This is a genomic window from Aquibium carbonis, from assembly GCF_003970795.1.
Classification (GTDB): Bacteria; Pseudomonadota; Alphaproteobacteria; order Rhizobiales; family Rhizobiaceae; genus Aquibium; species Aquibium carbonis.
In genome coordinates this window covers 55,769-105,277 of sequence record NZ_RWKW01000055.1, presented here as the reverse complement: position 1 = coordinate 105,277, position 49,509 = coordinate 55,769, and the positions used below count along the sequence as shown (strand labels likewise).

Genomic DNA, 49,509 nt, shown 5'->3' with positions numbered 1-49,509 from the left:
CCATCCAAAGAATCCAGATCAAACCTCCACGCCAGTCCTATTTCTCAAATGCGATTCCCCTACGTCGCGCCCGCCCCGCACCGGAGCAGCCGGAACGACCCTCAGAGCTTCATCTTGAACGCCACGTGGCTCTTGGTGAAGCCCAGTCGCTCGTAGAAGCGGTGGGCCTCGGCGCGCGCCGCGTTCGAGGAGAGCTGGACCATGTCGGCACCGGCCGCGCGGGCACGCTGGACCGCCTCGCGCATCATCGCCGCACCGATGCCCCGTCCGCGCTGGTCGGCACGCGTCTGCACCCCCTCGATCGTCAGGATGACCCGGCCTCGCCCCGAGATCGTCGGCGTCAGGGTGGTCTGGAAGGTGCCGACCACATCGCCGCCGATTTCTGCGACGACGAGACGGTCGGCAGGGCTCGCCTCAATGCGATCGAAGGCCGCCAGATAGTCCGTCAGCGCGGCGGGATCGGTGGTGTCGCCATGGCCGCCGATGGCGTCGTCCGCGAACAGGGCGACGATGGCGGGCACGTCGTCGCGGCGGGCGTCGCGGATCACGAGCGCTTCGTCATTCCGTTCCACGTGGCGAGGCTCCTGCGGACGGTCAGGCGAACAGGCGCTCGAGGATCAGTGCCGGGATGCCCGACTGGTCCTTGCCGCAGTTTTCCGTGCGGCCGATCTCGACGAAGCCCTGCGTCCGATAGAACGTGATCGCCTTCGCGTTCGCCGGGTCGACCTCCAGGCGAACGCGCTCGGCATCCGGGAAACTCTCGATGATCTCGTCGAGCAGCATTCCGCCGATCCCCTGCCCCTGGCGGCCGGGCCGCACGTAGAGTTGGGACAGCGTGAGGGTCTTGCCGTCGCCGGCCGCGCTGGCGAAGGCCATGCCGGCGATTTCCGACCCGTCGTCTGCGACCACGAACTCGGCATCCGGCTTGTCCAGCCGCGCCTTCAGCGCGCGCAGCGAGTGCCAGTCGTTGGTGATCTCGGTGACCCGGTCGGCGCCGTACAGGTCGTCATAGGTGGCATGCCAGGTCTCGACCAACAGGTCCCGGATCGCGGGCAGGTCGTGCGGCCCGGCGGTGCGGATGAACATCATTCGATCCCGAGCTTGGCCTTCACCAGATCGTTCACCGCCTGCGGATTGGCCTTGCCGCCGGTGGCTTTCATCACCTGGCCGACGAACCAGCCTGCCATGGTCGGCTTGGCGCGCGCCTGCTCCACCTTGTCGGGATTGGCGGCGATCACCTCGTCCACCGCCTTTTCGATGGCGCCGGTGTCCGTGACCTGCTTCAGGCCGCGGCTCTCGACCAGGTCGCGCGGGTCGCCACCTTCGGTCCAGACGATCTCGAACAGGTCCTTGGCGATCTTGCCGGAGATGGTGCCGTCCTTGATCAGGTCGATGATGGCGCCGAGCTGGGCGGCGGAAACCGGAGTCTCTTCAAGGGTCTTGCCGGATTTGTTCAAGGCGCCCAGCAAATCGTTGATGACCCAGTTGGCGGCCATCTTGCCGTCGCGGCCCTCGGCAACCTTCTCGAAGAAGTCGGCGACGGCCTTTTCGGCCACCAGCACCGATGCGTCATAGGCGGACAGGCCCATGGCCGAGACGAAGCGCTCCTTCTTCTGGTCGGGCAGTTCGGGCAGGTGCGCGGCCAGCGCGTCGACATAGGCCTGGTCGAACTCGAGCGGCAGAAGATCCGGATCGGGGAAGTAGCGATAGTCGTGCGCCTCTTCCTTCGAGCGCATCGAGCGGGTCTCGCCCTTGGCCGGATCGAAGAGCCGCGTCTCCTGGTCGATCTTGCCGCCGTCTTCGAGGATGGCGATCTGGCGCTGCGCCTCCGCCTCGATCGCCTGGCCGATGAAGCGGATCGAGTTGACGTTCTTGATCTCGCAGCGCGTGCCGAATTCGCCGCCCGGCTTGCGCACGGAGACGTTGACGTCGGCGCGCAGCGAGCCCTCGTCCATGTTGCCGTCGCAGGTGCCGAGATAGCGCATGATGGTGCGCAGCTTGGTGACATAGGCCTTCGCCTCGTCGGCCGAGCGGATGTCGGGCTTCGAGACGATTTCCATCAGCGCCACCCCGGAGCGGTTCAGGTCCACGTAGGACATGGTCGGATGCTGGTCGTGCATGGACTTGCCCGCGTCCTGCTCCAGGTGCAGACGCTCGATGCCCACTTCGATGTCCTCGAAATGGCCCTGCCGGTCGGGGCCGACCGAAACCGTCACCGTCCCCTCGCCGACGATCGGCTGCTTGAACTGCGAGATCTGGTAGCCCTGCGGCAGGTCCGGGTAGAAGTAGTTCTTGCGGTCGAAGACCGACTTCAGGTTGATCTGGGCCTTCAGGCCGAGGCCCGTCCGGATCGCCTGCTTGACGCATTCCTCGTTGATGACGGGCAACATGCCCGGCATGGCCGCGTCGACCAGGCTGACATTGTCGTTGGGCGCCGAGCCGAAAACGGTCGATGCGCCCGAGAAGAGTTTCGAATGGGAGCTGACCTGGGCGTGGACCTCGAGGCCGATGATCACCTCCCAGTCGCCGGTGGCGCCGGAAATCAGCCGCTTGGGGTCGGGGGTGCGGGTGTCGATGATGGTCATTTCAGGCCGGAAACCTCATGGTCGCATATGCTGTTTGGCTAGAACAATCACCCTGCGGAGGCAAGGCTTTCGCGCTGCTTGATCCAGATCAAGGCGCCCTTCCCGCGGCACGGCGATCCTGGCTTCGACAACAAGCGGGGAGAATCGACGTGGGCTACTTGGGTTTCCTGGAGCGGATGTCCAGCAAGGCGGATCTGATGGAACGGATGATGCGCAAGCTCGACGTCCGCGACGCCATCACCGAGATGCCCGCGGCGCCGTCGGTCCTGCGCAATGCCGCCTTTCGCTGCATGACCTGCGGCCACGCTGGCGAATGCAAGTCGTGGCTGGAAGAGAACCAGGCGCCGGAGCACGCACCGGGCTACTGCCGCAACAAGGATCTCTTCGAGTTTGCAGCCGGGAATTAGCGCAGCGGGGGGCGTAGACCCCTCCATCGCGCTTCACGTCACTACAGTGCCCCTGTAGCTCGGCCGGCCCGCCTCCCTACCCTCCCTGGCGGCCGGCCCTTTTTTCGTTCAGGCGGTGGCGATGTAGTTGCGGATTTCCTCTGCCTCGTGCTCGACCTGCTCGATGCGCTTCTTGACCACGTCGCCGATCGAGATGATGCCGACCAGCATCCCGTCGCGCTCGACGGGCAGATGCCGGAAGCGCCCGGCGGTCATGATCTCCATCACGTCGTTGACGGAATTGTCCTCGTGGCAGACCTTCACCTTCGACGTCATCGCCGCCGAAATGGGCTTTTCCAGCACGCCCGGCCCATCGCTCGCCAGAATGCGGACGATGTCGCGCTCCGAGAGGATGCCGGCGATGCGGCCCTTGTCCTTCGTCACCACGATCGCGCCGATCCTGCGCCGCGCAAGCAGTTGCACGGCGTCCGCAAGCGTCTGGTCCGGCGTCATGGTTTCGACGTCGGCGCCCTTTTCCGCCAGGATGTTCTTCACCAGCATAGCGTCCTCCTCATTCCGCGAATTCCGCCCCCTCCGACGGCCTTCGCCATCGGACGAGCATGGTGCGCGGAGTTTCCGGCCATTGCAAGGCTCGCGCCTTTCAACCACCACGCCGGTCGAAGAGACGCACGGCGAGGAAGCCGGCCAGGAAGCCGCCGATATGGGCTTCCCAGGCGATGGCGCCGTCTACGCCCGGCACACCGCTGGCCAGGCCCATCGCCAGGTTGATCACGAACCAGACCGTCAGGAAGGTCACCACGGTGCGCGACGACAGCGCTTCGGGAATGGTCAGCAGCCGTCCCTCGAAGGCCGGCCGCCCGGTTCCGCGACTGCTTCGAAACCCGAACCGGGCGGCGGCGCCCATCATGCCCGAAATCGCACCCGAGGCACCCACCAGCGGAACGACGCTGTTCATGTGCAGGACGTAGTGAAGCGCGACGGCCGCGAGCGTCGTGGCGCACCAGAACAGGACGAATCGCAAGGCGCCGATTCGCGACGCGAGCGGAGAGCCGAAGGCGGCGAGCCAGATCATGTTCACGGCCAGATGCGCCATTCCGCCATGCAGCAGCGAATAGGTCAGCGGGCTGGTGAAAGCCGGCCAGTCGAGAAGATAGCCGCCCGAATAGCGCTCGGGGATGAAGGCTCCCGTGAGGATGACGTAGACGTTCAAGTCCGGCGACAGCAGATAGGCGCGCACCACATGAATGCCCACGCAAAGCGCGATGAAGACGAGCACGACGTCGGGAATGTTGAAGGCCGGCTCGCGCCGCCTGGGCGGCATGATGGGGCCGCCGCCTGATTCGCGGTGGGCATCGTGCAAGGGATCTGCTGACAAGGCTGGGAACTCCGTCGATCGGACGCCCTATATGGCTCCCGGGGGCGCCGACAGGAACCGTCCCGACCCGAAAAGGTTAAAAAATTGGCCGTCCGAGACGGTGTCCCGAACGGCCGGTCGAGTCCCCACTCGATCTGAAGCTGATGGTGCCTGCACCCGAATTCGCTGTAAAGCCAATGGCTTCATGGTGTGCGTGCACCCTCACACATCGGCCATGTCGCTGCAATCTAAACGTTTCGTTAACCTTAACGGCGCGGCACCGTGCATAATGGTTAATAGCGCTGGCATGCAACCTGCTCTGTCCTCCATGAAGCATGACGGAAGTCACCCCGTTGTGCGTGGTTGAGACAGGTCCACGTGAAAATGCATGAGTGGGGACAGATGAGACAAAGGGGAACCGCGGGACTGTTCCAGTATTGGAACAGGCTCCGCGATGGTCGCCCGGCGCCGCGGCGGTCGGAGATCGAGCCGGCCGACATCAAGTCGATGCTGGCGGATACGTTCATCCTCGAACGGGACTTGCGCGGCGACGCGGTGTTCCGGCTCGCGGGAACACGGCTGTGCGCGACATTCGGGCGCGAGCTGAAGGGCTTTGCCTTCACGTCGCTCTGGGGCCACGCGGACCAGTCGAAAGCATCGCGCCTGGCGCTTGCGACGCTGCTCGACAAATCCGTGTCGGTGACGACGCTGCTTGGCACAACCGCGAGCGGCCGCTCGATCGATCTCGAGCTGCTGCTCCTGCCGCTCGAGGGCGGCGCGGAAAGTTCCCGCGCGATGGGGTCGCTCTGCCCGGCGGAAAAGCCCTACTGGCTCGGCGCCGACCCCATCGTCCAGTGCGAGGTGGACGGCGTGCGGATGATCGATCCCGATCGCGAATCACGGCTCGGCGATGGACTGCTGCACGTCACCGCACCTCCCCTCGCCCCCGGCCAGGCCTCGATCGACGACGCGCCGACGCGCCGGTTCCGGCACCTCGTCGTCATAGACGGCGGACGCCGCGGCTGACGGCGATCCGACTGTCTGCCACTCGCGCTATCCTATCAATCGGGGCGCGATGCAATCTTAGAGATTGCTTAAATATTTCTTTCGGAATCCGGACGGACCTGCCTTCGTATTACAAACTGTTAACGCATCCCCGTCATATTGGCACCAGCCCATCGTGGCCATCTTGATCGGATCATGGGTAGACAGGGACAGACATGACGTCAGCGGCGACAGATGCCATGCCGTCCAGGGCCGAGAGGCGTTATTTCCAGCGCGTGCGGGTCAAGGTCTATGGCCGCTTCATGCTGGAAGACCGCACCGAGCACCCGTGTCAGGTCGTCGACATGTCTCCCGGCGACACGCTCTTGCGCGCCGATCGGGTGGGCGAACTCGGCGAGCGGGTCATCGCCTACATCGATCACATCGGCCGCATCGAAGGCGTCGTCACGCGCATCACCGACAACGGCTTCGCGATGACCATCGTCGCGTCTGAGCGCAAAAAGGACAAGCTGGCGGCCCAGCTCACATGGCTGGCCAACAAGCACGAGCTCGACCTTCCCGAAGATCGACGCCACGATCGCGTGTCGCCGCGCAACCCGATCAGCGTCCTGCAACTGGGCGACGGCCGCCAGTACCAGTGCCGCATCGTCGACCTGTCGCTGTCGGGCGCTGCCGTCGAGATCGACGTTCGTCCCGCGATCGGCACGCCCGTGACGCTCGGCACCATGCGCGGCCGGGTCGTGCGCCATTTCGAAGACGGCGTGGCCATCGAGTTCGCCTCCGTCCAGCGCGTCGATGCGCTGGAAGCCGAGTTCACGGACGACGATCGCTGACAGGCGTCCTCTGCGCCCGCCGAACGCTGGATCCCATGATCTCCCTTGTCCCGACCACCGGTTGACGCGCGCGTCCGTCGCCCCGGTTCCGCCCACGTCTTCCGCCTCCTGTCGTTCTTCCCGGTCGCGGCCGGGTGGGTCCGTGCGCGTGTCGCGCGACGATCCGCATTCGAGAAAATTCGATCTAATTTTTATTCTATTTTATATTATATCGCACTCGCGTTTTACTTAATTTTGGCGACGCGACTTTGCCGGGAATAAATTCGTATCTGCCATTGTGTTTCCGAACGGGGAGACAAGGCGATGGGATTTCGGGACAAGTTGATCGCAGTGTCGGCAGCGGGCATGATGCTCGCCATCGCGCCGGCAACCGCATTCGCAGCAAGCACCGCGATGCCGACAGGCGGGCGCACGACGCAGCCGGTTGGCCATTACGACTTCTGCAAGCGCATGCCGGCCGAATGCGCCGTCCGCACCAGGAACAGCCAGCCCCTCGAACTGACCCGCAAGCTGTGGGACAGCATCGTGGCCATCAACCACGAGGTCAACACCACGGTCTCTCCACGAACCGACTATGAAATGTGGGGCGTGGAAGAATACTGGTCCTATCCGACAGATGTCGGCGACTGCGAGGACTACGTTCTCGAAAAGCGCCGCCTTCTGATGAAGATCGGCGTGCCCGCGTCCAATCTGCTGATCACGGTGGTTCGGCAGCGCAACGGCGACGGCCATGCCGTGCTGACGGTGGAAACGAGCCTCGGCGACTTCATCCTCGACAATCTGGAAAGCCGCGTGCTCGCCTGGACGGACACCGATTATCGCTACCTCAAGCGCCAGTCGAGCCAGGATTCGGGCGTCTGGGTTTCCATCGGCGACGACCCCAACGTGGCCGTCGGCAGCGTAAGATAGAACCGGTGTCCCGACGGCGGGCGCCGCTTCGGGACACGGGCAAGACGATGAAGACCTCGAACTTGGGGCGCGGTTTCGAACGGTCGCGACAGGTTCGAGGTTTCAAAGAGGTTCCCGGTCGAGTCCCCACCTCCCCGTCCCCAACGACCGGGTACACGGAGCCGGCCCCTGTCCCCGGGCCGGCTCCACCTTTTTTGGTGGTCGCCTGCCACGGCGCATGCGGGCGGGTCAGACGAGCGTCAGTCCCTTCCGGAACCGGCGGCCGTTCTCCACATAGTGGCCGGCCGACCAGCGCAGCAGTTCGATGGCCTTGTCGTCGAGCACGCGTATGGCTTTCGCCGGCGAGCCGACGATCAGCGAATTCGGCGGAAACTCTTTGCCTTCGGTGACCAGCGCGCCGGCTCCCACCAGCGAGTTCTCGCCGATCCGGGCGCCGTTCAGCACGATCGCACCCATGCCGATCAGGCTGTTGTCGCCGATGGTGCAGCCGTGCAGCATGGCCCGATGGCCGATCGTGCAACCTTTCCCGATGGTCAGCGGAAAGCCGACGTCGGTGTGCATGACCGTGTGCTCCTGCACGTTGGAACCCTCGCCGATCTCGATCGGCTCGTTGTCGCCGCGCAGGACCGCACCGAACCAGATGCCGACGTCGCGGCCGATCGTCAGCCGGCCGATCAGCGTCGCGTCAGGCGCGATCCAGTTGGTCGTCTCGTCCTCGAACGCGGGCGCCACGCCGTCCAGCGCATAGATGGGCATGATGGTTATCCTCGCCTCGTCGTCTGTTCAGGAAAGCAGGCTGCCGACGAAAAAGGCTACGTCGACGACGATGATGCCGGTCAGGAACGCCCATGTCAGCGAAAGGGCCGCGCTGCTTCCGACGGTCGTCCAGCCGATTCGGCGAACCCGAAAGGCGTCCAGCGCCTCGTTGAACAGCATGAAGGGCCCGGCGATCATCGTCAGCGCCAGCGAGCGGACCGGCCGCTTGAGCGTGACGAAGGGCTCGGCGAAGGCAAGCCGCCGCCCACTCCACATCTCGAGCACGACGCCGGCCATGCCGCCGACGACGAGCCCGCTCAAAAACACGAAGGATACGATCCAGACACCGGTCATCATTTACCGATCGTTTACCACGACAGACGAAGCTCGTCACCGGTTGCCGCAAGAGACGTGCCGGTTTTCCCGTGCCGATGCGGGACGCCGGCTGGCGACGGAGTGAACGGGAATGCAGGCGTCGACGGGCGAAGGCGGCACGGTGCGGCGGATCGACGACCAGTTGATGGTCCGCGTCTTCGTCGCATTCCTCCTGCTTGCGCTCGTTTCCGCGCTCATCAGCGTCGGCGGCAAGTGGATTGGCCGCTCCATCGCGCTTGCGGGCCACACCGAAGACGTCACCACGCGCGAGATCGTCATCGGCAACAACGTCATCGTGGTGCCCGCGAATGCGATCCGGTTCGAAACCGATCGCCGCGACGGCGTTGCGGGATCGTTGCGCCTCTATCTGAGATGGCCCGACATGCAGGGCTACACGGCGTCGACGCGGGATGATTTCAACCATGCCGGCGGGTCCCGCAACATTCTCTTCGTGTCCTTCGAACCGCAGATCATGTCGCGCGACATGAGCGGCCGCTTCGATCCGATCTACGCATCCCTCATCGAGCCCCCCGGAACGCCAGGCCCGGCCGGACTCACGGTCCATGGCTTCAAGCCGCAATCGGGCTATCTCGACGAACGGCTGGTGGTCGGGCCCCAGGAACAGGGGAGCCGCTTCGTCGCACGGTGCCTGACGGGGGTCGTGGCGGTCGAATCCCTGGCCGATTGCGAGCGCGACCTCATCGTCGGCGACGGTCTCGTCCTGGTCTATCGCTTCCCGTCGTCGCTGCTTGGCGACTGGCGGGCGATCGACGCGGCCGTGCTCGCCTATGCGCGCGATGCCTTGAAGACGCCTCGCGGCGGCTGAGCATCGTCAAAGCGCCACGTTTCGTTGGCCTTCAGCCGATGGCGGCGGCTGATCATCGATGATAGCCCCTAAGCCATGTACCCCACCCCCTTCTTCGATCTCATGCCACGTCGTCCGCTCGGCGAGGCCCCTGCCTGCAATGCGTATGCCTACGCGACGGCCACCACGGCGGCGCGCCTGTTCCGCGCGCGGCTGAGGCACTGGCCGAACGCCGCCCGACCCGTCACCTACAATGAAAAGATGTTCTGGCGGCGGGTCTTCGACCACGACCCCGCCTTTCACGTCTATTGCGACAAGCTGGCCACGAAGCACGTCTTCGCGCGCCTTCGCGATCCGATCGAAACGCCGAAGGTTCTGTGGGTCGGCCAGGACCCGAAACACTTCCCCGGCGACCTCATGCGGCCGGGCGTCATCGCCAAGATGACCGCCGGAAGCCGGCAGACCTGGTTTTTCTCCACCCGTCGCGACGCCAGGCCGGCCTTCGAGAAGGAGTGCCGCGACTGGCTGGCCAGGCCCTTCGGAACGAGGCACGCCGAATGGGCCTATCTGGGGATCGAGCGGTTGCTGTTTGCCGAGGAAGAGATCGCGGGCCATCGCCCGCAGATGGACGAACTGAAGGTGCACCTGTTCGGCGGCGAGACCTACTACACGGTGATCTACCGTGACGAGAAGACGCCGGTCAGCAAATCCGCGATCTACGACGCCGAGGGACGCCGGCTGGACGTGCAGACCTCGGCGGCGTCGAAGGATCCGTCGCGGCGTCTGCCGCCCGGGCACCAGGTTCCGGCCTGCTACGGGCGCGCCATCCGTGCCGCCGAAGAGATCGCCGACGGCACGGACTATCTGCGCGTCGACTTTCTCGTGTCGGAGGGCAGGCTCTATGGCGGCGAGATCACCCCCTATCCCACCGCAGGGCACATGGTGAACTCGGACAAGGCGATCATGGCCGACATGTCGCGCCGGTGGGATCTGCGCCGCAGCTGGTTTCTGAAGACGCCGCAGGTCGGCTTCAAACGGCTCTGCCAGTCTCGCATGCGGGCCTTCGTCGAAGCGGAACAGGCGACCTATGCGCGTTTCGATGGCGCCTGAGCGCCGCCGCGCGACGCCGATCGTCAGAGATCGACGTCGAGGATCGCCATCGAGAAATTGTAGGACAGCTCGCCGTCTTCGTCATCCTTGAAGATGATGCCCAGAAACTCGTCGCCGACGTAGAGCTCGCAGGAATCGTCCTTTCGCGGACGCGCCTTCACGGCGAGGGAGGGGTTCTGGAAGGTGCGCTTGAAGTAGGCGTCCAGCTTCCTGATTTCTTCGGCTTTCAAATCGACTTCTCCCGGTCGGTGTGCGTTTGCGGCATCTGCCTGCCTTGCGCGCTATCGGCGCGCCCGTTTTTCCAAAGGCTTCGGCGCGCCAGCGGCGCGCCTGGTCGTCAAGCGTCAGGCCGCCAGGGGCGCACCTGCCTGCGCAGGCTTCTGGCACGCTCGCCGCCGACGTGTAAACCCCGCGGCCGACGTTGCCGCTCTCGATCCGAGGCCCGGTGGGCAGCGCCCGTCAGCCGGCCCCGCCGATCAGCTGGTCCATGGCGCGCGACGGCTCGGCGCAGCCCGCCTCGCCGACGATCCGGGCGGGAACCCCGGCGACCGTCTTGTTGTGCGGGACGGCCGCGAGCACCACTGATCCGGCGGCGATCTTGCTGCAATGGCCGATCTCGATGTTGCCGAGAATCTTGGCGCCGGCGCCGATCAGCACGCCATCGCGGATCTTGGGATGGCGGTCGCCCGTCTCCTTGCCGGTCCCGCCGAGCGTCACGCCCTGCAGGATCGAGACATTGTCGCCGATGACGGCCGTGGCGCCCACGACGAGGCCCGTGGCATGATCGAGGAAAATGCCCTTGCCGATGCGCGAGGCCGGGTTGATGTCGGTCTGGAACACCGCCGAGGAGCGGCTCTGGAGCCACAGCGCGAAGTCCCGGCGGCCTTCGTTCCAGAGCCAGTGCGCCAGCCGGTGCGTCTGGATGGCATGAAACCCCTTGAAGTAGAGCACCGGCATGATGAAGCGGTCGCAGGCCGGATCACGATCATAATAGGCCTGGATGTCGACCCGGACCGTGGCGCTGAACGACGGATCGCTCTTGAGCATGGCCTTGAAGGTCTGGACGATGAGATCCGCGGTGATGTCGCTGTGGCCGAGACGTTCGGCGACGCGGTGAATCACCGCTTCCTCCAGCGTCTCCTGGTTGATGATGGTCGAATAGATGAAGGCGGCCATCAGCGGATCGCGGGCGACCGCGTCCTCGGCTTCCTGGCGGACCGATTGCCAGATCGGATCGACCGGCCGGATCTCGCTCGACCGCGCGTTGCTGCGTGTGCTCATGCCGTCGCTCCCTTGGCGCTCCCATGTTTCGCGCCCTTGCCGGGTCGCGCAACATAGGCCAAAACCACTTCCCTTAGAACCACGAATTCCTCAACACACCCTTCAATTGGATTGATGCGAGCGTGAATCAAGTCGTGACCGATCCGCGCATCCGCGTATCCCGCCATGATGACGGGGTCGTGAGCGTCACCATCGACCGAGCCGAGAAGAAGAACGCCCTTACGTTCTCGATGTGGCAGACGCTCGCCGCGGTCTTCTCGCGCGAATCGGCCCTGCCGTCGACGCGGGTGATCGTGCTGTCCGGCGCGGGTGCCGATTTCTGCGCCGGCGCCGACATCGGCGAGTTCGCCGACCTGCGCGACGGGGCCGGGACGGCGCGCGACTACGAGGCGGCAAACTCGGCCGCCTTCCGCGCCATTCGTCTGTCGTCCGTGCCGACGATCGCCTCGATTGCCGGCATCTGCTTTGGCGGCGGGTTTGGCATCGCCGCGGCCTGCGACCTCCGCATCGCCACGCAGGACGCCCGGTTCTCGGTGCCCGCCGCCCGACTCGGCCTCGCCTATCCGCAGGACGCCATGCAGGACATCGTGCGCGCCTGCGGGGCGCAGACGGCGAAGTTTCTCGCCTTCTCGGCCGCGCGGCTGAGCGCCGAACAGGCCAGCAACGCCGGCATCCTGCTCGAAACCGTGGCCGACCGCCCTGCCCTCGACGCCCGCGTGGCGGAGATCGCCGCCGGGATCGCGGCCAACGCTCCCCTGTCGATCCGGGCCTCCAAGGCGTCGATCGCCGCGGTGGAAAGCGGCGATCCTGCGGATGCCGTCCACGCCCGCGAACTCGGCGACGCGACGTTCGGCAGCGACGACTATCGCGAGGGGCGAACGGCATTTTCCGAACGGCGAACGCCGCGTTTCCGGGGCCTCTGACGCCGCCGCCCGTCGCGGCTGGCCGCTGCCGCAGCGTCATGCGGTGTCTTCCCGACAAATCGCCTCCGTCCCCGCTATCCACATGTGCGCACACAATATCTAGCGTCATCGGTCTGTCACGAAACGAGGCCTTGACGCTCCGGGACGAGTCGCATTTTATGGGGTCGAGCCCGTGTTGAGGGCTTGGCCGGCGCGTTTCGGGACCGGTCACCATTTCCAGCTTTTGTTGCGTTCGGCGTTGCACCAACGGTTTGCGAGGACCGTTGCGAAGCGTTTTCGAGTGGTGGCTTGCGAGGGGTGTAGAGACGATTTTCGGGGTGGGCGAAATCTTTTGTTAACACTATATTTAGTGTTTGCGCCCTACTCTGACGCTAGATACAGTCGCTGGATCACACCCACTGACTCGTATCGAACAAGTGGAAGCGGAACCCGCGAGGGTTCGTCGGAAGCCGGATGCCGCCTGATCGCAGGCGTCGTCCACGGTATTCAGGCGACAACGTGCGGACGGAGAACCGGCGGTCCTTCAGGATTGCCGGAGCGGCGGACCTCGCGCCTTTTCCGGGATATGGGATCCCCGGTCGAAAGGCGCTATATATAGATGTCAAAGGGACAGACCATGCGGATCGAACGTCGGTTCACCAAGAGCCAGAACACCAGCCCCTATGCGGAGATCGAGTTTCGCAAGGCGCTGAGCGAAATCAGGAATCCGGACGGCTCCGTCGTCTTCCGCCTGGCCGACATCGATGTGCCGGCGCAGTTTTCCCAGGTGGCGACGGACGTCCTGGCGCAGAAGTATTTCCGCAAGGCCGGCGTGCCTGCCCGCCTCAAGAAGGTCGAGGAGAACGACGTTCCCTCGTTCTTGTGGCGTTCCGTGCCCGACGAAGCGGCGCTCGCTGCCCTCCCCGAGAATGAACGCTACGGCTCCGAGACCGACGCGCGCCAGGTCTTCGACCGTCTCGCCGGCACCTGGGCCTACTGGGGCTGGAAAGGCGGCTATTTCGACGGCGAGGACGACGCCCGCGCCTTCCGCGACGAACTCGCCTACATGCTGGCCACCCAGCGCGTCGCGCCGAACTCGCCGCAGTGGTTCAACACCGGCCTGCACTGGGCCTACGGCATCGACGGTCCCGGCCAGGGCCATTATTACGTCGACCCGTTCACCGGCAAGATGACCAAGTCGAAGTCGGCCTACGAGCATCCGCAGCCGCATGCCTGCTTCATCCAGGGCGTCCAGGACGACCTCGTCAACGAGGGCGGCATCATGGACCTGTGGGTTCGCGAGGCGCGCCTGTTCAAGTACGGCTCCGGCACTGGCTCCAACTTCTCCTTCCTGCGTGGCGAGGGGGAGAAGCTGTCGGGCGGCGGCAAGTCGTCGGGCCTGATGTCCTTCCTGAAGATCGGCGACCGCGCGGCCGGCGCCATCAAGTCCGGCGGCACGACGCGCCGCGCGGCCAAGATGGTCGTGGTCGACATCGACCATCCCGACATCGAGGAATACATCGACTGGAAGGTGAAGGAGGAGCAGAAGGTCGCCTCGCTCGTCACCGGCTCCAAGATCGTCAAGCAGCACATGGCCGCCGTCATGAAGGCCTGCGTCAACTGCGAGGCCGACAACGAGGATTGCTTCGACCCGGCCAAGAACCCGGCGCTGAAGCGCGAGATCAAGGCCGCCAAGAAGAATTCCGTCCCGGAAAACTACATCCAGCGCGTCATCCAGTTCGCGCGGCAGGGCTACACCTCGATCGAGTTCAAGACCTACGACACCGACTGGGATTCGGAAGCCTATCTCACCGTTTCGGGCCAGAACTCCAACAACTCCGTCTCGCTCAAGGACGACTTCCTGCGCGCGGTGGAGACCGACGGCACCTGGAACCTGACCGCCCGCAAGGACGGCCGGGTGATGAAGACGCTCAAGGCCCGCGATCTGTGGGAAAAGATCGGCTATGCCGCCTGGGCGTCGGCCGATCCGGGCCTGCACTTCAACACCACGATGAACGACTGGCACACCTGCGCGGCCGCCGGCCCGATCCGGGCGTCGAACCCGTGCTCGGAATACATGTTCCTCGACGACACGGCCTGCAACCTCGCCTCGATCAACCTGCTGACCTATCGCAATCGTGATGGTTCCATCGACGTCGCGGCCTACGAGCACACCGTGCGGCTGTGGACCGTCGTGCTCGAGATCTCGGTCATGATGGCGCAGTTCCCGTCGAAGGAGATCGCGCGGCTGTCCTACGAGTACCGCACGCTCGGCCTCGGCTATGCCAACATCGGCGGCCTCCTGATGACCTCCGGCATCCCCTATGATTCGGACGAAGGTCGCGGCATCTGCGCCGCACTCACCGCGCTGATGACGGGCGTGGCCTACGCGACCTCGGCCGAGATGGCCGGCCAGCTCGGCGCTTTCCGCGACTACGACCGCAACGCCACCAACATGCTGCGCGTCATGCGCAACCACCGCCGCGCCGCCTATGGCGAGAAGGACGGCTACGAGCAGCTGGCCGTCAGCCCGGTGCCGCTGGTCGCCGACCACGTGCCGCAGGCCGAACTCGTCGAGCGCGCCCGCGCCGCCTGGGACCGGGTGCTCGAACTCGGCGAGGAGCACGGCTTCCGCAACGCGCAGGCCACCGTCATCGCGCCCACCGGCACGATCGGCCTGGTCATGGACTGCGACACCACCGGCATCGAGCCCGACTTCGCGCTGGTGAAGTTCAAGAAGCTCGCCGGCGGCGGCTATTTCAAGATCATCAACGGCGCCGTGCCCGAGGCGCTGCGCACGCTCGGCTATTCCGAGAGCCAGATCGCCGAGATCGAGGCCTATGCCGTCGGCCACGGCAACCTGAACCAGGCGCCGGGCGTCAATCCCTCGACGCTGAAGACCAAGGGCTTCACCGACGAGAAGATCGCCGCGGTCAACGCGGCGCTGAAGTCTGCCTTCGACATCAAGTTCGTCTTCAACCAGTGGACGCTCGGCGCCGACTGGCTGAAGCAGACCTTCGGCTTCACCGACGAGCAGCTCAACGACATGTCGTTCGAGATCCTGCCGGCGCTCGGCTTCTCGAAGAAGGAGATCGAGGCCGCCAACGTCCACATCTGCGGCGCCATGACGCTCGAGGGCGCGCCCTTCCTCAAGGCCGCGCACCTGGCCGTGTTCGACTGCGCCAATCCCTGCGGCAAGATCGGCAAGCGCTATCTGTCGGTCGACAGCCACATCCGCATGATGGCGGCGGCCCAGCCCTTCATCTCGGGCGCCATCTCCAAGACCATCAACATGCCCAACGAGGCGACCGTCGAGGACTGCAAGTCGGCCTATCTCCTGTCCTGGAAGCTGGCGCTGAAGGCCAATGCGCTCTACCGCGACGGCTCCAAGCTGTCGCAGCCGCTCAACGCCTCGCTGATCTCGGAAGAGGACGACGAGGACGAGGGGCTGGAGGAACTGGCGGCAATGCCGGCCGCCGCCCGCGCGGTCACCGTCACCGAGAAGATCGTCGAGCGCATCGTCGAGCGCGTCGTTCGCGAGCGCGAGAAGCTTCCCAACCGCCGCAAGGGCTACACCCAGAAGGCGGTCGTGGGCGGCCACAAGGTCTACCTGCGCACCGGCGAGTTCGACGACGGGCGTCTCGGCGAAATCTTCATCGACATGCACAAGGAGGGCGCGGCCTTCCGGGCGATGATGAACAATTTCGCCATCGCCATCTCGCTCGGCCTGCAATATGGCGTGCCGCTCGACGAATATGTCGAGGCCTTCACCTTCACCAAGTTCGAGCCGGCCGGCATGGTCATCGGCAACGACGCGATCAAGAACGCCACGTCGATCCTCGACTACGTGTTCCGCGAACTGGCCGTATCCTACCTGTCGCGCCACGACCTCGCCCATGTCGACATGTCGGACTTTTCCAACACGGCGTTGGGCAAGGGCATCTCGGAGGGCAAGTCGAGCCCCTTCTCCAAGGGGCTGACGCGTGGCGCCTCGCCGCTCAAGGTGGTGGCGGGCGGCGGCGATCCGAAGGGCCAGGCCGGGTCCGATCGCGGCCAGCCGGCGCGCGCCGCGCCGACGGCGTTTTCCGGCTCCAACGTGCGGGCGATCTCGACGGCGGCCGCCACCGTCACCGCGCTCAAGCCCACCGTCTCGGAGCTGCGCGAGGAGGCCACCGCCTTCCGCCGCGACTACGAGGAGCGCGCCCGCGAACTGGAGGAGGCCGCCGCCTTCGAGGAAGCCGCCAACGCGGCGAACGAGATCAGCGAGAGCCTGTTCACCGACACGGCCGCGAAGGAAGCCGCCGACGCCAAGGCGCTCGCCAACGAACGCCGCGCCCGTGCGGTCATGCAGGGCTACACCGGCAACATGTGCTCGGAGTGCCAGAACTTCACCATGGTGCGCAACGGCACCTGCGAGAAGTGCGACACGTGCGGAAGTACAAGTGGTTGTTCCTGATACTAAACCTACTGGGCGGACACCCAAAGTTGTGTACTTGAAAGCCAATGTTGTGTTCCTGAACGGGATTTCGGCATCGTAGTCGGCGTTTAGGGCCCAGCAGCCTCCAGCAGGAAAACAAGGGAAGACATCCCGGGCTCATTTGAGCCCGGGAAATGGCAAAAGGAACAAAACATAAACCGATGGACACCATGGAAGGCGACGACAGGAAACTGGCATCAGGCATCGAGGCATTCCTTGCCCGGTTTTCCTCCCGGCCGAGGGAACTGGAAGCCGTGTTCAAGAAGTCGCCTGAACGCTTAGTTCGGATCCGGGACGGCGACGTGCTGTGCAACAAGGGCGACGAAGCGAACGAAGTGTGGATCATCCAGAGCGGACGCTTCCGGATCGAAGCCGAGCCCGGTTCGATGGTGAGCGACGACCGCGTCGCAGGGCAGATCGTAGGGGAACAGGCTTTCTTTCGCACCGATGCCGACGGACAGCCGGAGCGTCGGCGCGGAGCCACGATCCGTGCAGCCAAAGACTCTCAAGTGTTGCGCGTTGATGCAGCGCTCCTCGACAAGATGACCGATCTGGAACGGGCGTTGTGGTACGAGGCTTGCGCCCGCTCCCTTTCCGCGAAGCTCGATGAAGCCACCGCCCAGCGCGTCCTTCTGAGGAAGGACCGGGTCAATGCCGAGATGATCTTCAGCAGGTTCGTTGCCGAAGAAGGTCAGCAGGCCGCCCTTGCAGCATTCATGGAGGGCAACTTCCAGCGCCATATCGACACCGAGGAATGTGGTGCGGTGATTTGGTTCAGCGACGTGAAGGGGTTCTCCAAGTTCGCCAAAGGCAAGTCACCGGAAGAGGTTGGCCGAACGATCCGCGAGATCATGGACATCCAGGCTCAGGCGATCCGACGGCACGGCGGACAGATCGACAAGTTCATGGGCGACGGCCTGATGGCTTACTGGAAGGCTCCCGATCATTCACGTCTCGCCTCAGCGGCAAGCAACGCAGCACGTGCAGCGCTTGAATGCGCCAAAGAGCTGGGCGAACACTTCGAGAAAACCGGACTGCCCTGCGACGTTCGGATCGGCCTACACGCAGGATCTGTCATATTCGGAGATTTCGGCGGAAGCGACCGTGTCGCCTTTACCATCATCGGCGACGCGGTGAACTCCGCCAGCCGCTATGAACAGGCGCGATCCTGTTCCGAAAACAAGGACCTTGGACGTGTCCGGGTTAGCCAGGAACTCTTCGATCTTCTGACGGACGACGAGCTCCTGAAGCAATTTGAACCAGCGCAACGAATGCTACCTGCCAAAGACGGAATGGTCTTCCCGGCACGCATTGCCAACGTGTGAGGTAGAACAGATGTCTTGGTCTCAGGCACGCAGCCAAGGGCGAATCGAACGGTTCCTCCAGACGGTCCCGGCAAGCCAGGTTTCAGTAAGGAACTTCGACGAAGAGTTCCTAGTGAACCGTCGCGCGGTCATCAACGAGCGCGTCCGCTCCGGCAGGCAGCGAGAGCAGATCATCTCCGACCTGAGCCGGAACGCGGCCATCCTGGTCGACGGCGCTCATGTGTACGTCCAGCTCCTGGATTTCGGTGCTGCGATGCTGGACCAGCAACGCGAGACCGAAGCCAGCCACCGGCGTGTCCTCGGCATGTTGCACCTCCACTACGCCGCCTGCGATAGCATTGCCGAGGAGTTCGAGGCTCAGCGGGTCGACTATCATGGCCCGCGGATGCATGCGGTGATCCTCACTCCGGCCGGACAGCAGAACGCAGGGGCCAGGGCCAGGCGCGCTCTCGAGTTCGCGGACGCGATCAGACGCACCATCGAAGAGGTCGGCGGCCGCACCGGCGACGGCCAGTTCAGGACGCGAGTCAGGATAGGCGTCGATTCGGGCTTGGCTGTCGCCGTCAACAGCGGCAGTCGCGACGAACGGGAACCGCTCTTCCTCGGCAACCCCGCCAACTATGCCGCCAAGCTCGCTGAAGGCGCTGTCGAGGGTATCTACCCCAGCAACAAGGTCCGCCGCGAAGCGGGGATTCCCCAACTGCATGTCGCCACCCGGGCGCTGGATGCCGAGCGCACCAACAGGATTCATGTCGCATCCTTCGACCCCGGGCTGCCGGGCTATGTTACCCTCGCCGACCGAGCACCCGAAGAGATGGTGACCCGGGCTTCCGACGCCGCTGTCTCGCGGTTCGCCAGCAACGTCGGCACCTCGGCATCGTTCACGTTCCATAGGCATGAACCGCCCTTGCGCGATATCCTCTTCGCTGACCTCCGGCCATCGAACTCCATCCGGATGGAACTGGCGTCGATCTTCGGCGACATCGATGGGTTCACCGCCTACGTGCAGGATTGCATCGGAAGCCAGCGCGTCTCCGAAATGGTGACGAACCTCCATGTGATCCGCGGCGAACTGGCCGCCACCCTGAAGCACGATTTCGGCGGGCGGAAGGTCAGGTTCATCGGCGATTGCATCCACGGGCTTCTGGCCGAGGGAACGCGAACGGAGACGGACTCGTCCGAGACGGTGAGCGAAGCTGTCCGCGTCGCGGCCGGCATGAGGTCGAGCTTCGAACTCTGCCAGGAGAACCTGGAGAACGTCGGGCGCCTAGGTATCGCGATCGGAATCGAGTTCGGCATGACCCCGATCAGCCGTATAGGAATCCGTGGCGACGGGAGCGTCCGCTGCTCGGTGAGCAAGGCAGTGACGGCGTCGGAGGAGCTTCAGTCAAACTGTGGCGGTCTCGAAACGGCACTCGGGCCGCGGGCGCTCCAGCATGCTCCGGCAGCCATCAGGCGGCTGTTCAATGCCCATGGGATCGCGACAGGACTGGATTTCGACGCTGTCGATACGCACCTGAGTTCTCCGGCGGTAGTGTCGAGCGGTCAGGCTTCAGCTACGGCAGCGCCCTATCTGCATGGCCGAGGTTGAGCCGATCGACCTTCTTCGCCGGACGACACCTGACTGGTTCAACCAGACCAAGGATTCGTCGAGGGCGATAGAGGGCCATGCAGTGGTCGCCGTGGCGAACGGTGTGGGCAGAACTGTCGCGGACCTTCGCATCACAGATCGTTCGGGGAAGGTGACCGTATCCGAGACGGTTGTAGGGATGGCTTTCCCTGCCAGGTGTTCCGAGCGCCATATCGAGTGGGACGGCTCCTTCTGCATCGGCTACAGGGCGGGCTTAGGTATCCGCACCGTTGACGAGGCTGTCGTGTGGTGGGGCCTGCTTGAACAATTCCTGCGCCTGCAACGTGTCGCCTCGCGTACCCGGCGCTGGCCGGCGCGCCAAGCCATCGCTCACGGCGAGGCAGGCCCCCATCATCTCCGCGCGTTGGAGGCGGCCAGGGAGCTCGGTCTGGAAGAGGATTACTTCCAGATGCTCGAAGGCGAGCCCAAGTGGTTCGCCGGACGATTCCCGAAGCTGAACAAGGATTCTAACAGGCTGCTCAACGGCCGCCTTCCCTGTCCGAAGGGATGCGTCAGCAAAGGAAAGCCAATCCTTCGCCGAGACTGCACGAAGACAGAGGTGCTGTGCCGCTTGCTCTGCGAGGAGCGGCTGAGACGCAAACGGGAGCGTGAATTCTGGAAGAGCGAAAGGTCTCTCGGGGTCACGTGTTGCGGAACCATGGATAACTGTCCGCTGGCGTGACGGTGTATCTGCTTCCCTGCCGTCCGTCGGGAGTCGCGCTGCCACCGCTCAATCTCGCGGCCTGAATTCTTCGGCGTGACGACCGTCCGACGGTTGATTCAAGAATCGCCCAAGCAGTCAGACAACCCCGATGCCGAATATCGGCCTGTCTCCATCCTGGCGATCTTTCACATCGGGAATGTCGGAGGATTCACGCCAAGGATATCTCGTGCTCTCCCCTAGCGCCCTCGCCTCCCCCAACTCCCGCGCCCTCTTCATCCGGAAGGCATGGGCCGGATTGCGCGAGAGGTCCGTGTCCTGGCGATGTCTACGCACCATGAACAGGTCCGGATTCTGGTCGGCCAACATCATTTCGCGGAATCCGTGAGGAACAGGCATCCCGCGATCCAGGTATCGGCCGACCCGATCGAGCGGCTGGCTGAGGTACTCCGGACGTCGCGGGTCGTTCTTCTCCTCCGTCTCGGGATCGAACGTGAGGGCAGGCATCTGCCCGAAGCCCTCCAGAGCGTATGCTTTCCCGGTCTCGACGGCTGCGCCCGCAGGAGCGTGTTGGACCTGAATCCAAAGGCTCGGAAGCCAGTCGGCCCCCAGCAGCGCAGCCTGCTCCTTGTCGAGGTAGACCCGTCTCGTCCGAAGTTTTCCTCGGACCGCATGCAGTCGATGGTCGGGTGCGGGCGCTGATCCCGCGACGCGCCAAGCCGTTTCCAGGGAGACGCATCCTTCGAGCGCATAGAAATGGTCCGCGGACTGGAAAGTGAGCGCTACCGACCCCTCGTCCGGGCGGTTGTAGTTAGATTCCCTGCCCGGGCTGTAGTCGTGAACGATGCAGCGGCAATCTTGGCGCTCAACATGCCCGATCACGTATCGAAAGTTCTTCTTCATCAACCCACCTCCCTTGTGGGAAGGATGATGCTTCAGGGTGTCGCAAACCACGCCACGGGACCCTTATGCGGCGGAGGACGAGATCGGCGGACGAGAAAGACATGCCCTTACCTCGTCGCCCGTGGCTCCGGATCGCGAAATCAGCATGTCAGCCACGAGACGGATGTCCCGCTCCCGCTGGCGGATGATGGACCGGATCCGGTCCATCTCCTCGCGAAGCATGGCCTCGACCCTGCTCTGAAGGCCGATGTTGAACCGCATGGCCTGTAGCAGCGACTCGTCGTCGGACCTCGCCAAGTAGGCGTAACCGTGTCCGAGACCATACGACGCCTCGAGCGCCAACGCGGTAACGGTGGCATCATGCAGGTCGGAACCTGGTAACCCTCCCGCCCCGCTGGACCGTCGTCCGAGCACGACCTCCTCCGCAGCCGTGCCAGCAAGGAGGATGGCGATCCTGTCGCGGTACCATTGGGTGTCGCGCATCTCCATACCCAACTGCCGGAACGCCGTTGCACCGCCCATCCTGGAGCTTCCTTCCCCCTCGACCGTCTCGGCGATCTCGACGCTTACGAGATCACGCCCCAGCGCGATTCCGGCTACGGCATGACCGGCCTCGTGCACAGCAGCAACTTGCTTCACTTCATCAGGAACGCGGATCCGCCGGGGCAATGAGTCAGCAAGGTCCGAGGCTGTCACCTGTCTGCGACCCGCGCGTGCTCTCCGGCGCGCGTCGCGGGCAAGCTGCTCGAGCCGCGCACCGGACCACCCCTCAGTGCGTGCCGCGGCGAGTTCCAGCACCTCCCGGTCAATGTCGACGCCGAGATGCAGCCGAAGGATCGCACCGCGGGCCTCGGCGTCCGGAAGCGAAATCTCGAAGTGGCGATCAAGCCTGCCCGGACGTCGGATTCCCTGATCGATGGCATTCGGGAAATTCGTGGCGCCGACGACGACAACGCCGGCGCGCGCTTGGGCACCGTCCAGACACTCAAGGAAGGCATTGATCACCTCCCGGCAATATTGGGCGTTCCTGCTGGTGCTTTCGAGCTGTTCCCGGTCGCCGAAGGAGTCCACTTCGTCCACAAACAGGATAGATGGCGATGTCTTCGTTGCCTCGGCGAAGGCGTTTCTCATGGCCCTCAAGCAATCTCCCAAGTGGCCTTGAGCCTGCCAGCGGGCAAGAGACCCAAGCACGATCGGGACCTTGCAAGTCCTGGCCAACGCTGTCGCGAAAGTTGTTTTCCCGCATCCCGGCGGCCCCGAAATCAAAATGCCTCGGTCGACGTCCGCCCACGGAATCTTTCCCGCCCCCCAATCCGAGAGGTCGATGGCGAGGCGCCTGCCCCACTCCGCAGCTTCTCCCATTCCTGGAAGATCATCGAGCGTAGGGCCGGGGTCGAGGGGTGCGCCGAACTGGCTCTCCATCTCCTGCAGCCGAGCGAGCACGTCCAATGCCTTGGAGACAGTCCGTCCTTTCCGGAGCGCCGTCGCAAGATGGCGAAGTGGCCTGCCCGACATGGCCTGAGCTTCCGCATCCGAGAGACGCAGGTCGAGGCATGCACGAGCAGCCGACGACACGGTTCGGGCATCCGGAAGCCCGATCTCGGCTACGAGGTCCGCGATGGGTTCGAAACCCAAGGGGAACAAATCGCGGTCTGGCACCAGCACAAAGGAGCGTTCCTTCCCGATCGCGTCGTCGAGCGATCCAGCGGCGGTCTTTTTCTCCTTGGTGGAAGACACGGTGGTGACCACAGCCTCCCGCTCGCGGCCGTAGATGTTCGTAAAGCCATGAGCGAGCCGGCGCGCTGCCTTGTCATAGAGTTCAAGGTCACCTTGCTCGCGGATGACGAAACCGGCGACCACGGGCATGTCGGCCACCACCTGCGGCACTGAACGGCAGGCCCGTCTAAGCTGCGCATAGGCGATGAACCTCGGGAGGTCACGGCGCAGGTCCTTCCAGCGATTGATCCTCGCTGCGGCGGCATCCGCCCTCTTGAAGTAGGCTTTCTTGGTCATTGTTGGATTCCAGGATGTGATGGCAGGAGGCCGACGCCTGTTAGCGTGGGTGGAGACGGATCGTCGTCCCCGGCCCGATGAGGCCTGCATCGAGGTCAACGGAGATGAAGCGGTTCAAAACGAGCGAGGCCAGTCCGGCTATGGCTGTCGCCTCCCGGAACGCGGCCATACATTCGACAACCGTCAGCGATCCAGCTTCCTCGAGGCCAGCCAAGAGCCGGATGCGGTCACCCAGAGGGCATCGCCAGTTCGCGTATCGGAGAAGATCCCTCGCGTTCGCGAGGCGAAATCCGTCCTGGACGCGTGGGATAGGCCATGTTTCATAGTCGCAGCCATGAGCCTCGGCTTCAGTCGCGAGCCAAGGGCGCTCCGGTCCTTGACCCACATCGATTAGCGTGTGGCGGTCACCGCGCCGGACAAGGAAATCCGGCACATGCGCCTTGTCACCACGCCCGAGCGAAGCCGGAAGGCAAGACCAGGCATCCACCTCGTCGTCGACGTCGAGGAGGCATGCAACGTCTCGAGCGGCCTGCGTCCGGAACATCGCAGGACCCCGGCAGCGGACGGTGCCTCGCGGACTGAACGAGTTGGACTGCGCGTGGGCGCGGGCAACTGCAAGGATATCTGTTGGTTGATGTACGAGGGTGGTCACTGCCTGCTCCCGCGAACGCGTTGACACCTGCCCGCGCAGTTGCAGGCGGCGGAAACGGTTCAGCGTATGAGGAGCTCGGCAATGTTCATGGCGGCGAACGAATAGTGAACAATTGACGTGGCGTCAAGCGCTTCCCTTCGGGGTGTTACAGCTATAATCGACTCGTCGCATAGACCGCTCTGAGGAATCCCGCTGGCAGACCGCAAAGAGCCTCGCCACAGACGATAGCGGCAGCGTGGCCAACACCCTTGTGGGCGACTTCCCGACCTGGCTTTCCTTTGATCCTGCAACCGGACAGATGTCCGGCACGCCGGACGCGGCGGACAGCTTCGCAGTCACGATCGGCGCTGAATATATCCGTCTGGCAACCTCACCGAGCGCACGTTCACCTTCGAAGCCAAAGGCACGGTGGTCTTCGCAGCGCTCGCGGCGGGCGAGGTCACTCCTGCGATGGGATGAGCAACGGAAACGCGTGGTGCTGGGGATCGGGCGGCAACGGAAGGCTCGGGAACGGAGGGGCCGGCTCCGTCAACGTCCCCCGGCCAAGTCTCCGGCTAAACCTGGCCAGGATGCCGGGGGGCTTCGGAGATCGGCGATGCGCGGCTCCCTTCCTGATGTTCCGCCCCGTTTGTCCCATGCATGCGTTCACGCCCGCATGGATTGCAGTTTCAAGCGGGAGAGCTCCAATGTCGTACACACAGAAGATCGTCAACAAGGCCAATATCGTTACCTACCCGGATGGGACCAAAGAGTGGTATCGCGACGGCCTGCTTCACCGCGACGACGGGCCTGCCGTCGAGTACGCACACGGAGCCGGACATTGGTACCGCGCCGGCCTGCGTCACCGCGACGACGGGCCTGCCGTCGAGCGAGTGGACGGGACCAGGCTCTGGTACAGCGACGACAAATTTCATCGCGACGACGGCCCCGCCATCGAGTGGCCGGACGGCACCAAGGAATGGTACCGCAACGGGCAGCGTCACCGCGAGGACGGACCCGCCATAGAGGAGGCGGACGGCCGTGAGGCATGGTATCTCGAAGGCAGGGAAGTGACGCAGGACGATGTCTTCGAACCCCGCTTGCCTTCGATGTAGTCAGCGTCAGCCGATTAATCTTAAGGCAATGAGCGGCGGATAGGTTTCGCCGACACGACCGCATGCGACTTGGAGAGACAGGATCAGCCATTCCGATCAGAGCACCTACGCCGTGGGCGACATTCACGGCAGGGCAGACCTTCTCGACCCACTGTTGCAGGCAATCTCGGACGACAGTGGCACTGCCCTGCCCTGCGTAGTCTTCCTCGGCGACGTGGTCGACCGCGGCCCGGACAGCCGCGAGGCCATGGACCTCGTATGCCATGCCCTCGCGCGATGGCCTCGGTCGCGGCTGATCCGCGGCAACCACGACCACTGGTTCCTGCAGTTCATGACCGGCCGTGGGGGCGACGCCGGGCGCTTCGCACGATGGCTGTTCCGGACGGGAGGCGACGCCACCCTGCGTTCCTACGGGCTAGCGGGAGCGCATGACCTTTCGGAAGCAGCCAGCAGGTTCCGAAACGAATTCCCTGTGCACCTGGATGCGCTCATGACTTCCGCGTCGATTATTGTCGACAAGGACGTTGCCTATGCCCATGCGGGCGTCGATCCTCGCCGCCCTCTTCATGATCAGGATCCGCGCGACCTGATGATGATCCGTCAGGGTTTCCTGGACTACGAGGGGGCGATCTCGCATATCGTCGTTCACGGTCACACGCCGTGCGAACAGCCGGAGGTCCGGGAATTCCGGATAGGAATCGACACGGGGGCCTATGCGACCGGAATCCTGACGTGCCTGGCACTGCCCGAGGAAGGCGACACGTATTTCATCCAAGCAGTCCGGCGACACGCCCGCGTCACGGTGCGCCGCGTCGGCCTGAACCATTCCATCGCAACTGGGAGGAATGCGACATGGGCTTTGACACGCTGAAGGAGAGGTATCCCCGCCTGATACCTGCCGGGCTCCGCTTCGAATGCGGAACGGGATGGGAGGGCATCCTGGAGAGGTACTTCGCCGAAGTCGAAGCAATCCTTCCCGAGGACAGCGACCTCGGCCTCAAAGGCGTCTTCGAGAAGTACGGGACGCTCAACATCGAGGCCTGGCCGCGGAACGCAAGCCAAGACATCGTGGACCGTATTGAGGTGCGTGGATACGTCGCCGAGAGCCGATCGGCGCGCACCTGTGAGACCTGTGGTCGTCCAGGACAGAAGCGCGGCCGTTCCTACATTTTTGTTGCCTGTGACGACCATTCGGAAGGAGCCCCCTCCCTTCCGGAGGACTACGGAACGTACGGCGGCATCTACGCATACGATCCCGGCATCGACGACGTCGTCGCAGTGCCTGCCGAGGAGCAGTAGACAGTTCGGCGGGAGACCCAGGCCCCTAACCCATAGGGGCTGGTCGGGAAACCAGCAGTTGTTCGTTTACCCTTCCTGTCGAACGCCGCAACCAGCTCGCGTACGTATCCTCGGGGAGCCCTTGGGCCGGAATCCCAGTATATCTGCCGGCTTCGCGAGGCAGGACCAAAAGCGGCCGTTTGTCTCCCTAATTCGGCGCGAACAATAGCCGGCATTTTAGCCTAAGATTTCAGCGATACGCAGGATCTGTCTGCGAGGACTCGCCGGGCAACGCTTGGGGGACTTCCATGACTTTCGACGAAACAGTTTCCGACACTGCAACTGAGTTGATGTCAGCCTCGGTCCTGCCGAACGCGGACATCGTCAGCTCACGCCTGGGCTTGATGTCCAAGCGCATCAAGGCATTGCAGAAGAAGGTGACCGACGCGATCACGGAGATTGCTGCCGAGATCGACCAGGTGCGCGAGCACGTGCCCGATACCAGGCTCCGGCGCTTCCTTGTGTCGGAGTGCGCCATGAACCGCTCCGACGTCGGAACCTACTTCCGATTCACAGAAGCACTCGGCGACAGGGTCAACGACCTGGTCAGGCTGCGCGTCCCCTTCGCTGTCATCAAGTCGCTCGTTTCCGCAGATGACAGCGTCCGCGCTGAAGCGCTCGACAGAATCGCATCAGGGGCCAGTGTCCATACGCGCGACATCGCCGCGATCAGAAAGAGGTTCGCTGCCCGCGCGGCGGACCCGGAGCAGCAGCGAGAGCGGAGGCGTCGAAAGGCGTTGCTGGCCGCGTCCGAGCGCCTCGCGGTCTCGCGACTCGATGCGTTCAAGGAAGAGTTCCTCCCCTTCGCGTGGGAACTCGTCCATTTCTACAATGGCGAGCAGACGCAGGATTCCCCGCAGACTGTCGATGAATGGCTGGCGGACACAGGGGCTCGTCTGCAGGCGTCCGCCGGACTCTGCCGCGATCGCTTCGCCGCGACTTTCGACGTAAGCGGGCTGCCGGACCCCTGGCTGTACGACTATCACGGGATCCCTGAAGACTCCGTGAGGCTGGCTCGTGCCTACGATTCCCTCAATTGCTTGGCCGAGGGCCGTTTCCAAGCCTGGGACGATCAGTTTGACCGGCCGCTCGACACCGATCACGACTATCTGGACCTGTCCCTTGTCGAGAGCATCGTCTGGCTGTTCGAGGAAGTGGACGTTCCGGCGAAAAGGCCGAAGACTGCGGGGCATGCCGTACCAGCGGTCCCTTTGAAGACCAAGCCTCCCTTCCGCCTGCGGTCGCTGGAAATCTGCGCGGGAGCTGGGGGCGAGGCGCTGGGCCTTCACGCCGCGGGCTTCGATGCCCTCGGCATCTACGAACGCGATCGCAACGCGGTACGTGCGTTGGATTCCAACTATCCGCTCGGGATCACGCATCAGGCCGACATCCGGGAGGTGGATTTCAGCGGGTACCGCGGTAAGGTCGATCTCGTCGCCGGGGGCGTACCGTGTCAGGGCCACTCCAGCATCGGAAAGCAGAAGGGACGACACGACGAACGCGACCTCTTCCTCGAAGCAGTCAGGATCGTCGAGGAGACAAGACCACGCGCGTTCTTCTTCGAGAACGTGAAGGGTTTCACCTTCGAGGCGAACGCTGGCTACCGCGCGGAGCTCCACGACCGTTTCGCGAGCCTTGGATATGACAGCAAAGTCTTTAATCTCCGTGGAACCGACTTCGGACTGGCGCAGGGTCGGCCTCGTGTAGCGTTCGTCGGGTTCCGCGACGGTCTGATGAGCCGCTTTCGCATGCCACCGGCGATTGTCGACCGCCCGGCCACGGTCGGCGAGGTGCTCTACGACCTCGTGGCCGCCAACGGCTGGGAGGGTGCACGGCGCTGGGCAGACGAAACCGCGAACGAAGTCGGCCCCACGGTCGTAGGCGCCTACGACTCCGGCGGATACGCGTTCACGAGCAAGCTGCAACTGCCTGCATGGGACGAACTCGGCATCGACACTACCCGCCTGGCGGAAGAGGCACCGGGGCCGGGACACAGTGGCAAGGTTCCGATGACCCTGAAGATGGGCGCGAGACTCCAAGGCTTCCCGGATACCTGGAAATTCCATGGAGCGATGGGGCACCGGAAGCGGCAGATCGCGAACGCGCTGCCCCCCGTCATGGCCCGGGCGGTCGGATTGGCCATCTTCAGCGCGCTTACCGACGTACAATTCGACTTTGCCGCGGCTCTTAGGCTCCCGCTCTATGAAGGCTCTCCCGGACCGTTGAGGCTGGGCCGTTTCAGGGGGCACGTGTTCGACGAAGAGGAAGCGCACTAAGCGGAACCAAGGCAAGCTCTGTCAGCCGTCGCTTGGATTCCGTCCGCTGGTACCAGAAAACGATGGTCGGTTCGGGTACGGCAGGGATACCTCCCCGTTCACCCCAGCGAATCGCCTTCCTCCAGTGGTCCGCCCCGGCGCAGAAGCTCCTTCGCGTTCTGGCGCTGCGCGGTCAGTTCCGAAAGAACGAAGCGCCGCCCTTGTGCTTCTATGTGCTGCGGATGTTTCTCCGCCGCCGCCAGGAGTTCGTCGAAACGAGTTCTGGCCTCTTCCTTGGACCATACCTTGGCTACAGGCTCCGTCGACACGGCCCACTCCCATCCAGCTGCACAGCGTTAACGAATTGCCGGTCCCCTAGCCATACCATTGCGGCCCGGTCATGGCCGTGGGGGGAAGCGGGCCGCGATGTTTCTTCTCGACACCAACGTGCTCAGCGAGCTGTCCCGCAGCAGCCCGAACCCGCGCGTCGTCACCTGGATCGAAAGCGCGCCCGAGGGTTCCCTGGCGATGTCCTTCAGCGCCGTCATCGAGATCCAGCGCGGCATCGCGAACGTCGACGGACGGAAGCCAAACAAGGCTGAAGAACTGCGGCGATGGTTCGAGGAACTACTGCATTCCGACATCATCTTCCTGCCCATGGACGCCGAGACGGCAAGGCTCTATGCCGCGATGACGATGGTGCCTGCCCTTCGCTCCTTCTGGGTGCCGGATCCGGGAGCGAAGTGTCCCAAGCTGGGGCAGGATCTGGCGATAGCGGCCAGCGCAATACGCCACGATGCCGTCATAGTCAGCCTGGATGTAGGGGATTTCCAACGCATACATCGCCACTTCACCCTGCCTGGAGTCATAGATCCCGAGCATGGAGAGTGGGCCATTCCGGTGGCCTCCCCGGCTTCCGCAACACGTCAGAGTCCGGCGCCGACAACGTGAACGATGCTCCGTCGAGATTGGCTGTCGCCTGACACTTTAGCGTCGCCAACGTACCGCTGGGTTTCAGTCGAACCTGTTCTGGAGATCGGCACGTCACCCGTTGAATGGTCCGAGATCGAGCATATGGTTTCTAAGCCTGTCGCATGCTGGCGCCATGAGCGCGTTGGCATCCTTTCCCTTCTCGTATCGATAGAGAATCGTGGTGATACCACTCAGATCGCTCGGCAGCCTGACCTTGTCCTCCCTCGGCTCCATCAGGATCGCACGCTGCCTGCCCAGCCTGCCCATGAACATGCCGAGCTCGAACACGACATTGTCCCTGGGAACCGGCCAGTCCTGACCCCTGAACTGCGTGACGTCGTCGCCGTGCGCGACCGCGATCGCGAAGTCGGAATCCTCAACGGCCGCTTCCAGGGCGTCCAACGCGTAGCTCGTCACCCTGAACACGCCGTCCGTCCACAGGACTGACAGGATGGGGTCATGCTCGAACGAGTTCTGCACGATCCGGGCAACCGGAAGGGCCTCAACGGAGGAGATGATAAAAACCCTTATCTTCTCTCGGTAACGGCCGACGAACTTGTTCCGCTCGCGCAGACGACGAGCCAGCGTCTTCGCTATGTGACGGTACATCTCCGGGTATTGCGAGCCCAAATCAGCGAAGTCGCCAGAAGACACCTTGGCAACGACGGCCTCTTCTTCAGCAACAACGGTCGCGGATCGTCGCTGCGTTGGCTCGATCATTGCCATCTCGCCTACATGCTCGCCGCGGCCGCGACCAGCCACGCGCCGGCCGTTGACCACGATCGAGAACGAACCAGCCAGGATCAGATACAGGTCATCGTCGTCGCCGTGCTGTTCGATAAGGGTCCTGTTCTCCCCGACGGCAAGCAGCTCCGCCCGCTCGGCGAGTTCCATGGCAAGGTTGGCGTTCCCGCCGACGATCGCTTGGCCCAGCATCGCTTCGACGCGGTTTGACCGTCCGTACTCTCCGAGGAACCTGTCTATCATCCCGCTCATGAGAACTTTCTCCAGTAGGTCGACGACCAGACTTCATCGTCGTTGTGCTGACTCCATTTCCACTTTCGCCAGATGCTCTCGCCAGCCGGCCCGAGCTTCTGCGCGTCGTTGAGACCGTCATGGACGCGCTTGGTGATCCAGATGGGATATTCCGCATTCAGGGCAGTCAGCTTCGCCGCCAGATTCGCCGCGTTCCCGATCCACACCAAGTCGTTGTCGCCTCGGACGCCCGTTCGTGCTGCCCGGATGGGCGAGGTGTCGATACCGACGATGTGTCGGATCTTGAAGTCGGTCTTCCAGTTCCTCCCGAGTTCCGGCTGAACGAGGTTCTTGACCGCGTAGTTTATCTCCAGGGCGCACGATACGGCCTCGTTGCGCTGTGAATTCGAGATGAAGATACCCATGACCCGGTCGCCGTCGTAGGAGACGATCGATCCGCCGTGCTTCCGGATCAACCGCGACGCGGCATAGAGGAAGGTCTTGTAGACCTCTCCGGAGAACTCCCACTTTTTCTTTTCGACAAGGGAGGTCGACCCATCCAGGTCGGCGTACAGAACTGTCGCCTTTTCGAAATGGACCGCGTCGTTGGAGAGCTTCAGGTCACTGGCTTCCGGCACCACGGTCCCGTCACGGACCTCCCATTTCGTGCCGTAGGTCGCCTTCGCATTGGCGGTGATGTCATCCGCTACGGTCATTGCCGTCCCCGGTGTTCGATTTCCCTCACGCCCCTTCGCCGCAGCCTTGGGCGGGATGCGGCAAGGAATCCTTCGGCAGTTCGGCCGAATTCTTGACTGTAGCGGAAGAATCCTGGAAGTCCCGTGGCCGCTTGGCACGTATATTGTGGACAGCGGAACGTTTTCAGCATCTGCATTCGCGCTGCCTTTGGCATAATGTCCATGGAGACGCAGCTATGTCAGACATAGAACCGGATAATTTCATTTCCGATGCAGAGGAACGCCCCGTCGAGATCAGCGAAGACGGCGAGATCGTCGAGTTCGTCTCCGGTGATCGTCACCACGGTTACCGAGTGACCGGCCCGGACAACCGAGTCAGATGGGCGAAGACGCTTGGAGAGGCGCGGATAGTGCTCGGGGAGCTAAACGGCGGCGACGCTGACTGACGCCAGCGCGGCAGCATAGGCCTCGGCATTGCGAACCCGATGCGGTTTGATCAGTCCTGCCGAACGCAAGTCCTGCAGGATGGGGTCATTCAACTGCAGCATCGCGCCGTCGCCCCATTTCGCCTCGATCGCCAACCCGGCGTCGGCCACCTCTCTCAGGCGGGCGTGGAGCGCGCGACTCGTTTCGAGGGATGACCCCGCAAGGCCGACATACTCCTTCAGCATGACATCTAGCAGCCGCATCGAACCGGCTTCCTCGGCGCGAAGCAGGCATTGCACCTGCTCTTCTTCCGTAACCTTGCGCCGCTTTGTGGCTGGTTTCTCCATGTCGTCTCGCGCTCCTCGTGAACCGACAGGAAGGCTCAGGCGTCGCCACGACGGCGTCAAGCCGAGACAGCATCGACGCGATCGGTTAACTGGATAGCGCCCGCAGGCGGTCGGGCAGCCGCCGAATCCTGCTCGCCCGGAGCCGTGTTGGTCGCCGCCTCTGTCAGCCTTCTTCCAGGACGACCGACTATCGCCCATCACGGCTTTGGGTCGGTCGCAAACCGAACATTTGATAGTCAGGTGAACACTGCCGCTGGGTCCAGGATTCAGCCAAGGCATCAACCACCGAATCCTGATATCATTTATGATGCACTCTTTGGCACCAACCAACAAATCCTCATCCATGAAATGAACCCTCCCGACGACCCCCTTCGGGCGCTCCACGACCCATCCTGCTGGGACGCGGGCCATCCGGTCTCGCAGGCCTTCGAACGGCTAGCAGAGGAGGTCCGGCGAAGGCGAGAGACCGGCATCGGTAGGTTGTCCGCCAAGGCGACCCCGACAGAGGCGGATTTCGAGCGTTCGCGTCTCGCGAGACGCGCTGCAACATTCGCCAGTGGCGAGCCGTCCAGCAATGCGGACCTCGCCTCCATCGGTGCTACAACTTGGGGCAACCCTGTCTCGGCGATCCTTTATGCCGCCGCGCAAGCTACGGCCCACCACATCCTTCGGGATCGAACATTGGACGAGCCAGCCGTCAACTCCGCCGTGCACGAAACCTTGCCGCGACGATTGAGTGATCTGGCTCAAGCTTACAAATTGGCCCGCTGCGGCCTGCCGCCGGGAAAATGCCTCCACGCGGGCTCTGCGAAGATGGAGCGGACCAGGGACCACATGGGTGCCGACCTCGCCCTTGTCGTCGGCGCAAATGTACTGGGGCTGCCGCGCTTTCGCGTCGTCCTCGTCCAAGCCAAGCACGCAGACGGCCACCAGCGCACGTGCGCCGACGTCGGGCGCAACCAAGGCAAGCAACTCGACGATCTGTTGTCGACCGGAATGGGATACTATCTTTTCTATCCTCGGGCCGTAGCCGATGCCGATGGGCGCCATACGCGGCTTCTGCCCGCGCTCCGCAGCGCGCCCGCCGTGTTCGCGGATGTCGCGACCGCGACGGGCGCTTCTAACCGATACATGGTTGGTTGCCATGCCCGCCGTGATGGAACTGTCGATGCCACGGACTTCGCAGAGTTCATCGCCTTGAGCATGGCGAGCGACGAGTTGGGTGTGGGGCGGCTGTTTCCGTGCGCGCAGAGCGCCGCCGCGTCTCTGGTAGTCAAGGGAGAGCCGCTGGTTCCCGAGGTCTTCGCCGTCGATCGGACCGGCAGCCTCTCAGTCCTGGAGTTCCTTGATGCCATGCGGGGCCACGGCTTGGAAACGACCGCTGACGCGCCCTTCACAACGTATGAAGAGCTGAAGGTCGATCACGAACCGGATTTCTCGTCATCGCCGTTGATGAGGTAGTCCGTCTTAAGGCGTCCTAGTCGCCTGCGCCTCAGCAGGCTGCCCGCCCGAAGCATCGCGGTTCCCTCGTCGGCGGAGGAGAGTTCCTCGACCGCGCCCCACCTGTCAGCATCGCGCAAGACTTCTATGACCACCGGTTCGACGTCATTGAAGGTTTCGCGCGGAAGGGAACCCATTGCGAACCAGACGAACGCGTCGACGAGATCGGGTTCCGATACGAGGCTCGAATGCACGAGCCAACGCCAGTGACCCTTGGCACTGCCCTCGAGATATGTCCAAGCCACCTTCTCCGAGGCGATGCCGATGGACAATTCCGAGATACGCTTGAGCAATCGGAGGACCCGGTTGCCGCCCGGCAGCTCGGCGAGCGTCTGGCGGAAGGACTCGTCGAGTTCGACGTATTCCCGAGTTCCTTCTCGCACGATGGCGAAGCGAAGCGCTCGATGGAGCCGCAGCGCGGCATATGCCGCCGCCGAAGGATGCTTGCTCCAAGCCTTGCGGATCGATGCGGTTGAGGCGGCTGCGAAGGCGACTGGCTGGCGGAGTGGTATTTCCTCCAGGTTGGCGAAGCCGAGCAAGAGGTCCTTCGTCCATGCGCCGGAACCGGCAATGGCCTTCAGGAGCGCGTCGTCATCGAGGGTGCGCGCGGACGGCCTGAACCTTTCGCGCCCTGTCAACGTCCGCAACATCATGGCAAGTGTGTCCGTATCGTCGCGGAGGGAGGGGAAGCGGTCAAGAAAGTCGGGGAGGAATGGGGATCCGGACTCGTCCGCGAGACTGCAAGCCAGATCGGAGCGAAGCCCGGGGAGATGTCGCTCCGGATTCCTGGCGAGGTAGGAATCGAATCTTTCCACATCACCCGACATCCCGTCCCTCAACCTGTATAAGCCGAATGGAATGGAAGCGAATGCGTCGACGACCCTGTCGGTGGGGAGAGAGAGAGCTTGCCAATAGTGGATCTTGTCATCGGCAAAACGGAGGTGCGTGCCGGATAGGAAACTTGCGAGTTTACCGGGTTCGCCTAGAATCTCCTTGGCAGTGCCATCCAGAAGCAAGCCAGCGCGCCTTTCCAGGTACCCCGTCATGCAATCAGCTAGCTCGGACCGTTGAATGGCGGCGACTGCATCGGCAACGTCCGAGCAAAGACTCGCAAAAGAAGGCGTCGGCACGTAGTGGAGCCAGATCATTGCCTCACGCGCGTCACGTCCTGGGGTCCAGTTCCGAAACAACCGGCGACTAGCCTCTAGCTCGACTGCCAGTTCGGTACCGTCGATGCCCGCTTGAGCAAGCCAAGCGTCCAGGCGATCCCCGTCGGTACCAGACAGGTCTGTCGGGAGCCCTCTCTCGAAGGCCGCGGTGAGGTCGGCCTTGCTGCTCAGATCAACTTGTCTCAAATTCATTCTCCAAAGCCCGGCATATCCAAGGATGCATTCGGCGCCATTCTACCGCAAGGCTGCAGCAGCCTGATCTTCGCGCTCGTCTCAGGTCGAGTAAGCTGCCCACGGGTCGCCGAAATTAACCATAACGACGCCATCCGTTTGACGCCGTGTCGCCCGACGCCCTAGTCCTCGCCTGCCAACAGGAACAATTTTATCGATCGGATTCATCTGGAATTCGGATCTGACGTTCATAGAGCCCGTCCGCCCGACTGAGCCGGGCAGCAGAGGAACGATGCGAATGCGTGTGACGAACATATCGACGGTGGTGCGGGAAGTCCGCGAAGCCCTGGCATAAGGCCCGGTATGTTCAGCCGGGAGGACAGCCCCGGCTTTCGGCCCTCCCCCCGATCGATGGGCGGTGCGGCAAGCAGTCCTTGCTCCAGCCTGATGGAAACGGCACGTGGCGAGATGCCCGGTCGATCCGTCGCTGGCGACAGGATTCCTTCCCTCATCCTGCGATCGGACTGTCGATGCGCCTGCTGGCACGCCCGCCAGAAGTCGCCGGCCGCCAGTCAAGGGATACGAACATGCGCTGTCGCAATGTCCTGCTCGCCGAGCGTCTCCAATACCGTAAGCACGGGTTCCACGTTCCGCCAAACGCGTCCTCCGACCACAAGGAGGTCGGCGGCGCTGCCTTGGGCGGGGGCTTATCCATACCGAGGCTGCTCGACGTGACTGGCGCCGCGAAGCCCTGGCGGTCGAAATCGATCCCAGCGTAGCCGACCGCAGGCCGGCGCCGAAGAAGCGCGGGTCCAAGGTGGGATTCGTAGTGGATCCTTATCGGCGCCGGGAAGTGTGGTTCGAAAGCAGCCTCGAGGAATCCGTGGCGGTGTGGCTCCTCACGAGGCCGGACACGCGAGAGGTCAGGGAACAGCAGAAGGTCGCTTACCGCTGTAACGGGCGCGAGCGCTTCCACTACTTCGACTACGTCCTGACGCGGCTGTCCGGCCACAGGACGGCGTATGCCGTCAAGTACAGGAACGACGTGGACGACGAACTACGGGAGACGCTCCGGCTCGTGGCGGAACAGGTCGGTGATCGGTTCGCCGACGAATACCGGATCATCACGGAGAAGGACCTGACCTGCACCCAGATCGAAAACGCTAGGGATATCCTGTCCTACGGTTCCGACTTCGATGCTGAGGGCTGCGCTTCTGTGGCCGAGGCGCTGACGACCCTGCCGCGCTACGTCCGGCTCGGAGCGCTGGGTTCGGCGACCGGCCTGGGAGAGCGCGGATACCGTGCCGCTGTCTCCCTGGTACAGGCGGGCGCCCTCGCCGTGCCTGCGGGGGTACGCCTCGGACCGGAAGCAATCCTCGAGAACCGCCTGTCGGGCGGGCACCGTTAATCCAATCCTCACCGGGAGGCCGGTAAGGCGGAAGGAAAGAAAAAAGCAGGAGGGGGGTATGACTGCAATGAATCCAAGTCTCGTCCGGAGCCGCGAACGGAGTCATCTCTTCGGCAGGCACGACCGGCTCGTCATCGACGGCCAGTCGTTCCGCGTCGACCGCAAAGTGAAGGACACGCATGTGCTTCAGCCGGTCTCCGGCGACCTTATCGCCGAGGATTACTTCGTCTCCAAGACAGACAGCGAGATCAACAAGCTCTTGCGGTCCAAGCGGATCCGCATCGACGAGAGCTACTATTCAAGGACGCTTACGATCCTGCGCGTGCGTCATGACGATTCCGATCTCAGCGACCTTTCGGAAGCCGAGCTAAGGACGGTAGCGTGGAAGACGGAATGGTGCGTCCGCTTCCTGCGGGAGGCTTCCAACCCGGAAGGTCGCTGGAGACCCCGCCGCACCCTGGATGACTACGGCAGGTTCATCGAGATGGCGCGTGACGCCATGGACCGCTGGTACTTCGACCAGTTCGGCGAACGCCGACGCCCGGGCCGACGCCTGCCAGGAGAAGCCCGCAAGCCGTTCGACTATCCGAGTCCTTCAGGCATGAGGAAATGGCTCGGGCAATATCTCGAGGCCAACTGCAGGATGGAGTGCTTCCGCCCGCACTATTCCAACAGCGGCAACCGCAACCAGATCGATCCGAGAGCGGTGCCGGTGATCGCTGCCGCGGTTCAGAAGTACTGCAGCATCCTGCGTCCCAAGATGGCGGACATCTGCGAGGACGTCGAGCTCGCCCTTGAGGACCTGAATTCAAAGCTGCCCGAGCATCGGCGCATCCGCGCGAGCGCGAACGCGGTCCGACGCAGGATCCACGCGATCGATCCGTTCGTCGCCGACGCGGGCCGCCACGGCCCCGACTACGCGTTCCGCAAATACGCCCCCGTGGGCCGCGGAATCGAGGTCATTGAACCCTTCGCCCGGATCGAAATGGACGACTGGGAAAAAGACCTCTTCACGCTCGTCAAGGAATCCACGGTCTGGAAGACGCTGTCCCCTGAAAAGCGGAAGAAGATCCCCCGGGTCCGGTGCAGCATCACGGCGGCCATCGACTGTGCCACTCGGTGCATCGTCGGGTTCAACCTGACCGTGAACAGTCCTTCTACCGCGACGGCCAGATCCGCGCTCCGGTCTATCATGGTCGACAAGACAGCTCTGGCGGAACTCGCCGGAGCGGAGGGCAAATGGGACGTCTACAGCCGTCCGGGGAATGTCGTGACCGACGGCGGACCGGCTTTCGGACATGAGTTCGACGAAGCGGTCCGCAAGTGCGTGTCTGGACGCACCGTGCCGGACCAGGACCCGCGCATGCGCGGCACGGTCGAATCCTTCTTCCGCACCCTCAAGCGCCTGTGCAGATACTTCGCGGGGCGTTCGTTCGCGAACGTGATCGAAAGGGGGGACTATGCCGCGGAGGAGCTAGCGAGCCTTACCGTCGCGGAATTCCACATGGCAATCGTCCGGTTCATCGTGGACCACTATCATCACCGTCCCCATCGTGGCCTCGAAGGCGGCACCCCTTACGGCCGCTGGCTGGAACTTTCGGGGCGGGGGCTCCCGCCTCCGCCTTCCGACCAGCAGATCATGATCGCGTTCGGCCTGACCGCAAAGAAGAGGTCCATCAGCAAACACGGGGTCGAGTTCCTAGGCCTCTCCTACAACTCCATGGAACTCGCGCTGCTGCACGGGCTCGTGGGGCAGGAGCGGGTCGACATGATCGTGGATTCGGAGGATCTCGGCGCCGTACTGGTCCGAATTCCGAAGAAACACCGAGGGCGGATCAGGCAACTGCCCACTGAACAGGAATACCTGATGGTTCCGAGCGTGGACGGCATCGGCGCGGGCAAGACCCTGGTTGACGTGTTGCTCTCGAAAAAGGCGGTACGCGCGTACATCCGGAAGGAACAGGATGCGGGGCGGTCTATCCGCCTGAACGCTCATCGCGATCTGCTCGCCCTGGCCGAGAATGCCCGGAAGGCAGCAGGAATCCCGTCGAACGAACTGACCCAGAAGCAGTTCGACCTCCTGATGGAGGAGATCGAGCGTTCCGCCCGTGCGGGAATGCATGCCGTGGAGCACGGTGAAGTCGAACAGGAGAACGACGACATCGGAGAATTGGTCGCATTGCCCGTACGGCGCCGCGCCTCCTCCGGCGACTCTGGAACCTCTGCCCTGCCCTCGCCTTCGTCCGACCAGCGGATTTCTGATCAAGCTTCGAATCCGACGCCCTTCGGCGGCAGCATGAACCTGTACGGAGCGGATGAATGAGCGCCCCGTCTCAAGAGCGCGACACGCGTGTCGACGACGACATGGGAGTCGCCGTCACGTCTCGAGGGAGCGTCCGGATGTCCGACGACGACTTCCTGGGCATGATCGGGAACCGGCTCAGCGACAAGGAGCGGCGCGTCAAGGAAGTGCTCGAGCGAGTCAAGGAGGTCTACGTGCCCTGTGGGCGCGACTTTATCGCCAAGGAGGTCTTCTCGCGCTTCGTCACCAACCTTCTGGCGAAACGCGACGGCAGGCGCGACGACGGCCGCCTCCTGTTCGTGACGGGTGAAAGCGGTGCGGGAAAGACTTCCGTGGTCGAGCGCATGCTCCGTGAGAACGACACGCTCGCGCCGATCAGGATGTCCTACGGGATGGTCACGCCCGTGATCTCCATCACGCTTATGGGGCCTTCCACACTGAAGTTCCTTGGGCTGAACATCCTCCGGCAGGCTGGGTACGAGATCACACGCAAGTACGAACAGGGCGAGGTGTGGGACGTGCTTCCCGAGCAGTTGCATCTGCGCAGGGTCCTGGTCATCCATATCGATGAGACGCAGCACCTGCTGAAGCTCGCGGAGTCCGACAGGGAGCGGGAGAGCGTGGCGAAGGCGCTGAAAGGCGTGATGAACTACAGGGACTGGCCTGTCAGCTTCGTCATGTCCGGCATGCCGAAGACCGTCGACCTTGCGAAGGTGGACCAGCAGATCGAGAGGCGTGCCCGGTACCTGTCCCTTCCCGACGTCGCCCTTCCCGAGGAGCGGATCCTCGTCGAGAGGATCGTCAACCAGATGTGCGAGGCGGCCGGCATCGACCACAGGGGAGCGCTGTCCGGCGATCTTCCTGAACGCATCGCGCATGCGGCCCGGTACCGCTACGGCCGGATCGCGCAGGTGACCCTCTCAGCGATCGAGCAGGCCGCAATGCGGAATGTCTCGTCGCTCACCCGGGAGCACTTCGCCCTCGCGTATATCGAGCATTCGCAGGCGCGCGGACACGATCAGATGAATCCTTTCCTGGTTGACGACTGGGAGCGCCTCGATCCCGGCTCCTTCCTGATCGAAAACGACTGAACATGAGGACCACCGGGCGGACCGCAAAGCCCCTCGCCTATGCCTATCCGCTCGAAGACCAGGAACCGGCGGCAGGCTTCGCCGCGCGCCTTGCTGCCCTCAACGGCCGCTCCTTGTGGCACTTCCTGCGCGACATGAGCATTCCGCCGCGAGCCTTGGACAAAGGCGTCGCTGCCACCGTGCGGGCTGTCGCCGTGCTGGGGCGGGCCGATCCCGAAGCCCTGTCCCGGTACACGCCCGTCCCGAAGGACACCGGCTTCTACTCGGTGGCAGGCGAAACGATCGGGAGGCTTTCGGTCAGCCGCACCTATTTCCGGTTCTGCGCTCGCTGCGCGCTGGAAGACATGGAAAGGTACGATGGGCCGCCGGCGAGCCGGCCATGGCTTCGGCTGGAGTGGACACTGTCCCATTTCAGGTCCTGCGGGAAACACAAGATCCTCCTTTCAGCGGTCCAGCCTGTCCGCAGGCCGTTCGCGCCGTTCGACTTCAGCGGCACGATGCATGAGCTGCTCTCAAACCTTCCGCAGCTGAGGGAAGATGCCTCCGCGGCCGATGCTTCTCCTTTCCAAAACTGGCTTCAAGATCGACTTCGCGGCGTTCGTTCGACCGCGAACTGGCTGGACGACATGCCCCTGTACGCGGCCGCGGCCTTCTGCGAGGCGCTGGGGATTTCATCCCTACACGAGCCGAAGGTCAGGACTGCCTCACTGTCGACGAACGACTGGGCGGCAGCGGCTGACGAGGGATACCGTGTGGCCAGCGCCGGAGAGGAATCCGTCAAGGTGCTCCTCGGTCGGCTGAACGAGGCCCAGTCTTCAACCCGCGGCTTCTGGGGGCCGAGAGACACCTACGGCTATGCATATGGCCTCCTCCAGAAAACGGTCGGTGACCCGGCATACGGAAAGCTGCGGGACGCGGTTCGCCGCTTCGCGCTGGAAACAATGCCGATCGAGCCGGGAACCGACGTTCTTGGGGAAACGGCCGGGCAGCGGCAGGTTCATACGGTCCGCACCGCGTCGCGTGACTCCGGAATGCATGCCCTTACCATCCGCCGCCTGTTCAAGCGGATGGGCGTCGAGGGGGCGGAGGATCAGTCCGGCCTCATGGACCATCGTGTCCTCGTAAAATCCGAGGAGATCCATCGCGTCGTCTCGGAATTGAGGGATGCGATCACGGCTCCCCAGGTCGAGAAACTCCTCGGCGTCCCCAGGCTACATCTCAAGGAGCTCGTCGCGCGGGGATACCTTCACGCGCTGGCAGGAACGGGCTCGAGGCGTAACGCGAAGCGTCGTTTCTCGAAGGCCGATGTCGAGCGCCTGCGAGTCAGGTTCTTCGAAGATGCCCGCGAGGTAGAGAAGCCCGCATTGCGTCAGTTGGATGTGGTCGGCACCCGTCGTGCCGCGACCTGTTCAATTCCCGACCTCCTTGAAATGATCTTCTCAGGGAAACTGCATTGGAAGGGAAGGCTGGCAGGCAGACACGACTACATGGCGCTGCTTCTCGACGCCGACGAGGTGACGGCTTTGGTTCGCTCGCGGGAAACGAGAGCCGGACTGACGAAGCAGGAAGCGGAGACCTTCATCCCAGGCGCGCATGGAGACGCGGTCTGTGCGCTTATCCGTTCGGGACATCTCCGCACCGAGGAGGAATTCAATCCGGAGGCGCGCAGGATGACGACGGTCGTTACGAGGGCGAGCGCGGAAGCGTTCAGGTCTTCTTTCGTCACCCTCGGCGAACTCTGCCAGGAGAGCGGTCTTCATCACAAGAAGGTGCGGTTGCTTTTGCGTATCGCAGCGATCGAAGCCGTTCTTGATCCAGAGTCCTTCGGCACCTTTTTCTACTGTCGCGACGATGTCAGGCGTGCCGTCGCGGCCGATCCGGCTTTCTGGGCTTACGAGAAATCGACTGCCCAGAAGAAGGCGAAAGCCGTTCGCAACGGGCATCAACGCGTCAGCCCGGCTACCCCTGCGCCGGGCGCTGCCTAGAGGTCGACTTGGCTATCCTTACAAGCAGGAGAAATCTCCGGTATGGCTCCCCCCGGAATCGGTCGTGGACCGAATGCATCCGCCTCGATGTTCGAGGGAAGAGTCGAAGACGCGCGGCATCCCAAAAAGGGTCGGGGCATCTGCGGATAGCGCAGATGCCCCGGGAATGTTTAGACTCTTCCGGCGTCCATCGCTGGATTCCGCTTCATCGAAATGTCGCCACCGGACGAGTGGTTTGAATACTAGCGTGAACATGGAAATCTTCGCGATGGACTACGCCATCCTGAAGGTAGCTTCGAGCCGATTCGGCGGCCCGGGCTTCCTCATCCACGACAGCCACCTGTTCGATGGCGTGGATGCGAGACAGGTCGCGTCGGCCATCGAGATCGGGGCACAGCTCGCCGCAGAAGAAGGTGTTCAATACATCGTGACGATGAACAGCGACAAGTTCGACGGCCTCCCGCTGTCCGAGGGGTCGCCGATCCGTTCGCACGTCCTCCCGGTTGTCCTGGAGGACACCCCTGAAGGAGGCCTGTTCGGATTCAGGTTCGAATAGCGGCACCGGGACGGAACTGAGCGTCGCCGTGGCGCAGCCCCGGACAACAGGGTCAACTGCTCCCTGTGGGTCGCCACGTGACCCTGTGCCCTTGGGCCTCTTGCCGCTCAATCGATACGTCCACGGCCGCACGCTGAGATCGCTACACGCTAAATGACAGGGGATTCCGGCGCGGCGAGGCCGGACGCGGTCAAGGCTTCCCCCACGAGCAACCGCGCGGCAACGGCTTCGATCCTACCGAGACCTGCTCGGTCAAGGATGTCCTTTGCCCGTCGCTTCTCCTCCTGCAGCACTCGCTCGACACGCAACTGGAGCGCCTGGCTGGCCTCCAGCGCCGCAAGCAACTGGCGAGGATCCGGCGGCGACAGGAAGGTGAGCCCGACCCCGAGCCCGTAGGAAGCCTCCAGTGTCGCCGCAGCGATAGTGGCGGTGAACAGGTCCGATCCCGGACCGCCACCGGCCCCGGACGAAGCGGTGCCGAACACCATCTCCTCGGCGGCCATACCCGCAAGCAGGACGGCGATCCGGTTCCGGAACCATGCAGGCGTCTTCAACATGGACCCCTCGTCGGCGAACACCGTCCTGCCGCCCAGTCCGGTCCGGGCATCGGCGTCGATCTCGGCCGAAATCGTGACCTCTTCGATGACCCTTCCGAGAGCCACGCCGACGATAGCGTGGCCTGCCTCGTGCACGGCAGCCACGCGGCGCACGTCGTCGGGCAGCCGCGTGCGCGAAGGGAGCGCGCGCCGGATATCCTCTATCGAGACGGGCCCGCGCGCCGCGCGCGCGCTACGGCGCGCGTCCCTTGCCAGCTGTTCCAGCCGGGCGCCCGACCAGCCTTCGGTCCTGCGCGCTGCCTCTGCGAATCCTTCGGAACCGACGTCGGCGCGCAGATGCAGCCTCAGGATGCGCGCCCGCGCCTCCGCGTCCGGCAGCGGAATGGCGATGTGGCGGTCGAGGCGTCCCGGACGACGGATGCCCGCGTCGAGCGCGTCCGGATAGTTGGTCGCGCCGACCACCACCACACCTGCCCTGCCGGCCGCCCCGTCCAGGCATTCGAGGAAGCCGTTGATGACCTCGCGGCAGTACTGCTCGTTGTTGCTGCTGACGGCCAGCCGTTCCCGGTCACCGAAGGAATCGACCTCGTCCACGAACAGGATGCACGGGGCCGATTTCATCGCCTCGTCGAACGCCTTGCGCATCGCCTTCAGGAGATCGCCCATGTGGCCCATCGACTGCCATCGGGCCAGGGAGCCGAGGACGATGGCGGTCCCGCACGTCCTGGCCAGGGCGGTTGCGAACGAGGTCTTTCCGCATCCAGGGGGACCCGAAAGCAGGACCCCTCGGTCAACGTCCTCCCATCTGATCCTTCCCGCCTCCCAGTCCTTCAAGTCGACCGCAAGCTGCCGGCCCCAGTCAGCCGCCTCGCCCATGCCAGGCAGGTCGTCGAGCGTCGGGCCTTCCGATGCAGCGGCGGGCTTGCGGGCGTCCGACGCCATGTGGCGCAGGGCCCTCAGCGCGCGGCCGGGCTTTCGTCCGGGCCGGAACGCCTTCGACAGAGATTCAAGCGGATAGCAAGCTGCCTCCTCGGCCTCGGCTTCCGAGAGACGGATGCCGAGGCACTGCCGCGCTGCGCCCGCGATCAGACGCGGCGACGGCGCTCCGATTTCCGCGACAAGATCGGCCACGGCCTCGAATCCGCGCGGCAACAATCCGCGCGACGGTACCAGCACGAAGAGACGTTCCTTAAGCCAGAAGCCGTCCTTCTCGGCCCGCTTGCACTCGTCGTGCGAGGCGAAGACATGGACGCCGACCTGCATCGGCAGCCCGTAAGTGTCGCTGCGGGGCCATGCCAGGCTGCGAAGGGCGAGTTCGAAAGCGAAGAGACTTTCCGTCGGCACGACGATGCCCACGCAAACGGGCATGTCATGCCGCGCCACCTGGGGCACGGAACGTGTGGCGGCCTTCATCTGACCCAGCGCGACCGCCCTCGCAAGGTCCTTCAGTTTCCTCATGTCGTCGGGATCGGCGCCGGACCTGTAGATGGCGCGCCTGCTCAGGATTTTCTGCATGGGGCATCTCGGAAATGGGCAGCGTGTAAGCTGCTGGGTTCGTCGCTCAGGCCGTCCAAGGCCTGACGGAGGTGTTCGGTCCGATCGGCGCGCTGTCGAGGTCGATCGACACGAAGCGGCTCAGCGCCAATGCCGCCAGCCCGGCTATGGGGCGCGTCTCACGAAACGCCGCGAGGCTTTCGGACACGGTGAGCGATCCGTTCTCCTCAAGGCCTGCCAGCAAACGGATGCGGTCTCCCAGAGGGCACTCCCACCGAGCGTAGCGGAGAAGGTCGCGCGCGTTGGCAAGACGGAACCCTTCACGGATGACAGCGGAGGGGACAACGACATAGGCGCAGCCCCGCTCTTCCGCCTCCTGCGAAAGCCAACGGAAGCCGGGTCCATTGCCCGTATCTACGAGCTCATGCCGTCCGCCCCGACGTACCAGGAAGTCTGGCACGTGGCTCTCGTCGTCCCTCGCCAACTCGGCAGGCAGGCATGACCATGCGGAGACCTCGTCATCGACATCGAGAAGGCATGCGAAGTCGCGAGCCAGCTGCGTACGGAATGAAGGCGCGCCTTGGCATCGCACGGTCGGGAATGGCCGGAAGGCGCTTGCCTTCGGCGCGGCTCCCGGCTTCGGAGCCGCCTGACGGGAATTCTGATGTCGGGAAAGAGCGGCCATCGCCTGCTCCTACGTGCGCGTTCGGACGGACCCGCGCGGCGGCGGGCGGCGAAGCGTTCAGCGTATGAGGAGCGCGGGCGTAAACATGTTGGGTCGAACGAATAGAGAACGAGGACTGCGGCGTCAAGCCTTGTCGCGCGCGCCCTGTGATCTCGCGATAGGCGGGAACAGACCCTGACGACCGACCCCGTTCTCGCCCGAGAACACGTGTACATGCGCGAGTGCGCCGATGCCCTCCGGTGGGTCGGTGTTCTCTATGACAATGAACTGACCGATGTCCTTCAAAGAAGAAAGATGCTCGTAGAACCTGGTGGCCAACGAACTCTGGCTGATCGCTTGTTCGACCTCGTCGGGTGCGCCATAGCGCTCGTAAAGCATCGGTCCGCGATAGGTCAGGAGTGGTGAATCCAGAAACAGAAAGCCAGGATGCGGAAGTGATTTCTGTCGGCAGTACAGGAGCACCGCGACCTTCACCGCGGAATGCAGCAGCGCCTTAACGCCCTTGCCGTTCTGTGTCCGAGGCCAGCCATTTACCTGAATATCGTCTCGGACTGGATCCCACGTGACCGCCTCCACCCCAGGGAACTCCCAGCGGTTCAGCACGTCTGCGACTACCATGGACAGATCGTGGCCGACGTTCGAGGCAATGCCCATCGTGATGCCTTCGGCCTTTTTCCGGGATGCTTTGAACTTCCGGAGGTCGTCTAGCTGTCGCTGGAGGGTATCGCGATTCAGAACCAGTTCTCCCCGGACCCGTTCCCTGTCAGCCCTGGCCTGCAGGGAAACATAGTCGCGCCGGAGCGCGGCTTCGTTGGGCGCATTGGTCTCGATCTGGGCATTCCAGCGTTCGAGGTCTTCGCAGAGCCGCCGTTCCCTTCCCCTCAGCCTCTCGAGCTGCGCCCGGAGGGACACCATCAGCTCGCGCAGGTCCTTCAGGTCGCGCTCCACTTTGGCGATTTCGACGACTGAGGCCTGGTGCTGGCGTTCCAGGTCTCCGGCTTCGTGCACCAGATGCTGGTCGCCCGGTTCAGCGCCGCAGATCGGGCAAGGCTGATCATTGAAGCGCAGGAGGAAATGGCCTCCTTCTTCGATGGCTTTGAGCCTCCTGATATCCGACTGGAACGTCAGCTCGAGATCTCCGTACCGGGCGAGCGAAGTCGCGATCTCGCTCGCCTCGTCCCTCACATCGTCGACGTCGAGGATGGTCTTCCGGCGGTCGGCCCTCAATTGGTCCAGGCCGCGCTGCCGCTCCGCGACCGCCTCGCCGAGATTGAAGAGCGCCTCTTCGTCCAGCAGTCCCTGTTCTCCGGATTCTGCGGAAAACCTGGCAAGCCTCGTGTCCGCATCCGCGATCATGGATTCGAGCAGCTCGATCTTCCCGGCATTCGAGGCCGTCTGCTCGACTGGGGTAGCGACCTTCACGATCGTAGAGTCGTCGGTCCCTGTCATAATGAAGCGGAACGCGTTCTTGTCGGCGCCGGGCTTGGACCGTGAATGCTGCTTCAGCGGCGTGTCGTCGCCAAGCATGCGGCTCTCGGTGACAAGAACGAATGGCATGAAGTGGCGCAGGCTGAAGGTTTCCAGCGATCCCGCCTGGGTGGCGGCAATGGAGGCCCTCTCGATGCCGAGATGGAGAAGAAGCCGTTCCGAAAGCGATTTCCGGGCCTTTCCGTGCTTCTGCTTCAGGGCGTTGGAGCGCAGACCGGCTACCCCGCCTTCATCGGCTGCACCTTCGAACCATTCGATGTCCCCGCCTCTCAGCGAACGCCGGGTCGTCACAACGATCCCGTCGGGTTCGAGGACGAACGACAGAAACACGCTTTCGTAGCCCTCGGACTGGCGGATCCCGTCGAGCTTGCTTCCACCCAGTGCGTAGTCGACGGCCTTCAGGATGTACGACTTGCCCGCGTTCGATCCGCCGTACACGAGCGACAGGCCGTCGCCGAAATCCACGGCTGCAGTCTGCTTCCCGGTCCCGGTGAAGCTGAGCCTCGTGAGGCGTATGGACCGCGCGCGGCTCAAGTCGTCCCTCCCGGCGCTTCCCTCTGCTGGAACTCGATCACCCACCGCTCGATCCGCTGCCGCAGTCCGGCCAGGAAACCGGAATCCTCGTCGTGACTGGCTCGCAGCCACCGCGCCCGGTCGACGAGCTCTCGATTGTAGGGGGAATTGAGGAGGTCGACGAAGCCCGGCGCGTCGTCGCCCGCACGGAAGCACGCGCCGCGGTCGGGATCGGGGACGATGTCGACGAGCCTGATGCGGACCAGCATCTTGATGCCTTCCTCGATCCGTCGCCTGCGCACGTGGTATTCGCTGAAGCTCCCGGCATTGGTGGGGTGCATGTCGGCCGGACCGCCCGCCTGGGAAGTGTGAACGACAAAGTAGTCGAGCAGGCTCAGCTGCTCGCGGTCCAGCTCGATCGGGCTGAACTCGTTCAACACGACGACCGAACGCATCCCCGTCTCGAGGACTCCATTGAACAGGTCTGGCTGGCCGGCCGCGCTCATTTCTTCTTCCACCAAGGCAGCTTCTGTTCGTTCGCGAACACGTGACAGGTTCCCTGCCGAACCATGTGGGTCACCCGGCCGTGCCGCCCGAACAGTCCACCCAAGTTAGCCCTGCCGGCCGCGTCCATCACCGCCCTGACCCGGCCGAGCCCAGTGGACGAACGATAGGATTCATGAACAGCCGACCTGAGGTCCTCGCGGAACGCGTCGATATGCTGGCGTCCGACTTTGTCGGTGAAGTACCGCTCGAACTCGACCGCGTCGAAGTAGCGGCGCCGATGGATCTGGAAATCCTCGCCATGTTCCTCGTGAGCGAGGACGGAAGCCGCATCCGGATAGTCTCGGCCATCGTGTTCGGAGTACACCATCCGCAGCTGCTCGCCATAGTGCTCGGAACGCAGGTCTACGTCCGCCGGGACGACCCCGTAGGGCGCGTCGCCCGGGTCGTCGCCGAACGCTTTTGCGGCCGCGAAGACCACGTTGGGGAGGGTCATGATCCTCGAGCTCTCCCAGGCCTCGACGCAGTTGAAATCGAACTGCTCGATCAACTCCTGGATCGCTGCCGTGAGAGGGATCGAGCCCCCCTTCACGATCCTCCTCGCGCAATGCGTCTCCCAGTTTTGGAGCAGTTCCGCCTTCAGGGCGCTCTTGCGGTCCATGAGCGCCCTGGCGGGAGCAGACAGGTTGCCAGGCACGACAAACACGTATTTGGACGGAAGGATGTAGGCGCCTTCGGACGCATGGTGGAACATCTTCCCGAGTTCGAGGAGAATGTAGTCCGCTCCCAGCGGACGGCGGTACTGTTTGCACTGGAAGTTGTGCCACTCGCCCTCGTGGCGGCGGTCGGTCAGGAAACCGGCGACGTCGCGGCCCTTGTCTCCGGAGCCGCCGTAGCACTCGTGGTCCCTGTAGGTGGCGGTCTCGAGCGAAACGAGGTGGTGGACAAAGATCTCCAGCGTCTTGTCCGACGCGGCCGCAAGTCGGCGAAGGAATGCTTCGTCGAGCGGCATGGCCGATACCTCCCCTCCCCGTGACCCTCCCCCGATTCTACTGCGGGGAACCCTGATTAAGGATTGCACCCAGGCGCCTGTACCGCAAGGCGGGACGGCGAGGCAGGCTCAGCTCATGCGCGTGGGGGCAAGCGGGCTGCGTCTATCCGGCGATGGACGAGCGAAACCAGGGAAAGCAGGAAGCGGCTTGCCTGCGCAATGTCCAAAGGCGGCGTCCGAAGCAATCGGTAAGGCCATAACGTTAGGAGCATCCAGGACCTTATCGATGGTTCGATGCCCAAGAACTCAGCGCAGCCGCGCCGCAATCGCTTCCATCTGGTTAATCTCTTCGCGTTGTGCCTTCGTGATCTCGCCGCAGAGTGTCACGAGTTCAGGATCGGAAAGTTTGGCCTCCCGGCACATCAGGATCGCGCCGGAATGATGCGGGATCATGGATGCGATGAACTGGCGGTCGTCGATGAGAGCCTGCGCGCGCGTCGCCCAGAAGGAGCCTGCCGTCAGGAGCGCGAAGGCGACGTAGAGTGCGACGTTCGCCTGTCGGTTGGGGAACATGCCGGGCATGGTCGCCAGCATGAAGATGCCCATTGGCGCCCACATGGTCACCGCCATGTAGAACATGTTCAGGTTGTTCCTGAAGTCGCCCATGCCGTCGATCATCGTGAACATCACGACGTACATGACGACGAGCCCGAGGATCATGTTCACCCAGAACATGAGGTACGGGCGGCCGTGGCCGCGGTCTTCGTGTTTCCGGTGATCGTGCTCCATCTCAGTCTTCTCCATGTCAGTGCCCCAGGCCCGCGGGCTTGAGGATCATCCAGATGGCCATGCCGACCATCATCAGGTTTTCGGTCAGCGACACGAACCCGAGGGGAACGTTGCTGTCGCCGCCGACGCAGGCGCACTTCAGTTCGCGCTTGTCGACATAGACGGCCTTGAAGACCGATACCGCGCCGATGCCGCCGATGAAGAGCGCGACCGGGACGGAT

General features: G+C 63.7%; 46 protein-coding genes and 1 pseudogene (1 of these 47 running past the window's edge). 24 read left to right on the top strand and 23 right to left on the bottom strand.

The genetic code is table 11. The features are described 5' to 3' along the window. Positions 1 to 101 precede the first annotated feature (101 nt). From EJC49_RS15680 to gatB, 3 genes are read right to left on the bottom strand one after another with little or no spacing between them, the layout of a single operon-like run. Entirely contained in the window at positions 102 to 572 is a 471-nt protein-coding gene (locus EJC49_RS15680; protein ID WP_126700878.1) for a GNAT family N-acetyltransferase, read from the bottom strand. A 22-nt stretch (positions 573 to 594) separates the two neighbouring features. After that, a complete protein-coding gene (locus EJC49_RS15675) occupies positions 595 to 1,086 on the bottom strand; it encodes a GNAT family N-acetyltransferase (protein ID WP_126700877.1) in 492 nt (163 codons plus the stop codon). Next, positions 1,086 to 2,585 carry an Asp-tRNA(Asn)/Glu-tRNA(Gln) amidotransferase subunit GatB gene (gatB, locus tag EJC49_RS15670; protein ID WP_126700876.1) on the bottom strand — a complete coding sequence of 500 codons (1,500 nt, stop codon included), beginning with the start codon at positions 2,583 to 2,585 and terminating at the stop codon, positions 1,086 to 1,088. Before gatB ends, EJC49_RS15675 begins: the two co-directional genes overlap by 1 nt. A 149-nt stretch (positions 2,586 to 2,734) precedes the next feature. Here gatB and EJC49_RS15665 point away from each other — a divergent pair, with 149 nt between their 5' ends. Next, positions 2,735 to 2,992, top strand: a complete 258-nt coding sequence (locus EJC49_RS15665) for a DUF6455 family protein (RefSeq protein ID WP_126700875.1) — start codon at positions 2,735 to 2,737, stop codon at positions 2,990 to 2,992. Positions 2,993 to 3,100: 108 nt separating this feature from the next. Here EJC49_RS15665 and EJC49_RS15660 read toward each other — a convergent pair whose 3' ends face one another. Continuing rightward, positions 3,101 to 3,532 (bottom strand): CBS domain-containing protein, encoded by a 432-nt coding sequence (locus EJC49_RS15660; protein WP_126700874.1) that lies wholly within the window; start codon positions 3,530 to 3,532, stop codon positions 3,101 to 3,103. 100 nt (positions 3,533 to 3,632) lie between these two features. Beyond that, the gene (locus EJC49_RS15655) at positions 3,633 to 4,313 is read right to left on the bottom strand and encodes a rhomboid family intramembrane serine protease (protein WP_126700873.1); all 681 of its coding nucleotides are present in this window, start codon (positions 4,311 to 4,313) and stop codon (positions 3,633 to 3,635) included. A 435-nt stretch (positions 4,314 to 4,748) separates the two neighbouring features. Here EJC49_RS15655 and EJC49_RS15650 point away from each other — a divergent pair, with 435 nt between their 5' ends. The 3 genes from EJC49_RS15650 to EJC49_RS15640 all read left to right on the top strand — a co-directional run bounded on the left by EJC49_RS15650 (position 4,749) and on the right by EJC49_RS15640 (position 7,093). Then, positions 4,749 to 5,372, top strand: a complete 624-nt coding sequence (locus tag EJC49_RS15650) for a PAS domain-containing protein (protein WP_126700872.1) — start codon at positions 4,749 to 4,751, stop codon at positions 5,370 to 5,372. Between the two features lie 194 nt (positions 5,373 to 5,566). Beyond that, on the top strand, positions 5,567 to 6,184 hold the full coding sequence (locus EJC49_RS15645) for a PilZ domain-containing protein (protein ID WP_126700871.1): 618 nt from the start codon (positions 5,567 to 5,569) through the stop codon (positions 6,182 to 6,184). Between the two features lie 303 nt (positions 6,185 to 6,487). Beyond that, complete coding sequence (locus EJC49_RS15640) at positions 6,488 to 7,093, top strand: transglutaminase-like cysteine peptidase (RefSeq protein WP_126700870.1); 606 nt, start codon at positions 6,488 to 6,490, stop codon at positions 7,091 to 7,093. Between the two features lie 228 nt (positions 7,094 to 7,321). On the opposite strand, the gene EJC49_RS15635 is transcribed toward EJC49_RS15640, so the two are convergent. Together EJC49_RS15635 and EJC49_RS15630 are read right to left on the bottom strand one after the other, a co-directional pair. Continuing rightward, positions 7,322 to 7,849: a gamma carbonic anhydrase family protein gene (locus tag EJC49_RS15635; RefSeq protein WP_126700869.1), complete on the bottom strand. Its 528-nt coding sequence runs from the start codon at positions 7,847 to 7,849 to the stop codon at positions 7,322 to 7,324. Between the two features lie 27 nt (positions 7,850 to 7,876). Then, positions 7,877 to 8,206, bottom strand: a complete 330-nt coding sequence (locus EJC49_RS15630; protein WP_126700868.1) for a DUF6949 family protein — start codon at positions 8,204 to 8,206, stop codon at positions 7,877 to 7,879. 109 nt (positions 8,207 to 8,315) lie between these two features. Here EJC49_RS15630 and EJC49_RS15625 point away from each other — a divergent pair, with 109 nt between their 5' ends. Together EJC49_RS15625 and EJC49_RS15620 are read left to right on the top strand one after the other, a co-directional pair. Then, a complete protein-coding gene (locus tag EJC49_RS15625; RefSeq protein ID WP_126700867.1) occupies positions 8,316 to 9,050 on the top strand; it encodes a hypothetical protein in 735 nt (244 codons plus the stop codon). Positions 9,051 to 9,125: 75 nt separating this feature from the next. After that, positions 9,126 to 10,139, top strand: coding sequence for an ATP-grasp fold amidoligase family protein (locus EJC49_RS15620; protein WP_126700866.1), 1,014 nt, complete (start codon positions 9,126 to 9,128; stop codon positions 10,137 to 10,139). Between the two features lie 23 nt (positions 10,140 to 10,162). Here the strand turns inward: EJC49_RS15620 and EJC49_RS15615 are convergent, their stop codons facing one another. Then, positions 10,163 to 10,369: a DUF3126 family protein gene (locus tag EJC49_RS15615; RefSeq protein WP_126700865.1), complete on the bottom strand. Its 207-nt coding sequence runs from the start codon at positions 10,367 to 10,369 to the stop codon at positions 10,163 to 10,165. Between the two features lie 229 nt (positions 10,370 to 10,598). Continuing rightward, positions 10,599 to 11,420 (bottom strand): serine O-acetyltransferase, encoded by an 822-nt coding sequence (gene cysE / locus EJC49_RS15610; protein WP_126700864.1) that lies wholly within the window; start codon positions 11,418 to 11,420, stop codon positions 10,599 to 10,601. 122 nt (positions 11,421 to 11,542) lie between these two features. Here cysE and EJC49_RS15605 point away from each other — a divergent pair, with 122 nt between their 5' ends. The 5 genes from EJC49_RS15605 (at position 11,543) to EJC49_RS15585 (ending at position 20,436) form a co-directional block, all read left to right on the top strand. Continuing rightward, a complete protein-coding gene (locus EJC49_RS15605) occupies positions 11,543 to 12,343 on the top strand; it encodes an enoyl-CoA hydratase-related protein (RefSeq protein WP_126700863.1) in 801 nt (266 codons plus the stop codon). 616 nt (positions 12,344 to 12,959) lie between these two features. Next, a complete protein-coding gene (locus EJC49_RS15600) occupies positions 12,960 to 16,778 on the top strand; it encodes a vitamin B12-dependent ribonucleotide reductase (protein ID WP_126700862.1) in 3,819 nt (1,272 codons plus the stop codon). Positions 16,779 to 16,933: 155 nt separating this feature from the next. Next, positions 16,934 to 18,124: an adenylate/guanylate cyclase domain-containing protein gene (locus EJC49_RS15595; RefSeq protein WP_126700861.1), complete on the top strand. Its 1,191-nt coding sequence runs from the start codon at positions 16,934 to 16,936 to the stop codon at positions 18,122 to 18,124. Next, positions 18,054 to 19,715, top strand: a complete 1,662-nt coding sequence (locus tag EJC49_RS15590) for a nucleotidyl cyclase domain-containing protein (protein WP_126700860.1) — start codon at positions 18,054 to 18,056, stop codon at positions 19,713 to 19,715. Before EJC49_RS15595 ends, EJC49_RS15590 begins: the two co-directional genes overlap by 71 nt. Then, complete coding sequence (locus EJC49_RS15585) at positions 19,702 to 20,436, top strand: E2 domain-associated cysteine-rich protein (RefSeq protein ID WP_126700859.1); 735 nt, start codon at positions 19,702 to 19,704, stop codon at positions 20,434 to 20,436. Before EJC49_RS15590 ends, EJC49_RS15585 begins: the two co-directional genes overlap by 14 nt. 117 nt (positions 20,437 to 20,553) lie before the next feature. Here the strand turns inward: EJC49_RS15585 and EJC49_RS15580 are convergent, their stop codons facing one another. After that, positions 20,554 to 21,318: a hypothetical protein gene (locus tag EJC49_RS15580; protein WP_126700858.1), complete on the bottom strand. Its 765-nt coding sequence runs from the start codon at positions 21,316 to 21,318 to the stop codon at positions 20,554 to 20,556. A 63-nt stretch (positions 21,319 to 21,381) separates the two neighbouring features. After that, positions 21,382 to 23,331 (bottom strand): AAA family ATPase, encoded by a 1,950-nt coding sequence (locus EJC49_RS15575; RefSeq protein ID WP_170314735.1) that lies wholly within the window; start codon positions 23,329 to 23,331, stop codon positions 21,382 to 21,384. Positions 23,332 to 24,152: 821 nt separating this feature from the next. On the opposite strand from EJC49_RS15575, the pseudogene EJC49_RS26290 reads away from it, so the two are divergent. From EJC49_RS26290 to EJC49_RS15550, 5 genes and pseudogenes are all read left to right on the top strand, one after another. Further along, positions 24,153 to 24,320, top strand: a pseudogene (locus EJC49_RS26290) (putative Ig domain-containing protein); the annotation flags it as partial. Positions 24,321 to 24,669: 349 nt separating this feature from the next. After that, positions 24,670 to 25,077 carry a hypothetical protein gene (locus EJC49_RS26110; protein ID WP_126700856.1) on the top strand — a complete coding sequence of 136 codons (408 nt, stop codon included), beginning with the start codon at positions 24,670 to 24,672 and terminating at the stop codon, positions 25,075 to 25,077. Between the two features lie 112 nt (positions 25,078 to 25,189). Then, a complete protein-coding gene (locus EJC49_RS15560; protein ID WP_170314733.1) occupies positions 25,190 to 25,948 on the top strand; it encodes a metallophosphoesterase in 759 nt (252 codons plus the stop codon). Beyond that, positions 25,930 to 26,376, top strand: a complete 447-nt coding sequence (locus EJC49_RS15555) for a hypothetical protein (RefSeq protein ID WP_126700854.1) — start codon at positions 25,930 to 25,932, stop codon at positions 26,374 to 26,376. The genes EJC49_RS15560 and EJC49_RS15555 overlap by 19 nt, the downstream gene beginning before the upstream one ends. A gap of 287 nt (positions 26,377 to 26,663) precedes the next feature. Beyond that, positions 26,664 to 28,691 (top strand): DNA cytosine methyltransferase, encoded by a 2,028-nt coding sequence (locus tag EJC49_RS15550; protein WP_126700853.1) that lies wholly within the window; start codon positions 26,664 to 26,666, stop codon positions 28,689 to 28,691. Between the two features lie 98 nt (positions 28,692 to 28,789). Here the strand turns inward: EJC49_RS15550 and EJC49_RS15545 are convergent, their stop codons facing one another. Next, a complete protein-coding gene (locus tag EJC49_RS15545) occupies positions 28,790 to 28,999 on the bottom strand; it encodes a hypothetical protein (RefSeq protein WP_126700852.1) in 210 nt (69 codons plus the stop codon). A 97-nt stretch (positions 29,000 to 29,096) separates the two neighbouring features. Here EJC49_RS15545 and EJC49_RS15540 point away from each other — a divergent pair, with 97 nt between their 5' ends. Beyond that, a complete protein-coding gene (locus EJC49_RS15540) occupies positions 29,097 to 29,621 on the top strand; it encodes a PIN domain-containing protein (RefSeq protein WP_126700851.1) in 525 nt (174 codons plus the stop codon). A gap of 93 nt (positions 29,622 to 29,714) precedes the next feature. Here the strand turns inward: EJC49_RS15540 and EJC49_RS15535 are convergent, their stop codons facing one another. After that, on the bottom strand, positions 29,715 to 30,638 hold the full coding sequence (locus EJC49_RS15535; RefSeq protein WP_126700850.1) for a TIR domain-containing protein: 924 nt from the start codon (positions 30,636 to 30,638) through the stop codon (positions 29,715 to 29,717). Then, complete coding sequence (locus EJC49_RS15530) at positions 30,635 to 31,333, bottom strand: adenylate/guanylate cyclase domain-containing protein (RefSeq protein WP_126700849.1); 699 nt, start codon at positions 31,331 to 31,333, stop codon at positions 30,635 to 30,637. The genes EJC49_RS15535 and EJC49_RS15530 overlap by 4 nt, the downstream gene beginning before the upstream one ends. A 215-nt stretch (positions 31,334 to 31,548) precedes the next feature. Here EJC49_RS15530 and EJC49_RS15525 point away from each other — a divergent pair, with 215 nt between their 5' ends. Next, positions 31,549 to 31,758 carry a hypothetical protein gene (locus EJC49_RS15525; RefSeq protein ID WP_126700848.1) on the top strand — a complete coding sequence of 70 codons (210 nt, stop codon included), beginning with the start codon at positions 31,549 to 31,551 and terminating at the stop codon, positions 31,756 to 31,758. Here EJC49_RS15525 and EJC49_RS15520 read toward each other — a convergent pair. Next, positions 31,735 to 32,085, bottom strand: coding sequence for a hypothetical protein (locus EJC49_RS15520; RefSeq protein WP_126700847.1), 351 nt, complete (start codon positions 32,083 to 32,085; stop codon positions 31,735 to 31,737). The two genes, EJC49_RS15525 and EJC49_RS15520, sit on opposite strands and share 24 nt — an antisense overlap. A 240-nt stretch (positions 32,086 to 32,325) precedes the next feature. Between EJC49_RS15520 and EJC49_RS15515 the strand changes: the two genes are divergently transcribed. After that, on the top strand, positions 32,326 to 33,546 hold the full coding sequence (locus EJC49_RS15515; protein WP_126700846.1) for a hypothetical protein: 1,221 nt from the start codon (positions 32,326 to 32,328) through the stop codon (positions 33,544 to 33,546). Here the strand turns inward: EJC49_RS15515 and EJC49_RS15510 are convergent. Further along, positions 33,507 to 34,940: a hypothetical protein gene (locus EJC49_RS15510; protein WP_126700845.1), complete on the bottom strand. Its 1,434-nt coding sequence runs from the start codon at positions 34,938 to 34,940 to the stop codon at positions 33,507 to 33,509. The two genes, EJC49_RS15515 and EJC49_RS15510, sit on opposite strands and share 40 nt — an antisense overlap. A gap of 802 nt (positions 34,941 to 35,742) precedes the next feature. On the opposite strand from EJC49_RS15510, the gene EJC49_RS15505 reads away from it, so the two are divergent. From EJC49_RS15505 to EJC49_RS26100, 5 genes are all read left to right on the top strand, one after another. After that, complete coding sequence (locus EJC49_RS15505; RefSeq protein WP_148106303.1) at positions 35,743 to 36,333, top strand: hypothetical protein; 591 nt, start codon at positions 35,743 to 35,745, stop codon at positions 36,331 to 36,333. Between the two features lie 58 nt (positions 36,334 to 36,391). Continuing rightward, positions 36,392 to 38,656 carry a Mu transposase C-terminal domain-containing protein gene (locus tag EJC49_RS15500; RefSeq protein WP_126700843.1) on the top strand — a complete coding sequence of 755 codons (2,265 nt, stop codon included), beginning with the start codon at positions 36,392 to 36,394 and terminating at the stop codon, positions 38,654 to 38,656. Between the two features lie 77 nt (positions 38,657 to 38,733). Next, complete coding sequence (locus tag EJC49_RS15495; RefSeq protein ID WP_170314732.1) at positions 38,734 to 39,726, top strand: ATP-binding protein; 993 nt, start codon at positions 38,734 to 38,736, stop codon at positions 39,724 to 39,726. 2 nt (positions 39,727 to 39,728) lie between these two features. Further along, positions 39,729 to 41,711, top strand: coding sequence for a TniQ family protein (locus EJC49_RS26105; protein WP_126700841.1), 1,983 nt, complete (start codon positions 39,729 to 39,731; stop codon positions 41,709 to 41,711). Positions 41,712 to 41,964: 253 nt separating this feature from the next. Then, on the top strand, positions 41,965 to 42,267 hold the full coding sequence (locus EJC49_RS26100) for a DUF2326 domain-containing protein (protein ID WP_245453419.1): 303 nt from the start codon (positions 41,965 to 41,967) through the stop codon (positions 42,265 to 42,267). A 149-nt stretch (positions 42,268 to 42,416) separates the two neighbouring features. On the opposite strand, the gene EJC49_RS15480 is transcribed toward EJC49_RS26100, so the two are convergent. The 7 genes from EJC49_RS15480 to EJC49_RS15450 form a co-directional block, all read right to left on the bottom strand. Then, on the bottom strand, positions 42,417 to 44,339 hold the full coding sequence (locus EJC49_RS15480; RefSeq protein WP_126700840.1) for an AAA family ATPase: 1,923 nt from the start codon (positions 44,337 to 44,339) through the stop codon (positions 42,417 to 42,419). Positions 44,340 to 44,385: 46 nt separating this feature from the next. Next, entirely contained in the window at positions 44,386 to 45,003 is a 618-nt protein-coding gene (locus EJC49_RS15475) for a hypothetical protein (RefSeq protein ID WP_126700839.1), read from the bottom strand. Positions 45,004 to 45,126: 123 nt separating this feature from the next. Beyond that, positions 45,127 to 46,956 carry an ATP-binding protein gene (locus tag EJC49_RS15470; RefSeq protein ID WP_126700838.1) on the bottom strand — a complete coding sequence of 610 codons (1,830 nt, stop codon included), beginning with the start codon at positions 46,954 to 46,956 and terminating at the stop codon, positions 45,127 to 45,129. 65 nt (positions 46,957 to 47,021) lie between these two features. Next, the gene (locus tag EJC49_RS15465; protein ID WP_126700837.1) at positions 47,022 to 47,510 is read right to left on the bottom strand and encodes an ABC-three component system middle component 2; all 489 of its coding nucleotides are present in this window, start codon (positions 47,508 to 47,510) and stop codon (positions 47,022 to 47,024) included. Continuing rightward, on the bottom strand, positions 47,507 to 48,520 hold the full coding sequence (locus EJC49_RS15460) for an ABC-three component system protein (protein WP_126700836.1): 1,014 nt from the start codon (positions 48,518 to 48,520) through the stop codon (positions 47,507 to 47,509). The genes EJC49_RS15465 and EJC49_RS15460 overlap by 4 nt, the downstream gene beginning before the upstream one ends. 285 nt (positions 48,521 to 48,805) lie before the next feature. Beyond that, positions 48,806 to 49,303, bottom strand: a complete 498-nt coding sequence (locus EJC49_RS15455) for a DUF305 domain-containing protein (RefSeq protein WP_126700835.1) — start codon at positions 49,301 to 49,303, stop codon at positions 48,806 to 48,808. A gap of 1 nt (position 49,304) precedes the next feature. Next, a protein-coding gene (locus EJC49_RS15450; RefSeq protein WP_210211805.1) for a MauE/DoxX family redox-associated membrane protein crosses the window boundary here: on the bottom strand, positions 49,305 to 49,509 show its end. Its footprint extends 557 nt past the window's final position; the window shows 205 of its 762 coding nt (coding positions 558–762); its start codon lies beyond the right edge, outside the window; the stop codon is at positions 49,305 to 49,307.

Bases quoted from the DNA above. Each gene is read 5' to 3' on its own strand.
- EJC49_RS15675 (WP_126700877.1), bottom strand. From the start codon at position 1,086: ATGTTCATCCGCACCGCCGGGCCGCACGACCTGCCCGCGATCCGGGAC.
- gatB (WP_126700876.1), bottom strand. From the start codon at position 2,585: ATGACCATCATCGACACCCGCACCCCCGACCCCAAGCGGCTGATTTCC.
- EJC49_RS15660 (WP_126700874.1), bottom strand. From the start codon at position 3,532: ATGCTGGTGAAGAACATCCTGGCGGAAAAGGGCGCCGACGTCGAAACC.
- EJC49_RS15655 (WP_126700873.1), bottom strand. From the start codon at position 4,313: ATGCCGCCCAGGCGGCGCGAGCCGGCCTTCAACATTCCCGACGTCGTG.
- EJC49_RS15650 (WP_126700872.1), top strand. From the start codon at position 4,749: ATGAGACAAAGGGGAACCGCGGGACTGTTCCAGTATTGGAACAGGCTC.
- EJC49_RS15645 (WP_126700871.1), top strand. From the start codon at position 5,567: ATGACGTCAGCGGCGACAGATGCCATGCCGTCCAGGGCCGAGAGGCGT.
- EJC49_RS15640 (WP_126700870.1), top strand. From the start codon at position 6,488: ATGGGATTTCGGGACAAGTTGATCGCAGTGTCGGCAGCGGGCATGATG.
- EJC49_RS15635 (WP_126700869.1), bottom strand. From the start codon at position 7,849: ATGCCCATCTATGCGCTGGACGGCGTGGCGCCCGCGTTCGAGGACGAG.
- EJC49_RS15630 (WP_126700868.1), bottom strand. From the start codon at position 8,206: ATGATGACCGGTGTCTGGATCGTATCCTTCGTGTTTTTGAGCGGGCTC.
- EJC49_RS15625 (WP_126700867.1), top strand. From the start codon at position 8,316: ATGCAGGCGTCGACGGGCGAAGGCGGCACGGTGCGGCGGATCGACGAC.
- EJC49_RS15620 (WP_126700866.1), top strand. From the start codon at position 9,126: ATGTACCCCACCCCCTTCTTCGATCTCATGCCACGTCGTCCGCTCGGC.
- cysE (WP_126700864.1), bottom strand. From the start codon at position 11,420: ATGAGCACACGCAGCAACGCGCGGTCGAGCGAGATCCGGCCGGTCGAT.
- EJC49_RS15600 (WP_126700862.1), top strand. From the start codon at position 12,960: ATGCGGATCGAACGTCGGTTCACCAAGAGCCAGAACACCAGCCCCTAT.
- EJC49_RS15595 (WP_126700861.1), top strand. From the start codon at position 16,934: ATGGCAAAAGGAACAAAACATAAACCGATGGACACCATGGAAGGCGAC.
- EJC49_RS15585 (WP_126700859.1), top strand. From the start codon at position 19,702: ATGGCCGAGGTTGAGCCGATCGACCTTCTTCGCCGGACGACACCTGAC.
- EJC49_RS15580 (WP_126700858.1), bottom strand. From the start codon at position 21,318: ATGAAGAAGAACTTTCGATACGTGATCGGGCATGTTGAGCGCCAAGAT.
- EJC49_RS15575 (WP_170314735.1), bottom strand. From the start codon at position 23,331: ATGACCAAGAAAGCCTACTTCAAGAGGGCGGATGCCGCCGCAGCGAGG.
- EJC49_RS26110 (WP_126700856.1), top strand. From the start codon at position 24,670: ATGTCGTACACACAGAAGATCGTCAACAAGGCCAATATCGTTACCTAC.
- EJC49_RS15555 (WP_126700854.1), top strand. From the start codon at position 25,930: ATGGGCTTTGACACGCTGAAGGAGAGGTATCCCCGCCTGATACCTGCC.
- EJC49_RS15550 (WP_126700853.1), top strand. From the start codon at position 26,664: ATGACTTTCGACGAAACAGTTTCCGACACTGCAACTGAGTTGATGTCA.
- EJC49_RS15540 (WP_126700851.1), top strand. From the start codon at position 29,097: ATGTTTCTTCTCGACACCAACGTGCTCAGCGAGCTGTCCCGCAGCAGC.
- EJC49_RS15535 (WP_126700850.1), bottom strand. From the start codon at position 30,638: ATGAGCGGGATGATAGACAGGTTCCTCGGAGAGTACGGACGGTCAAAC.
- EJC49_RS15530 (WP_126700849.1), bottom strand. From the start codon at position 31,333: ATGACCGTAGCGGATGACATCACCGCCAATGCGAAGGCGACCTACGGC.
- EJC49_RS15525 (WP_126700848.1), top strand. From the start codon at position 31,549: ATGTCAGACATAGAACCGGATAATTTCATTTCCGATGCAGAGGAACGC.
- EJC49_RS15520 (WP_126700847.1), bottom strand. From the start codon at position 32,085: ATGGAGAAACCAGCCACAAAGCGGCGCAAGGTTACGGAAGAAGAGCAG.
- EJC49_RS15500 (WP_126700843.1), top strand. From the start codon at position 36,392: ATGACTGCAATGAATCCAAGTCTCGTCCGGAGCCGCGAACGGAGTCAT.
- EJC49_RS15495 (WP_170314732.1), top strand. From the start codon at position 38,734: ATGTCCGACGACGACTTCCTGGGCATGATCGGGAACCGGCTCAGCGAC.
- EJC49_RS26105 (WP_126700841.1), top strand. From the start codon at position 39,729: ATGAGGACCACCGGGCGGACCGCAAAGCCCCTCGCCTATGCCTATCCG.
- EJC49_RS26100 (WP_245453419.1), top strand. From the start codon at position 41,965: ATGGAAATCTTCGCGATGGACTACGCCATCCTGAAGGTAGCTTCGAGC.
- EJC49_RS15480 (WP_126700840.1), bottom strand. From the start codon at position 44,339: ATGCAGAAAATCCTGAGCAGGCGCGCCATCTACAGGTCCGGCGCCGAT.
- EJC49_RS15475 (WP_126700839.1), bottom strand. From the start codon at position 45,003: ATGGCCGCTCTTTCCCGACATCAGAATTCCCGTCAGGCGGCTCCGAAG.
- EJC49_RS15465 (WP_126700837.1), bottom strand. From the start codon at position 47,510: ATGAGCGCGGCCGGCCAGCCAGACCTGTTCAATGGAGTCCTCGAGACG.
- EJC49_RS15460 (WP_126700836.1), bottom strand. From the start codon at position 48,520: ATGCCGCTCGACGAAGCATTCCTTCGCCGACTTGCGGCCGCGTCGGAC.
- EJC49_RS15455 (WP_126700835.1), bottom strand. From the start codon at position 49,303: ATGGAGAAGACTGAGATGGAGCACGATCACCGGAAACACGAAGACCGC.